Genomic DNA, 57,671 nt, shown 5'->3' with positions numbered 1-57,671 from the left:
ATCGCCCAGGTGGTGGCGGCCTGTCGTGGTGAAGCGCCCGAGGCCTTGCTGGCCCATACCCGGGCCACCTCCGCCGCGTTCTTCCAACTTCCTCTCCAGGAGTGATTCATGGCTACAACTCTTCCGGGCGCCTTTCCGGGCCGCCGCCTGCGCCGTCTGCGCAAACATGATTTCAGCCGTCGTCTGGTGCGCGAGAACGTACTGACCGTCAACGATCTCATCTATCCGGTGTTCGTGCTGGAGGGGGAGAACCGTCGGGAAGCCGTTCCCTCCATGCCGGGGGTGGAGCGTCTCTCCATCGATCTGCTGCTGATCGAGGCTGCCGAGCTGGTGGAGCTGGGTGTGCCCGCTATCGCCCTGTTCCCGGTGACCCCGCTGGAGAGCAAGAGCCTGATGGCGGAAGAGGCCTACAACCCGAACGGACTGGCCCAGCGCACCGTGCGTGCCCTCAAGGCCCGCTTCCCGGAGCTGGGGGTCATCACCGATGTGGCGCTCGATCCGTTCACCACCCACGGGCAGGACGGCATTATCGATGACGAAGGCTATGTGCTGAACGACATCACCACCGAGATCCTGATCAAGCAGGCGCTCTCCCATGCCGAGGCCGGGGTCGATATAGTCGCGCCGTCCGACATGATGGATGGCCGCATCGGCGCCATCCGCGCCGCGCTGGAAGAAAACGGCTTCATCAACACCCAGATCATGGCCTACTCCGCCAAGTACGCCTCCTGCTACTACGGCCCGTTCCGCGATGCGGTCGGCTCTGCCGGCAACCTCGGCAAGAGCAACAAGGCCACCTATCAGATGGATCCGGCCAACAGTAACGAAGCCCTGCATGAAGTGGCGCTGGATATTCAGGAAGGGGCCGACAGCGTGATGGTCAAGCCGGGCATGCCCTATCTGGACGTGGTTCGTCAGGTGAAGGATCAGTTCGGCGTGCCGACCTTTGCCTATCAGGTCAGCGGCGAGTACGCCATGCACATGGCGGCGATCCAGAACGGCTGGCTGAAAGAGAAGGAGACCATCATGGAGTCCCTGCTCTGCTTCAAGCGGGCCGGGGCCGATGGCATCCTCACCTATTTCGCCAAGCGCGTGGCGCAGTGGCTGAAAGAAGATGCCCGTTAAGCCGGGTTGAAGAGATAAACGAGAGGGGGAGCCGATGGCTCCCCCTCTGTCGTTATGGCTCTCTTTTGGTCACGAGCGGATGATTACAGCTTGGTCCAGGCATCGCTCCAGTGGCTGCCGGTACCCGGTGCATAGTGGCTGGTCGAGCCGCCACACCAGCCGCTGTAGGGCCAGGGTTTGCACTCGTAGTTGCCACCGGCATTGCTGACCCGATCACCGGCCTGATAGCCGGTGTTGGGGGCATAGGCCGGGTAGTCACCTTCGCCACCCCCGCTGCTCTCTTCGGTCAGCGCAACCGGGAAGCGCTGCACCACCGGCTGCTGGCCGTCAGCCAGACCGGTGATCACAACGTCGTAGCTGCCATCGGTGACATTGCTGCCCTGCAGTACCAGGGTGCTGGTGCCATTCACCTGGCTGCTGGTGGTACCGTGGCTGTGGCCGCTCTGCTCTAGAGTCGCGGTGATTTGGACCGGGTTGGCGGTCGTCACGTTGAAACGGATGCTGACCTGACCGTTGACTATGGTGTACTCGCTCGCCATGGCGCTGACGGTGAAGTCGCTGCTGCCTTCGGCGGGTGGCGTTGTGCCGCCGCAGTCGCTGTCGCCCTGTACGCGCCAGACGCCCCAGTCACCCGTGGTGCCCGGCTCTTCGTTCTGGGTCCACCAGGCTGCCAGCCAGTTCTTGCCGTTGTGGCTGACGATGTCGCCGCCCACGTAGACCTTCTTGGCATCCCAGCTGTTTTCACAGACGGCGCCCTGCTCCCTGACGGTCACGTTGCGCTGCTGGGTTACCTGCTGACCGGCGCTGTCGCTTACCTGATAGGTGAGGGTGTAGCGGCCGACCTTGCTGCTGTCGACGCTGCCGCTGACCTTGATTTGGGCGGTCAGGTCGCCATCTTCTTCATCATGGGCGCTGACGCCAGCCATCGGATCGAAAGCGGTACCCAGCTCCAGCGTGGTGTCGGTGACGCCGCTGAATACCGGCTTCATGCTGTAGACCTCGATGGTCCGTACCTGCTCGGTGACGTTGTTGTCGCGATCGCTCACCTTGTAGGTGAGGGGGTAGAGGCCGATGCGCTGGCTGTCTACCGAGCCTTCCACCTGGATCTGGCCAGTCAGGTCGCCATCTTCCTTGTCGTTGGCGCTGACGCCGGCCAGCGGATCAAAGGCGGTGCCCTGCTTGATGCGGGTATCGCTCAGGCCGCTGAACACCGGCTTGCCGTTCTCGTCCGGCGGGGTGATGTTCTGATCGTGGATGAAGGGGCCGTAGCTCTTGATGAAGGCTTCGTTGTAGGCCTGACCGGCCGCGTTGCGACCCATGTCCCAGTTGATGGACCAGGTCATCACGCCGCGCAGGGGCTGACCCTGGCTCTTCAGCTTGTTGAAAGCATCGAACAGATCCTGCGGATTCTTGACGTAACCGGTGGCGGCCGCATCGATATTGGTCGGAATGCCGAATACCAGCTTGTCGTGGGGGATCTTGTAGTAGCCGCGACTGCCGTTGATGAGGGAGTCCGCCATGTAGTAGATGAACTCTTCTTTCAGGGCATCGTTGTTCTGGGCGATCCAGCCTACCCCGTCGATCCAGATGCCGTCGCCACCCTGGTTGTAGAACTGGGGATTGATCCAGTCGTAGTAACCTTCCAGCGCCCGCAGATAGGGGGTATAGAGACCGCTGGCAGTCAGGTAGGGGAACTCGGGCGCCATGGTGATGAGGAAGTTTTTCCCCTGGGCGCGGTAGTGATCCTTGACCAGCCTCAGGGCCGCCGGGATCACGGTCTGGTTGTTGGCGGCAGTGATGGCGGACTGCTCCAGATCGATGTCCAGACCGTCGAAGCCATAGGTCTCCACCAGACGGATGATCTCGTCGGCGAAGGCCTGCTCCTGACCGGTACGCAGCTCGATGTGTGCATCGGCGCCGCCCAGCGCCAGCAGCACGGAGCGGCCCTGGCTGTTCAGCAGGGCAATTTGCTCGATAAACTGGCTCTCGCTCATGCCGGTGGCTGGGTCGAGTTTGAAGGTGGGGATGGGATCGCTGCCGTACACCTTCATGAAGGAGACATCGACCACGTTGTATTGCGGATTGACCTGGTCGAGCTTGACGCAGGGGGCAGTACCGCCCTGATAGCCGGCGCCACCGCACCAGTTGTGCCAGTAACCCACCACGACACCGGACTGGGGATTGACCATGGCCTGGCCGGCTGAGGCAGCCTGCGCCATGGGGGCGCCCATGCCGAGCAGACAGCCCAGCAGGGATAACTTCAGTTTGTTCATCTTGATATCTCCATACAGTACAAAATGGAGCGGTCAGCTTTGGCCGAACGCTCCCGGGGGCAGCCCCGCTGTCATAGGAAATCTCCCTTAGACCGGTAGCTTTGCGTCGCGCCCTTTCGGGTCACTTTGCCTTTTTCACCCGATTTCTGTGCATCACAGAGAATCAAGTGACCTGCATGGCAGGTTGCCTATGATAGATGCTTGAAAATAAATTAATCAATAGTTGGTTTTGATTCTAATTGACTGAAAAATATTGATAATTTGTTACGGCTACCACATTTTGTCAGTTTCCATGATTGAGCATGACGGTACTTGGCTGGCAGCTGTGGCGCCGGTAAATGGCGACTTTTTGCCCCTTGAAAGTAGCGGTAAGAGCCAAAAAAGGCCCACAGATTCATTCTGTTACTGGCTGTTGATAGCAAAACTGCGGCAACTGCAGAGATCCGGGTCGCAATGGCTGGAAAAGTACAGGGTTGTGGCGGATTCCCGCTTGATTATTGCGTGGCTTGGCCACATGTTAGAAAGCCATACAGAGCTGCTAAAGCGGTCTGTTCAAGACCAAACAAGAGGTAACCGGGATGAATAACCCTTTGCTGACAATGGATTCGCTGCCCCCTTTCAGCCAGATCAAGCCGGAGCAGGTTCAGCCTGCCGTCATTCAGGCGATTGCTGACTGCAAGCAGAAGATCAGCGATGTGCTGGCCCAGCGTGATCCCCATACCTGGGATAGCCTGATTGCCCCGCTGGAAGAGGTAAATGACCGTCTGTCACGGATCTGGTCACCGGTCAGCCACCTCAACTCCGTACTCAATAGCGAAGCGCTGCGCGAGGCCCATGACGCCTGCCTGCCGCTGCTCTCCGAATTCCAGACCTATGTTGGTCAGCATGAAGGGCTCTATCAGGCCTATCTGGCCCTCTCCCAGAGCGATGATTTCCCGCTGCTGAGCGGCGCCCAGCGCAAGGAGATCCAGAATACCCTGCGTGACTTCCGCCTCTCTGGCATCGGTCTGCCTGCCGAGGCGCAGCAGCGTTACGGCGAAATTCAGGCCCGCCTCTCCGAGTTGGCCTCCCGTTTCAGCAACAACGTGCTGGATGCGACCCAGGGCTGGCACAAGCTGGTGGGCGATGAAGCCGAATTGGCCGGTCTGCCCGACAGCGTGCGTGCCGCTGCCCGTCAGATGGCTGAACTTAAAGGCAAAGAGGGGTGGCTGTTCACGCTGGATATCCCTTCCTACCTGCCGGTGATGATGTATGCCGACAACCGCGAGCTGCGCGCCGAGATGTACGAAGCCTTCACCACTCGCGCTTCCGATCAGGGCCCCAATGCGGGCAAGTGGGACAACTCCGCCATCATGAGCGAGCTGCTCACCCTGCGCCGCGAACTGGCCCATCTGCTGGGGTTCGCCAACTATGCCGAGCTCTCCCTGGCCACCAAGATGGCGGACAAGACCGAACAGGTGGTGAGCTTCCTCACCGATCTGGCGGCCAAATCCCTGCCACAAGGCAAGGCTGAGCTGGAGGAGATCCGCACCTTCGCCGCCGAGCAGCATGGTCAGAGCGAGCTGGCAGCCTGGGATCTCGCCTACTACGCCGAGAAGCTCAAGCAGCACAAATTCTCCATCTCCGACGAGCAGCTGCGCCCCTACTTCCCCGCCAGCAAGGTGGTGAAGGGGCTGTTCGAAGTGGTGAAGCGGGTGTTCGGCATGAAGGTGCGCGAGCGCCTCGGCATCGACACCTGGCACCCGGACGTGCGCTTCTACGACATCTTCGATGCCGACGACGAGCTGCGCGGCAGCTTCTATCTCGACCTCTACGCCCGCGAGCACAAGCAGGGCGGGGCCTGGATGGATGTCTGTCTGGGTCGTCGCTACCGTCAGGATGGCTCGCTGCAAAAACCGGTGGCCTACCTGACCTGCAACTTCAACGGCCCGGTGGATGGCAAGCCTGCGCTGTTCACCCACAACGAAGTGGTCACCCTGTTCCATGAGTTTGGCCACGGCATTCACCACATGCTGACCCGCATCGACGTGGCCGGCGTGGCCGGTATCAACGGCGTGGCCTGGGATGCGGTGGAGCTGCCGAGCCAGTTCCTCGAGAACTGGTGCTGGGAGTCCGAGGCGCTGGCCTTTATCTCCGGCCACTACGAGACCGGCGAGCCGTTGCCTGCCGATCTGCTGGAGAAGATGCTGACCGCCCGCAACTTCCAGGCGGCGATGCAGATGTTGCGCCAGCTGGAGTTCGCCCTGTTCGACTTCCGTCTCCATCAGGAGTTTGACCCGGCCAATCCGGCACAGCTCCCGGCGCTGCTGGACGAGGTACGCAGTCAGGTGGCCGTGATGACGCCACCGGCGTTCAACCGCTTCCAGCACAGCTTCTCCCACATCTTCGCGGGCGGCTATGCGGCGGGCTACTACAGCTACAAGTGGGCCGAGGTGCTCTCTGCCGATGCCTTCTCCCGCTTCGAGGAGGAGGGGATCTTCAACCCGGCCACCGGCCAATCCTTCCTGAAGAATATTCTGGAGAAGGGGGGCTCGAAGGAGCCGATGGAGCTGTTCCGAGCCTTCCGTGGCCGTGAGCCCAAGGTGGATGCACTGCTGCGACACAGCGGGATCGCTGCCTGAGATTCCTGACCCGCCGCCTGTGTGAGCTTCAAGCAGGTACACTGTTTTGCGGCATAGTGGGATCGAGTCGTGATTTCTGCGACAAAAAGGGACCTTTTGGTCCCTTTTTTCAAGGCTTTTTAATATCTTGCTGATTGCATATTTGCACTGCCCACGGCTCTTCAGTAGAGTCGTGTTCTAACCTTCAAGGAGAGAAAGCCACTTGCCATGAGGCGAGCACTCGATTCCGTCTATCAAATCATCTCCAGTCTGGCTCATTCGAGCGGTCAGGGATATTTCGATACCTTTGTGAGTGAAATCGCCGCTGCTGTGATGGCTGATGTCGTCCTGATCGCCAGCAGGGAATCAAATGCTACCCACCTGACGGTTCAGACCGTCTATCCCTCCTCCCTTGACACCGATGCCCTGACGCTGCCACTGACTGACTCTCCCGATGCCATTACCTGGCAGGAGGGGGAAGCCTGGTTCAGCGATCGTCTGCTTCAGCTCTTTGCCAACGTTCCCCTTGCACAGGAGTGGCAACCTCAGGCCTATGCCGGGATTGTCCTCAGGAATGCAGATGGCGAGACCATAGGTATCTGCGCCCTGCTTTATCGTCAGCCGCAGGCCAATATGAGCAAGGTGATGGGGTTGCTCCGGTTGCTTGCTCCGTTGGCGGGTCGCGAGCTGGCGCTGATGCTGCAACGACAGCTGCCCCCCCCTCTGCCTGAACCGTCCCATGCATTGCAGAGCATGCTGTTCCAGGCTCCGGTGGGGATCGGTAAGCTGGATCTGGCTGGCCGTATCCTCTGGGCCAACCCGGCCATCGAGCAGATGCTTGGCTATCCCCTCGACGAGTTGCTGCAGCGATCCATCTCCGACATCAACCATCCCGAGGATTGGCAGGGCAGCCTCGTTTGCTACGAAGAGATCCGCCGTGGCGAGCGCAGCAGTTTCACCCGGGAGAAGCGCTACTTCTGCAAGGGGGGGCAGATCCTGTGGGGGCGGGTAACCGTCACCCTGATCCGTGACAAGCAGCAGCAGCCGGACTACCTGATGGTGCTGCTGGAGAATATCGATCCTCTCAAGCGCCATGCGGAGCAGCTCAAGCTCTCCCACCGGGTCTATGACAATCTCTCCGAGGCGATCCTGGTCTGTGATGCCGATAGCCGCATCATCTCGGTCAATCCGGCCTTCGAGCAGATCACCGGCTACAGCAGTGACGAGGTGCGAGGCCAGCGCCCCAGCCTGCTCAAGTCGGGGCTGCACGATCAGACCTTCTATGCCGACATGTACCACGCGCTGGAGCGGGTGGGGGTATGGCGTGGTGAGGTGTGGAACAAGCGCAAGAATGGCAAGCTCTATCCACAGCAGTTGATGATTAGCACCCTGCGGGAAGGGGGCAGGATCAGCCAGTACATCGCCATCTTCAGCGACCTCTCCCAAACCAAACTGGCCGAGCAGAAGATCGCCGCACAGGCCAACTATGACAACCTCACCAGCCTGCCCAACCGCTGGCTGTTCAGTCGCTGTCTCAGCCGCTTCTGCGAGCGGGGCGAGCGCTTCGCCCTGATGGTGCTCGACCTCAACAACTTCAAGGCGGTCAACAACAGCATGGATCACCATGCCGGTGACGCCCTGTTGCGGGAGGTGTCGGACCGGCTGGTGAGCCGGGTGCGCACCGAGGACCTGGTGGCCCGCATCGGTGGTGACGAGTTCGCCTTTCTGGTGCCAGGCATCGTCACCCGTCGTCAGGCCGAGGTGTTTGCCAAGCAGGTTATCGGTAGCTTTACCCGTCCCTTCATGCTGGCCAACCAGCATCTCTATGTTACGGCAACCGTGGGGATGACCCTCTGCCCCGTCGATGGTAGCGAGAGTGACGAGCTGCTGCGCAACGCCGAACAAGCGCTGTTTGCCGCCAAGCGGCAGGGGCGGTTGATCGGTACCTACTGCTCCTCAATGCGGGAAGAGGTGCGTCAGCGCCACCAGATGCAGCAGGATCTGGCGGAGGCGATCAAGCTGGAGCAGTTAACCATGGCCTACCAGCCCATCTGGGACAACCGCAGCGGTCGGGTCGCCAAGCTTGAGGCGCTGGTGCGCTGGTATCACCCCCAGTGGGGACAGGTGTCGCCAGCCGAGTTTATCCCGCTGGCGGAAGAGGCGGGGTTGATTCAGGGGCTGGGTGCGCTGGTGTTGTGGCAATCATGCCGGGATCTGGCTCGGTTGCAGCAGTCCGGCTTCCCTGATCTGCAGATGTCGATCAACCGCTCCACCATGGAGTTCCAGACTATCGACCCCGAGGCGAGCGAGTGGCTCAAGGTGATCCAGCACTTCGGGCTCGATCCTGCCGACATCGTCATCGAAATCACAGAATCTCTGCTGATGGAGAGCAGTGATCAGCACAGGGTGCGGATCGATGCCCTGCGCGAGGCGGGTTGCAAGCTGGCTATCGATGACTTCGGTACCGGCTACTCTGCCCTCAACTATCTGCGCTCTTTCCCAGTGGATCTGGTCAAGATCGACCGCTCTTTTGTGCGCCATATCCCCTTCAACGAGCAGGATCGGATGCTGCTGGACGGCATCATCAACATAGTGCACAACCTCGGTATGCAGGTGGTGATTGAGGGGGTAGAGACCCGCGAGCAGCTCAATTTCCTCTGCCAGAAGGGATGTGCCTTCACCCAGGGTTATCTGCTCAGCCGCCCGCTGGCCTATGACGATCTCACCGAATATCTGCAGCTCAATGACAAGGGGATGTTTCTGCAGATCAGTTAGGTGTGCTTACTCCTTCGATGTCATCTGTTCCTGCTTTGCTTGCAGTGTCCGGTAATCCTCGCCGAGATAGCGCAGGTAGATGCGATCCAGTACCCCTTCATCCAGCATCTGTTGCAGCGCCTTGTTGTAGGCAGGCAACAGGTCTGCTTTCTGCTTGCCAAAACAGAGGTAGAGCGGTGTCGAATCGATAAAGGGGGTGAGGGCGCGGATCCTGACGTCCTGCTCCCTCGACAGAATGGGGGCAGAGAAGTAGTCCAGGATGATCATATCGACCCGGCTCTTTTCCAGCATCAGTAGCAGCTGTTTGTCGGAGTGAACCTTGATGGGCTCCCAGCCGGTGAAGTTCCTGATCTTGTCGGTATAGTCATAGCCCCTGACCATCCCCACTTTCAGCCCTTTGGCCATCTCCCACGAGAAGTTCTGTAACGGACTGTCGGTACGCACATAGGCGGCCAGAGGATAGAAGGCGGTGGCAACGTCAGAGTGATAGCAACCGGGGAGAGGGGCATTGTCGAGAATGCCATCCGCCAGCTGGGTGCTGACATATTGCTCGCAGCGCCCCCAAGGCAGTTCAAGCAGGGTGAGGTTCATGCCAAGGCGGCGCGCCACCTCTTGATGGATCTCCACCGAAATGCCCTCTTTCAGGTTGCCCTGTTCGGCATAGGAAAAGGGAGGCCAGTCTACACCGCAGACCTTCAGGTTTGTGCCGCTCTGGGCGGCGAGGAGCAGGGCAATGAACAGGTTCATGGGATTTCCTCCCTACAGCGACTTGAAGGGGCTGTGGTACACTCGGTTCACTGAACTTAGAACGCATCCAAAGACCATGCAAATCCTCCTCGAAGACCCCGCCAAGGCCGCGCAGGCAGACGCGCTGGCCAGCCAGCTTGCCCAGCTCGACCTTCCCCAGTTTGCCCTGGTGTTTACCCCGGAACGGTTGGAACTGCGCAAGCTGGACGAGCCCAAGCTGGGAGCCGTCTATGTAGACTTCGTGGAAGGGGCGGTGGCACATCGCCGCAAGTTTGGCGGCGGTCGCGGTCAGTCCATCGCCAAGGCGGTGGGGCTCAAGGCCGGAGCCACTCCGACCGTGGTGGATGCCACTGCCGGGCTGGGGCGCGATGCCTTCGTGCTCGCTTCCCTCGGTTGCAAGGTGACCCTGATCGAACGCAGCCCTGTGGTGGCCGCCCTGTTGCAGGACGGGCTGGCGCGGGCGGCACAGGATCCCGAGATTGGCCCCTGGGTCAGCGAGCGAATGCACCTGCTGCAAGGCCCGGCGGTGGACAACCTGCTGGCGCTGCCGGAGCGGCCCGAGGTGATCTACCTCGACCCCATGTTCCCCCACAAGCAGAAGTCGGCGCTGGTAAAAAAAGAGATGCGGGTATTCCAGTCGCTGGTGGGGCCGGATCTCGATGCGGATGCCTTGTTGCCTGCCGCGCTCAAGATGGCTGATAAGCGGGTGGTGGTGAAGCGGCCGGATTACGCCGGCTGGCTCAACGAACAGAAGCCCAGCATGGCCATCGAAACCAAGAGCAACCGCTTCGATGTCTACGTGATGGCGGCGCTGGCGGCGGGTTAACAGCCGGTGTGAGCCGCAGATGCAAAAAGGAGGGCCAACGTCATGTTGGCCCTCCTTTTTCGTATTGGATTCAGTTGGTTGGCGCGAAGTGGATCAGCTTCTCTTCCCCTTGCCAGTTCAGGCGCAGGGTCGCCAGTTCTGCCAGACTGAGCCGCTCGCCACTGTGCAGCAGCAGATACTCGACCCCTTCGCTGGCTTCGATAGTGCGGATCTTGTCATCCCATTGGCGATCATCGCGGCTGGTGAGGGTCACCGGCAGTTGCCAGCTGGCAGCAATTTCGAGCCAGTCGTAGAGATCGCAGCTGATGGGTTGATAATCCGGCATGATCGGCTCCAAAACAGGCAGGTTGCTGAGTCAGGCTTCCTGTACGCGGGTCGGCCAGCCCATCTTCTGCTGGCGTTCCACTTCAAAGCGCAGCTCGCTGGCGCGCAGGTAGTGTTCATCCATCCAGCCCTTGGGCAGGGTCAGGGTCAGTGACTCCTCTTCTGCCTGCAGGGTGAAGCTGGGCACTGTGCCCTGGGTGCGGCGCATGCAGAGGATCAGCGCGATGCGCAGGATACGGGCCAGTCGGATCGCCTGACGACCGGTGACGGCACCCTGTTTCTCCAGCGGTTCCAGCTTGAATTCGTCCCGCTGGTTGAACAGCAGGGCCGACAACAGCTTCTTTTGCGCAGGGGTAAAGCCCGGCATGTCGATGTTGTCGATGATGTAGGCGGCGTGTTGCGGCGCCTTCTTGTATTCGATACAGAGGCCGATCTCATGCAGCAGGGCGGCATAACGCAAAATCGGGCGACCGTAGCGTTTGGAGAGTCGCCAGGCCGGTTGCAGCTGGTTGAACGCCTCGACGGCGGTATCGCGCACCCGTTCGGCGTGCTCTTTATCCAGCTGATAGCGGCTGATCAGGCTGTCGGCGGTGCGATCCCGGGCATCACAGTCGTGATTGTTGCCAAGCAGACCGTAGATCAGTCCTTCGCGCAGGGCGCCACCCGCCAGCGTCATGCTCTCGATATCGAGGGTTTCGAAGATGGCGATCAGGATGGCAAGGCCGGAGGGGAACACGGTCAGCCGTTCGGCCGCCAGCCCTTCCAGTTGCAGCCGGTCGAGCTTGCCGCAGGCGATGGCCTGACCCATCAGCTCCTGCAACTTCGGCAGGGTGACCCGCTCGCTCTTCCCTTGCGCTAGCATGATCTCTTGCAGCGCCTGTACCGTGCCGGAGGCGCCGACGCAGGTGCGCCAGCCGAGGGCGCGGTAATCTTCCGCCACCTTCTCCAGCACCGTCTTGGCGGCGGCAATCGCCTGCTCGAAACGGGCTTCGGAGAGCTCGCCATCACCAAAGTGATTGTTGAGCCAGGTGACGCAGCCCATGTGCAGGCTGTTGAGCAGTTTTGCTTCGCTATGTTCGCCGATCACCAGTTCGGTACTGGCGCCGCCGATGTCGATCACCAGCCGGTTGCCTTCCCCGGCAGAGGTCCAGGAGACCCCTTCATAGATGGTCTTGGCCTCTTCCTCGCCCGAGATGATCTCGATGCTGTGGTTGAGCACCCGTTCCGCTTCGCTGAGGAACTCATCGACGTTGGTGGCCAGCCGCAGGGTGGCGGTGCCCACCACCCGGATATTGTCGGCCGGAATGTCCTGCAATTGTTCGGAGAAGAGACGCAAACAGTCCCAGCCCCGCTCCATGGCGGCACGGCTGAGACGAAACTCCGGATCAAGCCCTGCTGCGAGGCGAACCTTGCGCTTTACCTTGGCGACGGTGCGCAGGGCACCGGCGACCTCGCGCACCACCAGCATATGAAAGCTGTTGGAGCCGAGGTCGATGGCGGCATAGAGAGGCGAGTTGTGCAACGGGCCTGTCCTTAGCTCTTGCGCGGCGGACGACGACGGTTGTTGCTGTTGCCACCGCCCTGACGATCCCGCATGTTGCGGTTCACCGGCTGACGGTTGCGGAACACCCGTTTCGGCGGGGTCACGTCATCCAGCAGCGCTTCGCGATCATATTTGCTGACCGGAATGGCGTGGTGGATGTACTCCTCGATGGCCGGCAGGTTGAAGGCATAGTCTTCACAGGCCAGGCTGATGGAGTGACCGCTCTTGCCGGCACGACCGGTACGACCGATGCGGTGTACATAGTCTTCAGCGTCGTCGGGCAGGTCATAGTTGAAGACGTGGGTCACGTCAGGGATGTGCAGACCACGGGCGGCCACGTCGGTGGCGACCAGAATATCGAGCGCACCCTTGGTGAAATCCTCGAGGATCTTCATCCGTTTCTTCTGCGGCACATCACCGGTCAGCAGACCGACGCGGTGGCCGTCATTCTCCAGCCAGGCGTGAACGTCTTCACAGACATGCTTGGTGTTGGCGAAGACGATCGCTTTTTCCGGCCACTCCTCTTCCATCAGGGAGAGCAGCAGCAACATCTTGTCTTCATTGGAGGGGTAGAACAGCTCCTCCTTGATCCGCACGCCGGTCATCTGCTCAGGCTCTACCTGCACATGTTCCGGATGGTTCATGTGTTCGTAGGCAAGCTCCTGCACGCGCAGGGAGAGGGTTGCGGAAAACAGCATGCTCAGACGCTCGGTCGCGGGCGGCATGCGGCGGAACAGGAAGCGGATGTCCTTGATGAAGCCCAGATCGAACATGCGATCCGCTTCGTCCAGTACCACGACCTGAATGTTGCTCAGATCGATCACCTTGGACTTGAAGTAGTCGATGATGCGGCCGGTGGTGCCGATCAGGATGTCGACGCCCTGCTCCAGCACGGCCAGCTGCTTGTCGTAACCTTCGCCACCGTAGGCGAGGCCGAGTTTCAGGCCGGTAGAAGCGGCGATGCTGTCGGCATCGTTATAGATCTGTACTGCCAGCTCCCGGGTGGGTGCCATGATGATGGCTCTGGGTTGATTTACCAGACGGGGTTTGGTCAGCGGGTGGGTAAGAAGATAGTTGAAGGTGGCGGCCAGAAAGGCGATGGTTTTGCCGGTGCCTGTCTGAGCCTGACCGGCGAGGTCATGACCTTCTACCAGCAGTGGCAGAGACAGTGCCTGGATGGGCGTGCAATAGTGAAATCCCTTTGATTCCAGACCAGCCAGAACTTCGGGTTCGAGGCCCATTTGGGCGAATTTGTCGGTCGTTAAGTGTGTTTTGCTCATGGCGGTAGGTTATCAGGTTAGGCTTGCAATAATAAACAGGATCATTTCAAATAGGGCAACTATTGCCTTTGTTGATATGTCAATAAAGCCTTAATTACTGACTGGAGTTGGAGATGAGTGACAAGATTGTTCAGCTGAGCGATGCCAGCTTCGAGGCAGATGTAATCAAAGCCGATGGCGCCGTTCTGGTCGACTTCTGGGCCGAGTGGTGTGGTCCGTGCAAGATGATTGCCCCGATCCTGGAAGAAGTTGCCCAAGAGTACGAAGGTCGCGTGACCGTAGCCAAACTGAACATCGACCATAACTCTGATACTCCGCCCAAGTACGGCATTCGTGGTATCCCGACCCTCTTGCTGTTCAAGAATGGCGAAGTGGCAGCGACCAAGGTCGGTGCACTGTCCAAGACTCAGCTGAAAGAGTTCCTGGACGGCAACCTGTAATAATTAAAGAGGAGCGCATTGCAATAATGCGCTCCTTGTGTTTTATCACCTAGACGCTCATCCCGATTGGTGCTAGTTTATCGCTCGTTTGCTAACCTTTTTGCCTGACTCTTTGCTAACCACAGCCTGGCAATCAAATCCGATCAGCATCAATCCAGCAGACTGTCTCCTCATTTCAATCCTTGCTTACAGACTTTCACCACTATGAATCTGACTGAATTAAAGAACACTCCTGTGTCCGAGCTGGTCAAGCTTGGCGAATCCATGGGGTTGGAAAATCTGGCTCGGGCGCACAAGAAAGATATTATTTTTGCAATCCTCAAGGCGCACGCCAAGGGTGGCGAGGATATCTTTGGCGACGGTGTGCTGGAAATCCTGACCGATGGTTTCGGCTTCCTGCGCAGTGCAGACGGCTCCTATCTGGCAGGCCCTGACGATATCTACGTCTCCCCGAGCCAGATCCGCCGCTTCAACCTGCGTACCGGCGATACCATCTCCGGCAAGATCCGGCCACCGAAAGAGGGCGAACGCTACTTCGCACTGCTCAAGGTCAACGAGGTCAACTACGACCGCCCGGAAAACTCCCGCAACAAGATCCTGTTTGAAAACCTTACCCCTCTGCATGCCAACGAACGTCTGCGTATGGAACGGGGTAACGGCTCTACCGAAGATATCACCGCCCGTGTACTGGACCTGGCTTCCCCCATCGGTAAAGGCCAGCGTGGCCTGATCGTGGCGCCGCCCAAGGCCGGTAAGACCATGCTGCTGCAGAACATCGCCCAGAGCATCGCCTACAACCACCCGGACTGTGAACTGATCGTTCTGCTGATCGACGAGCGTCCGGAAGAAGTGACCGAGATGCAGCGCATGGTGAAGGGTGAAGTGATCGCTTCCACCTTCGACGAGCCTGCTTCCCGTCACGTTCAGGTTGCCGAGATGGTGATCGAGAAGGCCAAGCGTCTGGTCGAGCACAAGAAAGACGTGGTGATCCTGCTGGACTCCATCACCCGTCTGGCTCGCGCCTACAACACCGTTATCCCGTCATCCGGCAAGGTACTGACCGGTGGTGTGGACGCCAACGCCCTGCACCGTCCCAAGCGCTTCTTCGGCGCCGCGCGTAATGTTGAAGAGGGCGGCAGCCTGACCATCATCGCCACCGCGCTGATCGATACCGGCTCCAAGATGGACGAGGTTATCTACGAAGAGTTCAAGGGTACCGGCAACATGGAACTGCACCTCTCGCGCAAGATTGCCGAGAAACGTGTCTATCCGGCCATTGACATCACCCGCTCAGGTACTCGTAAAGAAGAGCTGCTCACCTCAGGTGACGAGCTGCAGAAGATGTGGATCCTGCGCAAGATTGTCCACCCGATGGGCGAGATCGACGGTATCGAGTTCCTCATCGACAAGCTGGCGATGACCAAGACCAACGACGAGTTCTTCGACGCCATGCGGCGCCAGCAGAAGTAAGTCCGGTCAGAAAATGACGAAACCGCGGCCCTGGTCGCGGTTTTTGTTTATCTGTTTTCCGGTCGCCCTAGTAGTATGAGATCCCGATGTCACATGGATGGAGACGTCATGAAGCCTGTTTTCTGGTTATTGCTGGGGTTGCTGAGTGCAATGCCAGCCTGCGTGCAGAGTGCTCCGGTCGCGGTGACAGCCGAGACGTTGCAGACTCACCAACGCTATCTGGCGGGCCGTCTGCAGGAGGGGCAATTTGCAGCCATCGACTCTCTGCTGGCGACCCTGAGCCGCGAGCGGCGGGAGTTCCTGCTGTTGCAGCTGCTGCGGGATATTCCGGTTATCGCTCCTGCGTCCCCCGCGTTGCAACGCTGGGTCGAGGCACAGGCCGACAAGGCTCCCGAGTGGCTGCTGGAGCAGCAGGTAGACGGTTTTCTGGTGCAGCAACCTGTCTACGATTTTGCCGCGCAGGCCCGTCAGTTGCTGGGCGAGTGGCAACTGCAATCACTGGTGCAGCGCTATCGGCAGCAGCTTGCCCAGGGCAACTTCCAGCTAAAGTCCATCTACTACAGCAGTAACCCCGATATTGCCATGCAGCAGCAAGCTCTGTTGCTGGCCCTCGACGCCTTGCCGCAATCGATCTGGATGCGGGAGGCGCAAGCGCTGGCCAGCCGGAATATCTATCTGCCCGACAATCAGCTGTTGCTCCATCTGCTGCTGCGCACAGGTGAACCGGCGCTCTATGGCATGTTGTGGCGGCGGCCGGCAGATCAGGATGCGCTGCGCGCACTCTCCACCATCAACCGCTTCCATCATGGCAATACGGCCAGCTCCCTGCTGATTGCCGCCAGCGGCAATCCCGGTTTGAGAGAGCCGGCCCTGCGCCAGCTGAGCGCCCTCTCTCCTTTGCCGCCACAAGCCCAGAAATACCTGCTGGCCGAGCTCTCCAACCGCCAATACGGGGCGCTGGTGGCCGGTCTGTTGATGGAGGTGGATGAACCCCAGTTGCTCTCCGGCCTTGCCAGACGCCTCGGCCAGCGTGATCTCCCCCCCGCAGCACCGAGTCTGCTGCCTGATTCGGGTACACCCGATGGGCAGCCAGGGTTATAATGCGTGACCTCCTGAACCCGGTTGGGAACTTGCATGAAATACAAGGATTTGCGTGATTTCATCGCGCAGCTTGAACAAAACGGACAACTCAAGCGCATCACCCGCGAGATAGATCCCTATCTGGAGATGACCGAGATCAGCGATCGCACCCTGCGTGCGGGTGGCCCGGCTCTGCTGTTCGAAAATCCCAAAGGCTACACCATGCCGGTGCTGACCAATTTGTTCGGCACCCCGGATCGGGTTGCCATGGGCATGGGGCAGCCCGATGTGGGCGCCCTGCGTCAGGTCGGGGTCTGGCTCTCCTATCTCAAGGAGCCCGAGCCGCCCAAGGGATTCAAGGAGCTGATGGAGAAGCTGCCGATCTTCAAGCAGGTGCTCAACATGCCGACCAAGCGCCTCTCTTCCGCCCCCTGCCAGCAGGTGGTGCAGGAGGGAGATGCGGTCGATCTCGACCAGATCCCGATCCAGCACTGCTGGCCCGGCGATGTGGCGCCGCTGGTCACCTGGGGCCTCACCATCACCCGCGGCCCCTACAAGAAGCGGCAGAACCTCGGCATCTATCGCCAGCAGAAGATCGCCAAGAACAAGCTGATCATGCGCTGGCTGGATCATCGTGGCGGTGCCATCGATTTTCGCGAGTGGCAGGAGGCCCATCCCGGTGAGCGATTCCCGGTGGTGGTGGCACTCGGTGCCGATCCGGCGACCATCCTCGGCGCGGTGACGCCGGTGCCGGATACTCTCTCCGAATATGCCTTTGCCGGTCTGCTGCGCGGCAGCCGTACCGAAGTGATCAAGGCCATCAGCTGCGATTTGGAGGTGCCCGCCAGCGCCGAGATCGTGCTGGAAGGCTATCTGGAGCCGGGTGAGATGGCGCCGGAAGGCCCTTATGGCGACCACACCGGCTACTACAACGAGGTGGACGAGTTCCCGGTCTTCACCATCACCCACATCACCAAGCGGCGCGATGCCATCTATCACAGCACCTACACCGGCCGTCCGCCCGATGAACCGGCGGTACTGGGTCTGGCGCTGAACGAGGTATTCGTGCCGCTGCTGCAGAAGCAGTTCCCCGAGATTGTGGACTTCTATCTGCCGCCGGAGGGGTGCTCCTACCGGATGGCGGTGGTGACCATCAAGAAGCGTTACCCGGGCCACGCCAAGAGGGTGATGCTGGGAGTCTGGTCATTCCTGCGCCAGTTCATGTACACCAAGTTCGTGGTGGTGTGTGACGATGACGTCAACGCTCGCGACTGGAAGGATGTGATCTGGGCCATCACCACCCGGATGGACCCGGCACGGGACACTACCTTGATCGAGCACACCCCGATCGACTATCTGGACTTCGCCTCGCCGGTCTCCGGCCTCGGCTCCAAGATGGGGCTGGATGCCACCAACAAGTGGCCGGGCGAGACCAATCGGGAGTGGGGTCAGCCCATAGTTCAGGATGAGGCGGTGAAGCAGAAGGTTGATGCCATCTGGGATGAGCTCAATATCCTCGTATGAGGCAAACATGACAGCTTTGCTGCAAAAAGTGATGCGATCCGCACTGATTTGAGTATTCTCGACTGACGGGGCCAGGGCTGCTGGTCGTCACTCCATAGTGAAACAATGAGCGAAGCGGGCCGAGCGAGCCCGCCACAAGGACAAGAATGCAACGTATCAAATGCCGCGTAGAGGAACTGCGCGAATATGTCGACACCATCTGGCATGTGGCCCTGACGCCGCAGCAAGCGATCAGCTTCAAGCCGGGCCAGTATCTGCTGGTGGTGATGAGCGATTCGGACAAGCGCCCCTTCTCCATCGCCAACTCACCGACCCGCCCGGGCGTGCTGGAGCTGCAAATTGGTGCCACTCCCGAAAACGCCTACGCCGGTCAGGTGCTGGCCCGCATGCGCGAGCAGGGGGAGATCGAGGTTGAATTGCCGGCTGGCAAGGCGTTCCTGCGCGATGAATCCCCTCGCCCACTAATCCTGATGGCGGGCGGCACCGGCTTCTCTTACGCCCGCTCCATTCTGGAGTACCTGATCGACACGGGCAGCAAGCGCCCGGTGTTCTTCTACTGGGGGGTGCGTCAGGCTCACTGGCTCTATGAGCTGGAGCAGATGCAGCAGTGGGAGCGTGACTACGCGCCGCTGACCTTTATCCCGGTGGTGCAGGAGCCTGAGGCTGACTGGATCGGCAAGAGCGGGCTGGTACACAAGGCGATCATGGATGACTTCGTCAGCCTCCACGACTACGACATCTATGTCGCCGGCCGTTTCGAGATGGCGGGTGCCGCGCGTGAGGAGTTCAAGATCCTTGGCGCCGAGCCGGAGCGCATCTTTGGTGATGCCTACGAATTTATCTGACGGGATTCCCGCTTGGATGACGCAGCCCCCGGTTTTGCCGGGGGCTTTTGTTTTTGTGGCTGCCGCAGTACCTGATCGTACCGAATGGTTGGATTATCGCGGCGTTATCCCATTATTTTTCAATATATTGGCTATGAATGGCTACTAATCTGGCTTGGCTGGTGGCATCTTTGTTTGGATTGACAAGAGTATCCATAGAGCAAGCACAAGGAGGCGCAGTGTTAAGCAAAGAGGCAAGGGGGCAACCCGGGTATGATCGGGAGGCACCCTGCGCGACTGAGCTGGCCGCCATGCCGGAACCCTCCTCCGGTGGTGATGCGTTTGCCCGTTTGCAGGCAGAGATCGCCGCTTTGCAGCATGAAAACGGCCTGTTGCAGGAGAAGCTCAATGCCGCCCTCGATGGCACCGGCATCTGTCTCTGGCAGGGCACCATTCCCACCGGCGAACTGCGGGTCTTCAATCTGCAGAACTTTCAGGCTGGCGATATGGCCCCTCATTTCGATCAGTGGAGCGCCAAGCTCCATCCCGACGATCGCGCCCATGCCATGGGCAGCTACTTTGCCCACCTTGAGAGGAAAACGCCCTTCTACGAAGCTGAATACCGCACCATCAGCCCGGCCGGGGAGATCACCTGGCTGTGGGATCGTGGTCGCGTAGTGGAGTGGGATGATGAGGGCAGGCCATTGCGGATCATGGGCTCCCATATCGATATCACCCAGCGCAAGGCTTATGAGCAGCGGCTGGCAGAGCGTGCCAACTGCGATGCGCTCACCGGCCTGCTCAACCGGCAGGGATTTGGCAAGGCGTTCGCTCTACAGCCGCCACAAGGGACGGGGGCACTGCTCTTTATCGATCTGGATGACTTCAAGGGGATCAATGACCAGTTGGGCCACGCTTGTGGTGATCAGGTACTGCAGCAGATGGCGGAGTGGTTGCGTCTCATTATGCCGGGCTCTGCCCTGTGCGGCCGTTACGGCGGTGACGAGTTTGTGGTTTATCTGCATCGTGATGTATCAAACCATGCTCTGGCTCATCTGGCCGATGCCCTGATCTGCCGGATGCATGGTTACGTGCCCAAACCCGGTTGCCCGCAGCGGGTGGGGCTGAGTATCGGCATCGCCCTGTGGGAGGAGCAACCATTGAGCTTCCGACAGGCATTGGAGGTGGCCGACCGGGCCATGTACGAGGCCAAGGCGCGCGGCAAGCGGGCCTGGTATCTGCTTCAGGTGTGATGCTTTTTACAGGTTCAATACAAAGCAAAAACCCCAGCTGAGCTGGGGTTTTCGTTATTCGCCTTTGGCGCCGAGCTGCTGCTCGAGCTGAGCCAGCTTGCTTTCGAGGGCGGCCAGTTTTTCCCGGGTACGCAGCAGCACCTTGGTCTGCACGTCGAACTCTTCACGGCTGACCAGATCCAGCTTGCCCAGCTGCGCTTGCAGTACCTGACGCATCTTCTTCTCGGCCTCTTCACCCATGCTGCGAATGCCGGGTGGCAGGGAGTTGTGCACCTGCTTGGCGATCTCTTCCAGTTTCTTCGGGTCGATCATGATGTCCTCCTTAAGCGTTGGCGGACATTCTACCGACAATTCCCTCACTTTGCCGAGATCGCGGCGGCTTTTTAGTCGTGATGGTGCCCGCTGGCTGGTCGGGTCTGGTTAATCACTCACTGTTGTTACCCTTGCGCCCCTTTGTTGACGTAAAACCTTGATTCTCTCCACAAACCTGAGCAGAAGATGACCAACATGAGTCTCGTTGGTTGTTGGTTTTATGTTAACGTCTTGCAGTCGCGGTCGTGATGGCCTCGTTGGCTGGTGATGGATAACAACCCTATAAAAAGAGAATAAAAAATGAAGAAGAAGCTAATTTATGCAGCTGTTGTCAGCGCTCTGCTGAGCGGATGTGGTGGAGATGACAACAAGGGAGATACTACCAGCTCCCTGGACTATGCCCTGAGTGGAGCCAATGGACTTCGCCCGAGCGTGCTGGCCCCACGTGCCAGCGACGGTACCCTGAAGTTTTCGACAGAAACTGCTGATCTGTCGAACCCGGTATCTGCCCTCTCCACCCTGGATGGCTGGTCAACCACCCAACCCGTCCAGCTGGTACCGGCGACCGTGACCGGGGTATCTGTGCCGGCACCGGCGGCCAGCGAGTATGCTTCTGCCGTTGCGCCCCTCTACCTGCTCGAGCTCACGCTGGATCCGGTCACTCTGCAACCCAACGGAGTCAAGGGCGGCAAGCCATTGGTTTATGGGGCCGACTTTGTGGTCACTGGCGGGGACGGCAAGCTTAATCTGGTTCCGCTCAAGCCGCTTAATCCCTCTTCCTACTACATGATCGTGGCGACCGACGCCCTCAAGGACAGCCGTGGTGTGCCACTCAAGGCCGGTGGTGATTACAGCAACTTCAAATCGACGGCTGGTGCAACCGTGCAGGAGCAGACCATCAGCAGCCTGATTGCGCTGCAGGAAGGGCTGTTCAAGGCAGCTACCGGGATCACCAGCGATCGGGTGATCTTCTCCGACTGGTTTGCCACCCAGTCCGGTGCCGATGTGCTGCTGGCAGTGAAGGGCGCTGCGGCCACCGTGTTGCAGAGCCCGACCCTGGATGCTGCATCGCTGTGGAAGCAGGACGCCAAAGGCAACACCAGTCTGCCGGGAACATATACGATTGATGCGCTCAATGGCGGGGTGCCCTTCCTGACACAGCTGGCGAACGAGCCATTCTTGCCTCAAGATGATCGGGATGCGATTGCTGCAGCTGTGGCTGCTAATGCCACATTGAACGGCGTCGCGGCGGCGACCAAGGTGTATACCGGTACCGTCAAGCTCCCTTATTTCCTCTCTACTCCAGCGATAGCCGGTTCCTGGGACAAGGCCAAGACCCAATCCTGGCACGGCGCCATTCCCAGCCTCTATGCCATCGCCAACGCGCTGAAAGCGGGTGATAGCGAGGTGATCGGTGGGCTGGTAGGCGCCGGAGTGAATCCGGAGCTGCTGGGTGAGCTGATTGCCGATCCGAGCCGTCAGGCCGATCTGCTGAGGGAGGCGAGCAAGCTGATCGGGGTGACTCTCACCTCAGGTGGCAAGCCGCTGGATGCCGAGCGCAATATTGGCCGTTTCAACCCGCTGCCGACCCTGACCGAAGTACAATCTGTACCGCTGCGGATCTTTGCCCCCACCACTGACCTCAGCACTGTCACTGATGTGATCATCTATCAGCACGGGGTTACCTCCATCAAGGAGAACGCCTATGCGCTGGCGCTGAGCCAGATAGGTGCCGGGTTAGACCCCTCAGTGAACAAGGTGGTTGCTGTCGTGGTGATCGATCACCCGCTGCACGGCGAGCGTGGCTATGCCCTGAGCGGCAGCATGGATACTGTCACCACCTCCGAGAATCCGACTCCCTACCTGAATCTGGGTTATCTGACGGTGGCGCGGGATAACCTGAAGCAGAGCGTGGCCGATCTGCTGGGTCTGCGCCTGGCTGTCGGTCTGGCTAATGCCAAGGGGCTGGGCGGTCAGTTGGGCGGTGCCGGTCTGAAAGTTCACTTCCTTGGGCACTCGCTCGGCGCCATTACCGGGGCCAATCTGCTGGCGGTGGCCAACCAGAAAATGGGTAACGCCGCTGATAGCATGTTCGAGTTTTCAACCGGTGGTCTGTCGATGCCGGGTGGCGGCATCGCCCCGTTGCTGCTCAACTCGCCGAGCTTCGGGCCGACCATCAAGATGAGCGTGCTTACCTCGGGCAGTCCCGAGTTGAAGGCCGGGTTTGAGGCTTATGCTCCCGGTTGCCAGACGGCGGTGCCGACCTGTTTCGTGAACGAGTTCCTGCCCAGTCTGGATGCGGCTACTCAGGCGGGGGCTGCGAGCACCTTGCAGAGCTATACCTTTGCCGCCCAGTCAGTGCTGGACTCTGCCGACCCGATCAATCTGGGCAGTGGCGTCGCCAAGAGCTTCCCGCTATTCGCCACCGAAATTGTTGGTGATGGTGCGCTCAGCTTGCCGGATCAGGTGATCCCCAACAGCATTGCCTCTGCGCCGCTGGGTGGTACCGAGCCGCTGTTCCGGGTGATGGGATTAAAACCGTTGACCGATAGTTACCTTGGCCCCGTCCATCATGCTGCGCGCTTCCTGAAAGGGGGCCATAGCTCGCTGCTGGCCCCTGATGCGAACTTCGATCAGGTTGGTGCGGTCACTTCAGAGATCCAGACCCAGTTTGCCAGCTTCTTTATGAGTGGCGGTGCGGCGGTCAAGGTAACCGATGACACCCTGATCAAGCAGTAACTGCCTATCGCGTAAAAAAACGCCGCCCTTCGGGGCGGCGTTCTCGTTTCTGCAACTGCTGAAAAATCAGGTCGGCTGGTGGTTGCGATCCAGCCAGCCTTGCAGCAGGCCGACCAGCAGACCGGTCAGGTGGGCGATGTTGGCGGTGCTGGTGCCGAGCATGTCGAAGAAGCCGAGCACCATCCAGAACAGCATAAAGCCCATCAGCGCCGGTGGCAGTGTGAGGCCGCAGGCCGGTTGCAGCTTGCTGCGCAGCCAGCAGTAGCCGAGCAGGGCATAGACCACGCCGGAGAGGCCGCCAAACAGCGGGCCGCTGGCAAAGAACTCGGCGATATTGGGCAGGGCAGCGCCCACCAGCAGCAGGATCAGCAGCTTGCCGCTGCCGAGGCGCTGCTCGATCTGGCCCCCCAGATACCACCACCAGAGCAAGTTGAACACCAGATGGAGCACCGAGAAGTGGATCAGAGCGGGGGTGAAATAGCGCCACGCCTGCCAGTCGGTGAACTGGGCCAGCGTCGGGTGGAATGCCAGTTCATCGTAGATGGGCAGGCCGATGGCCTCGATCCCGTAGATGGCGAGACAGGCGATGATCACCACCAGCGTCAGCGGCCCTGCCTGATGGAGGAAGTCGGTGATGGGATCCGTCATCCCCTTGCTGTAGTCGATGCGGGCATCGGCGCGGCCGGATTGCCAGGAGGCCTCCATGTAGCGCGGGTGGGCCGGCTCGGCCAGAAAGCGCTTCACCTCCAGCTGGGCCTGAGCAAGGCGCTGCTCGTCCGCCAACCAGATGGTGACCCCCAGCTCGGACTGGGTCAGCTCGCAGGAGATGCCCAGGGTCGCCAGATAGTCCACCAGCGCCTGCGCCATGCGGGCGTTGTCGAGCACCAGCAGCTGGATCATGCCTCGCCTGCCTCGATGGGAAACTCCCGGCGCCACGCCTCGAAGCCGCCATCCAGACTGTAGACCTCGTCATAACCCTGTTGCAGCAGGTATTGGGCCGCCCCCTGACTGCTGTTGCCGTGATAGCACATCACGATGACCGGGGTATCGAAATCCACTTCGTTCATAAAGCGCACCAGGGTGCCGTTGGTGAGGTGGAAAGCGCCGACCGCGTGGGCCGCTTCAAAGGATTGTGGGTCGCGAATATCCACCAGACGGGCTTCACCCGCGCTCAGTTTCTGGTAGGCATCATGGGCATTGATATGGGCAAACTGGTCCATCGGGATGTCCTGCGAATAGGTTGATTACGGGCCAGTGTACCGCAAGCTTGGGCGCAAACTAACCCCACAAAAGATAAGGGAGCCAGCGGCTCCCTTGTTGATATGGCATGCGGGTGAGTGGGTTAACCGCCCAGATAAGCCTGCCGTACCGCCGGGTTGGCGAGCAGGGCGGCCCCTGTGTCTTGCAGCACCACGTGGCCGTTCTCCAGCACATAGCCGCGGTCGGCCAGCTTGAGCGCCTGGTTGGCGTTCTGTTCCACCAGAAAGATGGTCATCCCCTTCTGGCGCAACTGCTCTATGGTGTCAAAGATCTGCTGAATGACGATGGGGGCCAGCCCCAGCGAGGGTTCATCCAGCAGCAGCAGGCGCGGTTTGCTCATCAGGGCGCGGCCGATGGCCAGCATCTGCTGCTCGCCGCCGGACATGGTGCCCGCCCGTTGTTGCAAGCGTTCGTGCAGGCGCGGGAACAGGGTGAACACCTGATCCAGCAGGCCATGCTGCTCTGCCTTGTCGACGAAGAAGGCGCCCATCAGCAGGTTCTCCTCCACCGTCAGGCGGGCGAAGATGCGGCGTCCCTCCGGCACTACGGCGATATCTTTGCGCATGATGCGGGCGGTGGTGAGGGAGCTGATCTGTTCCCCCTCAAACCAGATGGAGCCGCTGCTGGGCTTGGGTTCGCCGCAGAGGGTCATCAGCAGGGTGGTCTTGCCTGCGCCGTTGGCGCCGATCAGGGTGACGATTTCACCCTCTTTCACCTCGACGCTGACATCGTGCAGTGCCTGAATTTTGCCGTAGTGGGTCGATACGTTGCGAAGTTCTAACATCTTTTTGTCCTTACGACTCGCCCAGATAGGCCTTGATCACTGCCGGGTTGTTGCGGATCTCATCCGGCTTGCCGTGGGCCAGCGGGGTGCCCTGGCTGACCACGAAGATGCGGTTGGAGATGCCCATTACCAGCTTCATATCGTGTTCGATCAGCAGTACCGAGACCCCGAATTCGTCCCGCAGGCTCATGATCAGCTCGTCCAGTTCGTCGGTCTCCTTCGGGTTGAGACCGGCGGCCGGTTCATCCAGCATCAGCAGCTCGGGACGAGTCGCCATGCAGCGGGCGATCTCGAGGCGGCGCTGCTGACCGTAGGCCAGGTTGCCGGCGGCGCGGTTGGCGAGATCCTTGAGCCCCACTTTATCCAGCCAGAAGGCGGCCCGCTCCAGCCCCTCCTGCTCGGCACGGCGGAAGGCCGGGGTCTTGAACAGGCCGGCGATAAAGCTGGTGTTGAGGTGCTGGTGCTGGGCAACAAGCAGGTTCTCCACCGCTGTCATCTCCTTGAACAGCCGCACATGCTGGAAGGTACGCACAATCCCCTTGCGGGCAATGAGGTGGCCGGGCAGCCCCTGGATCTCCTCACCCTTGTAGCGGATGGTGCCGCCGCTCGGGCAGTAGAAACCGGTCAGGCAGTTGAAGATGGTGGTCTTGCCCGCACCGTTGGGGCCGATGATGGAGATCACCTCGCCCTTGTCGATATCCAGCTTGACCCCGTTGACGGCCAGCAGGCCACCGAAGCGCATCGACAAATCAGAGACTTCCATTAACTTCTGATGAGTACTCATTTCTTCAACTCCAGATGAGGACGGGTCATCGGCAGCAATCCTTGTGGCCGCCAGATCATCATGAACACCATCAAGAGGCCGAACATCAGCATGCGGTACTCGTTGAATTCGCGGGCCAGCTCCGGCAGCACCGTCATCACGATGGCTGCCAGCACCACCCCGATCTGCGAGCCCATGCCGCCCAGCACCACAATCGCCAGCACAATGGCCGATTCGATAAAGACGAAGGATTCCGGGCTGATAAAGCCCTGCCGCGAGGCAAAGAAGCTGCCGGCAAAGCCCGCGAAGGTGGCGCCTATGGTGAAGGCGGTCAGCTTGATGATGGTGGGGTTGAGCCCCAGCGATTTGCAGGCGATCTCATCTTCCCGCAGCGCTTCCCAGGCGCGGCCAAGGGGCATGCGCAGCAGGCGGTTGATGACGAACAGGGTCACCACCACCAGCACCAGCGCCATCAGGTAGAGGAAGATCACCTTGTGGTTGGCGTTGTAGGTAATGCCGAAGAAGTTGTGGAAGGTATCAAAGCCCCCATCCTTGACGGTGCGGTTGAATTCCAGCCCCCCCAGCGTTGGCTTGGGGATGCCGGAGATCCCGTTCGGACCGCCGGTCAGGGTGGTCATGTTGTTGAGCAGGATGCGGATGATCTCGCCAAAACCCAGAGTGACGATGGCCAGATAGTCCCCCCGCAGCCGCAGCACCGGGAAGCCGAGCAGGAAGCCGAAGGTGGCGGCCATCAGCCCGGCGATGGGCAGGCACTCCCAGAAGCTCAGTCCGAAGTAGGTGTTGAGCAGGGCATAGCTGTAGGCACCGACCGCGTAGAAGCCGACATAGCCGAGATCGAGCAGACCGGCGAGGCCGACCACCACGTTCAGCCCCAGCCCCAGCATGATGTAAATCAGGGTGAGGGTGGCGAGATCGATGGCGCCACGAGAGGCCATAAAGGGCCAGCTCACCGCGAACAGCAGCACCAGCACTGCGGTGAGGTTATAGAGCTTGGGCGCCTCTTCCGGGCTCGGCAGCACCAGCTTGGTGAAGCCGACCGAGAAGCCGCTGATGGAGGCCTGAAACAGCTTGGCAATCTGGCCGCGCAGCATCTGGAACCAGAAAACAATGGTGGCGCCCCCCAGCAGCCAGGCCAGCGACACATCGAGGCGGCTCACCACCTGCAGGCTGGCGCCATCGGTCTCCAGCTTGAAGCCGAGCAGCCAGAAGGAGAGCACCAGCAGCACCAGGCTGGCGATACAGGCGTGGATAAATTGATGTTTCATCACACTTTCTCCACTTCCGGGCGACCCAGGATGCCGGTCGGCATAAAGAGCAGCACAAAAATGAGCAAGGCGAACGCCATCACATCCTTGTACTCGGTGCTGAGATAACCGGCGGTGAGCGCTTCAACCACGCCGAGCAGCAGGCCGCCCAGTACGGCGCCCGGAATGCTGCCGATACCGCCCAGTACGGCAGCAGTGAAGGCCTTCAGACCGGCCATAAAGCCGAGGTAGGGGTTGATGACGCCGTAATACATGCCGAGCAGCACCCCCGCCACGGCGGCCAGTGCAGCTCCCAGCACGAAGGTGATGGAGATGACCACGTGGGTGTCGATGCCCAGCAGGTTGGCCATCTTGATATCTTCCGAGCAGGCGCGGCAGGCGCGGCCCATGCGGGAGCGGCCGATGAACTGGGTCAGCGCCAGCATGGTGATGAAAGTCACCACGAAGATGATCAGTTGCATATAGGAGAGGCTGGCCTGAAAACCATCCTCACCCCCTAGGGTCCAGCCACCGGAGATCAGGCTGGGCATGGCGATATCCCGCGAGCCCTGTGCCATCCGCATCATGTTCTGCAAGAAGATCGACATACCGATGGCGGAGATAAGGGGGATCAGCCGGTTGCCACCGCGCAGTGGCCGGTAGGCGACCCGCTCGATGCTCCAGCCATAGGTGCCGGTGATGATGATACTGACCAGGAAGGCGCCCCCCAGCAGTAGAAAGGTGCTGTCGATGCCCATCATCATGAGCCCCGCCATCACCATAAAAGCGACATAGGAGCCGATCATGTAAACCTCGCCGTGGGCGAAGTTGATCATGCCGATGATGCCATAGACCATGGTGTAGCCAATGGCGATCAACGCATAGGTGCTGCCTATGGTTAATCCGTTCAGCAGTTGCTGAACGAGATAAAGGAGGTGTTCGGACATACTGCGTTCCCTGTACTTGCCCGCAAAGAGAGGAGGGGGTGAGCGTACTCACCCCCGATCGGCAGATTATTTGACTTGGCTGGAAGTACCGTCAGCGTGCCACTGGAACACACCGAATTCGAAGCCTTTCAGGTCACCGTTAGGTGCCCAGGTCAGGGGGCCCATCACGGTATCGATCGGTGCGGCCTTGATGGCGGCGGCAACAGCGGCCGGGTCATCTTCACCCGCCTTGGCGATACCGGCAGCCAGGCTCTGCACCGCGGCATAGGTGGTCCAGACGAACGGGCCGGAGGAGTCCTGACCCTTGGCCTTGAACGCCGCCACCAGCGGGGCGTTGGCAGGCACCAGATCGTATTTGTTCGGCAGGGTCACCAGCAGGCCTTCGGAAGCCGGGCCGCCGATGGCGGAGATATCCTTGTTACCGACCCCTTCCGGGCCCATGAACTTGGCTTTCAGCCCCTTCTCGCCAGCCTGACGCAGGATCAGGCCCAGCTCAGGGTGATAGCCGCCGTAGTAGACGAAATCGACGTTCTCTTTCTGCAGCTTGGCGATCAGGGCGGAGAAGTCCTTGTCACCGGCGGTGATCCCTTCATAGGCCACCACCTTCACGCCAGCCTTGTCCAGTGCTGCTTTGACGCTGGAGGCGATCCCTTCACCGTACTGCTTCTTGTCGTGGATAACGGCGACGCGCTGGGGTTTGACCTGCTCGATGATGTACTTGGCGGCAGTCGGGCCCTGATCGCTATCCAGACCTATGGTGCGCAGAGTCAGCTGGTAACCGCGCTCGGTTATCTTGGGGTTGGTGGAGGCGGGGGTGACCATCAGGATCCCCTCGTCTTCATAGATGTCGGAGGCGGGCAGGGTATTGTCGGAGCAGAGGTGGCCGACCACGAACTTGACGCCATCATTCACCACCTTGTTGGCAATGGCTACCGCCTGCTTGGGATCACAGGCATCGTCATAGATGACGGCTTCGATCTGCTTGCCATTGATACCGCCAGCCTTGTTGATTTGCTCGACCGCCATCTTGCCGCCGGTGAACTGCATGTCCCCGTACTGGGCAACCGGGCCGGTGAGTGGGCCTGCGATACCTATCTTGATGGTGTCTGCCGCGTGTGCGATGGAGATCGATCCAAACAGAGCCAAAGAAACCGCTGCGCTTACTGTAATTTTGCTCAACTTATGCATTGATTCGTCCCTTAATCAGTGGATTGTTTCATTTACGAGTGCCATTCCGGATCGACATCCCGTGCATCCGGCTATAGGTATGGTTCTATCATTCCTCACGGGGCAATAACAAGCTGTTAAAGATACTAACCAGAGGGGGTTGGGTGGGCTTATTTTGAAATAAATGACCTGTTATTTGTGTTTAATTGGAATTTAGTATCGATTCTTCGCCTTAACATCTTGGTAACCAGAGGTGATTATGATGAAGCACAGAGGATTAGTCTGGTGATATTTTACTCTGATGGTGCTCCCATTTTGACCATTAATCGTTTGCGCAAACAGAAATGAGCGCCTAAATTAGCCGGCATTGACAATTCCGTGGCAGAGCCCGTTAAAACCAAGCCTTTATTCGGGAAATCTGCTAATGTTCCGCCTTTGACAGTCAGGAGACAGAGATGGCCACTATCAAGGATGTCGCCTCGCGCGCAGGCGTATCCATCTCCACCGTCTCACATGTGCTCAACCACACTCGGCGGGTCAGCGAAGACGCGACCCAGAAAGTGATTGAGGCGGTGGCAGAACTCAACTACGCGCCCAACTCGGTAGCGCGCAGTCTTAAGATAAATTCGACCAAGACCATTGGCATGCTGGTGACCACCAGCGTAAACCCCTTCTTCGCGGAAGTGGTGCAAGGGGTTGAAGCGTACTGCTTCGAACAGGGCTACAGCCTGATCCTCTGCAACACCGAAAACCAGCCGCCTCGCCAACAGCATTACCTGAGAATGCTGATGGAAAAACGGGTGGATGGTCTGCTGGTATTGGGGACCGATATCGACACTCCGTTGCGCGACATGCTGCGCATCCACAAGAACGTGCCGCAGGTGGTACTGGATTGGGGGACGGAGTGCGATTTCGCCAACGTCATCAACGACAACGCCCGCATCGGCGCCCGCATGGCCGTACGCCATCTGCTGGAGCTGGGGCACCGCGACATCGTCTGCATCACTGGCCAGCTCTCCAAGCCGACCACCCAGCAGCGGCTGGACGGGGTACGTGATGCGCTGGGCGAGCACGGTCTGACCCTCAAAGATGAACAGGTCTTTGAAGGGGATTACGAGAGCCAGAGCGGCTTCGATGCCATGCAGCGCATCCTGGCCCTGCAGCCTCGCCCGACCGCGGTCTTTGCCTTCGACGATCCCATGGCGATCGGCGCGATTTGCGCAGCCTGGGAAGCCGGAGTCAAGGTGCCGGACGATATCTCCATCATCGGTTACGACGATGTGGAGATGGCGCGCTTCTCCAGCCCGCCGCTGACCACCATCCGTCACCCGAAGGCCGAACTGGGCCAGCTGGCGGTGAAGCATCTGGTCAGCCGGATCCGCAACAAGGAGCTGGAAGTGGAGTCGATGACGGTACAGCCCGAGCTGATTGTCCGTCGCTCGGTCAAACCGCTGCGTTAATCCGCACCCGTTGCCAACACGAAAAACCCCCTCTGTCACGAGGGGGTTTTTGTTTATGGGCGGTTTATTTCAGTTCCGGCCAGTAGGCTTTGTTGGCCTCTATCAAGTCATCGAGAATGGACTTGGCCACCGATGCACTGGGCACTGTCTTGGATAGGGTGATCGCTTGCCACAGCTTCTGGTAAGAGTGCTCGACCCAGGCTTCGACCACCAGTTTCTCGACCGCGACCTGCTGGCCCATCATGCCCTGCTGGAACAGCGGGATGCTGCCCACCTGCAACGGCTCTGGCCCGCTACTGCCGACCAGGCAGGGGATCTCGACCATGGCTTCCGGGTCAAAGTTGGGGATGGCGCCGCGATTGGGAACGATCAGCAGCATCCGCTCCTGGGTATTGAAGGCGATGGCGGTTGCCAGGTCAACGATATAGGAGGCGTGCTCATCGATCTCCAGCTCGCCCGCTGCTGAATTACCTGCCTTGACGATGTCGGTACAGGCGGTGAAGACCTGCTTCTCGCGGTGCTCCATCACCTCGTTGGCGCGTGTGTGTTCCGGGTTGGAGTGGGCCACCACATAGTCCGGGTAGAGGTAGTACTTCAGATAGGTGTTGGGCAGGGTATCCGGGTCGAGCGCCCATACATCCTTTGCCTTGGCGAAGGTATCGTTCCAGCTTGCTTCGGCATGGCTGGCGCTATTGGGCACATAGCCGTGGCGGGCGACGTGCTCCTTGATCTTCGGCATCAGGTCGTTGCCTTCCAGATCCTCGATGCGGGTCCACCAGCCAAAGTGGTTAAGGCCGTAGTAGCGTACCCGCATCTCTTTGCGGGATTTGAGACCGGCAATCTGGGCCATGCGCCCCTCGATCCCGATCGGCATGTCGCAGATGTTGAGAATTTTGGCGTTGGGACGCAGGCGACGGGTCGCTTCGGCGACGATGGCGGCCGGGTTGGAGTAGTTGAGCATCCAGGCATTGGGTGAGTACTGCTCCATATAGTCGACCAGCTCCAGCACCCCGCCGATGGAGCGCATGCCGTAGGCGATACCGCCCGGGCCGCAGGTCTCCTGACCGACCACCCCATGACGCAGCGGGATCTTCTCGTCCAGCTCGCGCATCGGATATTTGCCAACCCGGATATGGGCCATGACGAAATCTACATCGCTAAACGCTGCTTTGGGGTCGGTGCCATAGCTGAAGGCGATCTCGGGAGCCTTCTCTTTCAGCAAGATTTTGCAGGCTTCGGCAATGATCTCCTGACGGGCACCATCGTTGTCGTAGAATTTGATCTCCTTGAGCGGGAAGCGATGCTGATTTTCCAGCAACATCAGAACGATACCTGGAGTAAAAGTGCTACCACCACCGGCAATGACTACAGAGAATTTTTTCATGATCATGACTCCATTACTAAAGACGATTGTTGATGACTGTTGTTCATAATCGATTCCATATTTTCACGTACCTGAGGTACATGCAGACCGATAATTACCTGGATACTATCGCCATGGCGGACGACACCATGGGCCCCTAATTTAATAAACTCCTCATCTGCAGCGGCTAGCTTGCTGTTAACCAGAGATATTCTTAAGCGGGTGGCACAATTATTCAGACTGCGTATATTTTTGACTCCACCAAGCGCTTCGATAATTTGTGTTGCACTATCACTGCCCCGCTGGTTTTTGGCTGCCTGATAATCTGACTTGGAATAAAGCTTTATTTCACTGTCTTCCCGGCCCGGTGTTTTAAGATTGAGTCTGATAATCAGCGCGCGGAATATCAGGAACCAGATGCCGGTAAAGACCAACCCGATAGCGATCTGGGTGAACATCATTCCCGCATGGTTGTGGAACATGGGTATCCAGTTTTGCGGCAGGAACTGGTCGAGCAGACCTCCACCCATGTTGCCGACCACACCAAACAGGTACATCACAGTCGACATGGTGGCTGCCAGCAGGGCGTGGATGGCAAACAGCAGCGGCGAGATGAAGAGGAAGGTGAACTCCAGCGGCTCGGTGATACCGACAAGAATGGCGGTCAGGGTGGCCGGGATCAGCAGGCCTGCCACCTGGGCCTTGTTCTCTTTGGCTGCCGTGGCATAGATGGCCAGAGCAATCCCCATGGCACCGAAAATCTTCGAGTTGCCGTGCAGGGCGAAGCCACCCTGAGGGAACTGTTCAATCAGCGGGCGAGTACTCTGGCTGAACTCCAGCATGTGCTGCGCCCAGTAGAGCTGAATGCCTCCCTCTACTGCCGCTGGGCCGAAGATGAAGGGGCCGTAGATAAAGTGATGCAGGCCGGTCGGGATCAAAATCCGCTCTAGGAAGGTGTATACCCATACCCCGACCGGACCCGAGATCAGCATGAAATTCTGCAGGGAGGCGATGCCCATCTGTACTTTTGGCCAGCCAAGCAGGGTCAGCCAGGCGCAGGGGATCATCACGAAGAAGGCGACAATGGTGACAAAGGAGCTGCCCTGAAAGATGCCGAGAAAGACCGGCAGTTGGCGATCAAACAGGCGGTTGTGCAGTGCCGTCACGATGCCGGAGATGACGATGGCCCCTATGATGCTGGTATCCAGGGTCTTGATCCCCGCGACCATGGCGAGGCCACTTTCACCCCCTACATCCTGACTGAAGTCGACCCCGAAATAACTGCCCCAGGTCATGCCCATGGCGTTGATAAAATAGTTCCAGGTCATGAAACTGACCAATACAGCCAGACAGGCTCTGGCTTGTGCCTTATTTGCCAGACCGATTGGCAGGCCAATCGCAAATATTAGCGGCATATTTCTGAATACTGTCCAGCCACCCTCTTCAATAATATGGATGATCTGAAAAAATAATCCTTGTGGGTTTGCCAGTGATTCACCGACAAACATCGGGTTTTTCAGCATAATTGCAATGCCTACTACCATACCTGCAAAAGGAAAAAGCAGTACAGGAGTGAACATTGCTCCGCCAAAACGTTGAATTTGACTGAGCATATATTGTCCCTTGGTTGAAATAGCTAATCGAATCCTTGCCGGTGTTGCCAGATGCAAATTAGCAACGATAAAAAGAGACCTCATGAAATATCTTGGAATAATGTGATCTGACGCATGCAGTTATTTAGACAAAAATGTCTAACTTTTGCGATATTGTTGTACCTCTTGGTTTTGTGATGTTCTTGCAGCTTTAGTTTAAATTTAAGTTATTGTTTTTATGCAATTTATCCACTTACTTAAGAATAAGATGGTTGGCGTTGTGACCACAGGAGATGTCTAGCAGTGATCTATAAATCGGTGGCTGACCGACTCAGGATCAGGGTAAACGGTGCCGAGTGCCGGGTGGGAGATGTGTTGCCGGGCGAAAAAGCGCTGGCAGAACAGTATGGCGTCTCCCGCATGACCATTCGCAGAGCGGTAGATATGTTGATCGAGTGGGGATTGGTCGAGCGGCGCCACGGCAGCGGCACCTATGTGACAAAAAAGGATGTCCAGCATGAGACCAAAGGTCTGAGCGGGTTTACCGAACTGATGCGCGAGCAGGGGCGCACATTGACCAGCCAGGTACTGGAGTTTCGTACCATGCCCGCGCCACCGGCCATCGCCAGTCAGCTGAGGGTTAAGGTGAATGAACCCGTCTATTACTCAAGCCGGATCCGCTCGGTGGATGGTCGGGCACTGCTGCTGGAAGAGAGCTATATGCCGGTCAGACTGTTTCGCAATCTGTCGGTAGCCCATCTGGAAGGGTCCAAATTCGACTACATCGAACGGGAGTGCGGCATCGCGATTGCGGGCAACTATGAGTGCTTCAGTGCCGTGCTGGCGGATCGGGTTACTGCCGAGCAGCTCCATATCGAGCAGGGAGCCCCTATCCTGCGGCTCACCTCACTCTCATACAGCGAGAGCGGAGAGTTCCTCAACTACTCCATCATGTTCCGTAATGCCAACGACTATCACGTTGACTACCACCTCCACCGTGCCCGCAGCTAGTTCCTGGCTGGTGAGGCGGCGTGTCGTTGAAGAGGGGAGAGCCTGCGAGGGAGGCATTGGCCATAACTCCTCCCTCGGCCCATGCAGATCAAAATAATCAACTCAAATGTTAGTTATCCTTGCTGCCGGATCCGGATGTAGGTAGTGGGGGATGCATGAGCGTGATTGAAGCGATAACCATGGTGGCCGGTATGGTTTATCTGGTGCGGTTGGCGTGGCAGGTGCGCACCGGCTGGCCGGGGCGTCTTGCGCTCGGCCTGCTGGGGCTGGTCTGGTTGCTGGTGGCGGACAGTCTGCTCTGGCTCGCACTGGGGACGGTCACCGCCGTGCTTGCCCTCCGGCATCAGAGGCGGCCGCTGCCCGCCCTGGAAGCGCTCGACAGCCAGTGGCTGCGGGCGCGCACTCGCCATCTGCTGCTGCTCTGCTGGGGGCTGGTCACAGTGCAATACAGCCTGCATATCTGGCAGTTGGGACAGGGGATGAGCCCCTGGCTGGTGCGCCCGGACGTGGTGGATGCCTTCCTGCCCATCGCCGGTGGCCTCGGGCTGCGGGCCTGGTTCGCGCAGGGGCTGGTGGATCCCCACCATCCGGCGGCCACCGTCACCGTACTGGTGCTCTCCCTGTCGGCCCTGCTGCTGGGGCGGGCGTTCTGTGCCTGGTTCTGTCCGCTCGGGCTGGTGGGGGAATGGCTACATGGCCTGCGCCACCGGTTGCTGCCGGGGGAGTGGAGCCCGCCGCGCTGGCTGGATCTTGCCCTGCGCACCCAGAAATTTCTGGTGCTCGGCTTTCTGCTCTTCATCATCCTGCTGGCGGTGCCGGCTGCTGCTCTGCCCGGCTACTTCACCAGCCCCTACCATCAGGCGGCGGATATGAAGATGGGAGCCTTCTTCTTCAACATGACCCTGATCTCGGGTCTGTGCCTCGGCTGGGTGTTGCTGCTTACCGCGACCTTTCGTCAGGGATTCTGCCGCTACCTCTGCCCTTATGGCGCCTGGCTCGCCCTACTGGGGCTACTGACGCCGCTGCGCATTCGCCGTGACCCGGCCCGCTGCCTGCGAAGCCAGGGTCATGACTGCGACAAGTGCAGCCGGGCCTGTCCATCGCGCATTGCGGTGCACCAGCTTATCGCGGTACGCAACCTGGAGTGCACCGGCTGCCTGAGCTGCGTGGCCGCCTGCCCCAAGCGGGCCGAGGCCCTGCACCTTGGCAGCAAGGTGAAGCGGCTTGCACCGAGCCGTTTGCTGGGGTTGCTCTGCCTGTTGCTGCTGGTGCTGCCGTTGCTTGCGTGTGGCCTGCTGGATATCTGGGCCAGCCAGACGCCGCTGGCGATACGGGCTCACCTGTTGCAACTGTTGCCACAGCTGACCCATTAACCGGGGAAGGTGACAGTGTGACCATGGTGCAAGATCACAGGGTACGCACACGGACACCCTCGGGTGTCCGTTTTCTTATTCAGGCGGGAGTGGGTTGAGGGGGCAAGGCCGATATGGCTTACCAGTTGGCGAAATCCACCTCGGGCAGGGTTTCAAAGCCGGGGCGGGCAAACAGATAGCCCTGCATCAGGCTGACGCCCATCTCCCGCAGACAGGCCATCTCTTCGCGGGTCTCGATCCCCTCCGCCAGCGGGGTGATCTTCAGCTCCGCAAACAGTGCCAGACAGTGGCGCACTATGGCTTGTCGGGTCGGGTCATGGTCAATGCCGCGCAGCAGGTGCATATCGAGTTTGACGATGTTGGGATGAAAATCGGCCAGCAGGTTGAGGCCCGAGTAACCGGCGCCAAAGTCATCGATCGCCGTTTTGAAGCCGAGCGCCTGATAGTGATCGACGATACTGCGGAGATGCTGGCTGTCCTGCACCTGCTCCACCTCGGTCAGCTCGAACATGATCTGCTCGATGGGAAAGAGATGCTCGCGGGCCGCCTGCAGGGTGGTGCGAATGCAGCGCTCCGGGCGATAGACCGCATTGGGCAGAAAGTTGATGCTCAGCATCCCCTTCATCCCGAGCCGTGCGGCCAGCGCGATGGCCTTGATCCGGCAAAGCTGATCGAAGCGGTAGCGGTTGTCGTCGTTGACCTGGGCAATCACGCTCTGCGCCGGTTCGTTGTGGATCCCCCGCACCAGCGCCTCATAACCGAAGACGGTGCGTTTGCGGCACTCGACGATGGGCTGAAAGGCCATGGTGAAGTCGAAGTCTAGATCCACCTGCTCCTGACACTGCTGGCAGATTGACGGGGCGGGGGCGGCAGGTATGTTCATGACGTTCCTCTGATTGGCCGTGGCGGCGCTGGGCACTGTCTCAAATGATAACAGCTCATTGCCCCCTGTAGGTTCGATTAGCGCAGCGTAATCGGACGAACGAGAGGCTTTGATTACGGTTGTTGCCGCGAAACAGGAGCGGCCAGCTGGAGGGGGAAGTGCGGCTGGCCGTTATGGCGAGAGAATCGATTTACGCGAATGTCCGATTACGCCTGATGTCTAATCGAACCTACGGGCTAATGATTATATTTATTCTTTGCCGCTGCTTCTTGTTGTCTATTAATGCGCATTTCGAGTTCGTCAGCTAATCCTTTTGGTATCGTATCTGATTTCCTTGGAAAACGTTCTTCTGGTGGGGTTCCTCTTCCAATACATCCGTTTTCAGAGTTTATTTCTGTAATTGCTGAACAGCGGTCAGCATTTTCGCGTAGTAGATAAAATAACTGACCGGCATCAAGAGATATAGCCTGAACGGAAAATCTCCCATCTGACTGGAATAAATGGAAACGAATTTCAGTCCGAGGTGCTGGTTGGTTTTTATTGACGTATGTGAGCATTTCCAAAGAGCTCCGATAAGAGTCATCTTCATCTAAAAGTGGAATTATATCGAAGGTTAATAACTGACTTCCGGGATGTAGTATGGCATCAGAATCATTCCTAAGTCTCACTTTTGTCGCTGCAGCTAAGTATTCACTATCAACCCATGCTTTTATTAGCGATGCAGGGGCATCACCATGATTCATTGCAACTACTCTTAGTGTTGTTCCATCGAATGATGGCATTGTTAATGTTGCCTCAGATGTAGGCTTATGAATTATTTTATAGACAGCAGGAGCTGCAATGCCAATAACAGAAATAAGAGCGGTGAGAAGGGCAAGAGCGGTATTGGAGAATGGGATTAAGCTCCTCCAATCTTGATAAGAATTACATGTTGAGCATATTCGAGCACCAGATGGAATATCGGATTTACATTGTTTGCAATGTGATTCCATTTTAGTAGCATTTTTTGTCACGAGACCCCCAATAGTATATTTAATAAAAAGGCGCCTCGCGGCGCCGTTTTTAATATCATTTACTCAACCAAGATCACTGCAGCAGGGAGATATCCGCGACTTGCAGGAACAGGTTGCGCAGGTTGTTCAGCAGTGCCAGACGGTTGGCCTTGAGGGCTTCGTCGTCGGCCATCACCATCACTTCGTTGAAGAAGGTATCAACCGGCTCGCGCAGGGCGGCCAGACGGGTGAGGGCAGCCTGATAGTCACCGGCGGCGAACAGCGGGGCCAGTTCGGCTTGCAGTTCGGCAACCTGGGTGGCCAGCGCCTTCTCGGCGGCATCGACCAGCAGTTCCGGTTTGACGGCAGTCGGCAATTCGCCTTCGACCTTGGCCAGAATGTTGCTCACGCGCTTGTTGGCGGCAGCCAGTGCCAGTGCGGCATCCAGCGTGCGGAAGTGACTGACGGCCTTGACGCGACGATCGAAGTCGAGCGGACGGGTCGGGCGGCGGGCCAGTACGGCCAGCACCACGTCGGCACCGATGCCTTCGTCCTGATAGGCGGCGCGGAAGCGGCCCAGCATAAAGTCGACCACGTCGGTGACGACGGTTTTGTTGGTCAGCTTGTCGCCGTAGACGCGTACCGCTTCTTCAACCAGTTCAACCAGATCCAGATCCAGCTGCTTCTCGGTCATGATGCGCAGGGCACCGATGGCGGCGCGACGCAGGGCGAACGGGTCCTTGTCACCCTTCGGCAGCATGCCGATGCCGAAGATACCGGCCAGGGTGTCGAACTTGTCGGCCAGCGCGACGGCGCAGGCAACCAGACCGGACGGCAGGGCATCACCGGCAAAGCGCGGCATGTACTGCTCGTTGAGAGCCACGGCCACTGCTTCGTCTTCGCCATCGTGACGGGCGTAGTGCATCCCCATGACACCCTGGGTGTCGGTGAACTCGCCGACCATGTTGGTCATCAGGTCACACTTGGAGAGCAGACCGGCACGCTTGGCTTGAGCTACGTCGGCGCCGATGCGCTCGGCGATAAAGCCGGCAACGGTCTCGATGCGCTCGACCTTGGCCTTGACGGTGCCCAGCTGTTGCTGGAACAGCACGGTTTCAAGGCGCGGCAGGCGGGAGGCCAGGGTCTGCTTGAGGTCGGTCTTGAAGAAGAACTCGGCGTCTGAGAGACGGGGGCGAACCACCTTCTCGTTGCCGCTGATGATCTGGCTCGGGTCTTTGGACTCGATGTTGGTGACGAAGATGAACTTCGGCAGCAGCTTGCCGTTCTTGTCGTAGACCGGGAAGTACTTCTGGTCACCCTTCATGGTGTGAACCAGTGCTTCAGCCGGAACGGCCAGGAACTTCTCTTCGAAGTTGGCGGTCAGCACCACAGGCCACTCGACCAGTGCGGTCACTTCTTCCAGCAGGTCGTCGTCCAGATCGGCCACGCCACCGAAGGCGGCAGCGGCCGCTTCGGCGTCAGCCTTGATCTTGGCCTTGCGCGCCATGAAGTCGGCAATCACCATGCCGCGCTCCTGCAGGATCTGCGGGTACTGGCTGGCGTTGTCGATGGTGAACTCGCTCTCGCCCATAAAGCGGTGGCCGCGAATGGTGCGGGCAGAGTCGATACCCAGAATGTGAGCAGGAACCAGCTCGCCATCCAGCAGCAGGGTCACGGTAAAGACCGGACGCACGAACTGGATGGTCTTGTCGCCCCAGCGCATCATCTTCGGGATAGGCAGCTTGGCCAGTGCGGAGGCAACCAGTTCGCCCAGCAATTCTTTGGCCGGACGGCCTTCGACCTTGGCGGTGTGGACCAGCCACTCGCCCTTGTCGGTGACCAGACGCTCGGCCTGTTCAACGGTGATGCCGTTGCCACGGGCCCAGCCTTCGGCAGCCTTGGTCGGCTTGCCTTCGGCATCGAACGCCTGCGCCACGGCCGGGCCGCGCTTCTCGACGCTCTTGCTCGGCTGTTCGCCGGCCAGCTCGCTTACCTTCAGCGCCAGACGGCGCGGTGAGGCAAACCACTCGACGTCGCCAAAGGCCAGATCGGCCTTGGTCAGTTCGGCTTTGAAGTTGTCGGCAAAGGCTTCGGCCAGGGAGCGCAGGGCTTTGGGCGGCAGCTCAGCAGTACCGATCTCTACCAGAAATGTATGTTGTGCCATGTCCGTTCCTTAACCTTGCTTGTTCTCACTGCGCTGACACATCGGGAAGCCCAGCGCTTCGCGGGAGGCGTAGTATGCCTCTGCCACGGCCTTGGTCAGGGTGCGAATGCGCAGGATGTAGCGCTGACGCTCGGTGACCGAGATGGCCTTGCGGGCATCCAGCAGGTTGAAGGAGTGAGCGGCTTTGAGGATGCGCTCGTAGGCAGGCAGCGGCAGCGGTTTTTCCAGTGCCAGCAGATTCTGGGCTTCCTTCTCGTACTGCTCGAAGCAGTGGAACAGGAACTCCACATCGGCGTGTTCGAAGTTGTAGGTGGATTGCTCCACTTCGTTCTGGTGGAACACGTCGCCGTAGGTGGTCTTGCCCAGCGGGCCGTCAGACCAGACCAAATCGTAGACGCTGTCCACGCCCTGAATGTACATGGCTAGACGCTCGAGACCGTAGGTGATCTCGCCGGTGACCGGCTTGCACTCGAGGCCGCCAACCTGCTGGAAGTAGGTGAACTGGGTCACTTCCATGCCGTTCAGCCACACTTCCCAACCCAGACCCCAGGCACCCAGAGTCGGGTTTTCCCAGTTGTCTTCCACGAAGCGGATGTCGTGGATTTCAGGATCCATGCCCAGCTCTTTCAGGGAGCCCAGATAGAGTTCCTGAATGTTGTCGGGGGAAGGCTTGATGATCACCTGGAACTGGTAGTAGTGCTGCAGGCGGTTCGGGTTTTCACCGTAGCGGCCGTCAGTCGGACGGCGGGACGGTTGCACGTAAGCGCAGGCGATGGGCTCCGGGCCCAGGGCACGCAGACAGGTCATGGGGTGGGAAGTACCGGCACCCACTTCCATATCCAGCGGCTGAATGATGGTACAGCCCTGGCGGGACCAATAGTCCTGCAGCTGCAGGATCAGGCCCTGAAAGGTTTTGACATCGAATTTTTGCATAATTTTTTTCGCGCGAAGTGAAAATCAGAGCAAGATTTGCTGAATGTGAACCGAGGGAGTATACCGTCTGGCATGGTCGGATAATAGGCGAAATTGCAGCGGATTCGCGGGATGGTGCTGCGCCCTGGCTGGTCGGGCGGGATGTCCGGTATATGATGTGAGCAGTGCCGCCTGCAGAGTGGGCAGGGTCGGGCAAACCGCTGAAATAACGAGGGAGAGGAAATGGAACTGCGCTGCGCCTGGGTGACCAAGGACCCGGAATACATTGAATACCATGACAAACAGTGGGGCAGGCCGGTCTATGACTCGCGTGAGCTGTTTGCCAAGCTCTGCCTCGACGGCCAGCAGGCGGGGCTGTCGTGGATCACCATCCTCAAGCGCACCGATAGCTATTACCGCGCCTATGCCGACTTTGATCCGGTGCAGATTGCCCGCTTCGACGAGCAGGATGTGGAGCGGCTGATGCAGGACAGCGGCATCATCCGCAACCGGCTCAAGGTGCAGTCGATCATCAGAAATGCCCGCGCTTATCTGGCGTTGCAGGAGCAGGGGATCGACTTCGCCGACTACCTGTGGGGCTTTGTTGGCGGCGCCCCCATCGTCAACCAGCGGCAGGGCAACGGCGATATTCCGGCGACCTCGCCGGAGTCGGATGCCATGTCGAAAGCGCTCAAGAAGCTCGGCTTCAACTTCGTCGGCAGCACCATCTGTTACGCCTTTATGCAGGCGGTGGGGATGGTGAACGATCATCTGGTCAGCTGTCCTTGCCACGCCGAGTGTCAGTTACCGCGCTGACGGCCCGCCGATCGGCCAAAAAAACATCACTCTCGCCGTCGATTCAGGTTTGCGTCAGACAATGGCGTGCCAGCGCGTTACAATCCGGCCCCCGGCATGGTGCCGGATTGTTTTCACAGAGGTTTTTTCATGCGAGCCAAGATCCTGGTGCCTGCTCTGGCACTGACCGTTGCCCTGAGCGGCTGTACCACCAACCCCTACACAGGTGAATCCCAGACCTCCAAAGGTGCCTGGGGCGCGCTGGCTGGCGCCGCTGCCGGTGCGGCCGTAGGTGCGCTCTCCTCCAGCAAGGGTGACCGCAAGAAGGGCATCCTGACCGGCGTTGCTGCTGGCGCGGCCCTGGGCGGCGGTATCGGCTACTACATGGACGTGCAGGAAGCCAAGCTGCGCGAGAAGCTGCAGGGCACCGGCGTCAGCGTGACCCGCAATGGCAATGAGCTGATCCTCAACATGCCGAACAACGTGACCTTCGACAGCTCCAGCTCCCAGCTGAAAGCGGCCGGTGCCAACACCCTCTCCGGCGTGGCCATGGTCGTTGCCGAGTTCGACAAGACCCGCCTGAACGTGGTCGGTCACACCGACAGTACAGGTTCCCGCGACCTTAACATGAAGCTCTCCCGCGATCGTGCCGATGCCGTTGCCGCTCAGCTGATTGGTCAGGGCGTAGCAGGTAGCCGCATCTCCACCACCGGCGTAGGCCCGGATCAGCCGGTTGCTACCAACAGCACCGCCGCTGGCAAAGCCCAGAACCGTCGCGTGACCATTACCCTGACCCCGACCGCCTAAGTCGCTCAGGTCTTGGTAACGAAAAGGCCCCGCCAGTGATGGCGGGGCCTTTCTATTGGCGCCGTTGCGAGCAATGGCGCCTTGTTGTTTGCTCCCTTCTCCCCTCGTGGGCGAAGGGGCGGGGATAAGCGCCTCTTAGACAGCTGCAGTCAGCTGCACTTCCACCTTGTAGCCTTCGTGGGCCAGGCGAGCTTGTACGCAGGCGCGCACGGGGGCGGTGCCAGCCGGGATCCAGGCATCCCACTGCTCGTTGAAGGCAGCGATATCCTGAATGTCTTTGAGATAGATGTTGGCCATCAGAATTTTGTCTACGCCGGAGCCGTTGGCTTCCAGCAGGCGCTGCAGGCTTGCCAGCACTTCGCGGGTCTGCTGGTGGATGTCGGCCTCTTCGCTGACGGGCACTTCCACCACATAGAGGGTGCCATTGTGGATGACCACATCTGACCAACGCTGGGTGGTGCCGATTCGGGTAATGGTTGTCATGGAGTGCTCCGGTACGGGGGCTTATTGACCCTTGCGGATCAGGTAGCGGTAGGGGGCCTGCTCTGTCTCGCTGGCGACCAGGGTGTGATCCATAAAGCGGCAGAAACTGGGGATGTCGCGGGTGGTTGAAGGATCGTCGGCGCTGACCAGCAGGGTCTCGCCATCCGCCATCAGCCGCACTTTCTTGCGAACCATCATAACGGGTTCTGGGCAACGAAGCCCGATTGCGTCCAACTCGTGGGTTGCGCCGCAGAATAAATCACTCATCTATTATCAACCTTCAACCTATTCGGCTGCCAATGATACTCAGGGCTAAAAAATAATCAAACAAACGCCCCATCAACCAGCATATGTAACCGAAATGTTATTCGGCCCTATCCAGCTTGCGCCGGACGAGTAATATAAAAATTGAACCATATTCAACAAGGAGGTGAATATGCAGGTCTCCTACGGCAGATTACAAGCCTATGCAGGCATGGGGTTCTTGTCCTTCGCCATGATAGTGATGGGCAGCCCGATCGGGAATACCGGTACCTGGTTCGGCTCCATGGTGATGGTCGGGTTGGGGCTCTGGATCGAGCTCAGCGATTACTATGACGAGGATGAGGACGAGAACGATCAATCCTGAATCGGATGACGATTCAACAACAAAGGCGGAGCAATTCCGCCTTTGTCATTTCTGCCGTTTGGCAATGTGCCCGGATCAGCGGGTCGAGCGCATCGCCCGCTCCAGATGCAGCGCCGTCTGCTCCGGGTTGGCCTTGGGATCGTTGAAGAAGTTGCTCAGCACATCGAGGATCGCCTGCCGCATATTGGTCGGCGTCGCCATCCCTTCTGCCATGCTGGGCAGCAGGTTGTCCTGCTTTTCCGCCAGCAGGAAGTCCTGATAGGAACGGACGGCGCAGCGGTCGAACTTGCTCATGTCGGGATTGGTCAGCGCCGGGATCGACCCCTTCACCCGATTGAACTCCTCCTGAAATTTCGGCGTCATCAGCAGTTGGGCCAGATCGCCCTGCGCCTGCAGCTGGGCCGGATCCCGCTGTTTGAACATGGCGATGGAGTCTAGGTTGTAGCTGAACAGTCCGGCGCTGCCCGGGCTCGGCAGGCAGGCGATATCCTCACCCGGCCGGTAGTTACCGGCACTCAGTTCACCCTTCACCCAGTCCCCCATCACCTGCATGGCGGCGCCACCGCTCTCCAGCAGATTGGTGGCCTGATGCCACTTCATACCGGCGTATTTTTGCGGCACATAGGCGCGCAGCTGCTGGAAACGGGTCAACACCCGCACCATGTCAGGGCCGGTCAGGGTGGCGCTGTCCTGCTCGAGGAACGCCTTGCGATAGAATTCTTTTCCGCCCTCACCGAGTGCCACCGTTTCAAACAGTACCGCCAGCTGCCAGGGCTCGTTGCCAATGGCGAGCGGGGTGATGCCCCGTTTTTTAAGCTGGTCGGAGACGGTGACAAACTGGGCCCAGTCGGTGGGCGGAGCCAGCTTGTTGCGCTCGAAGATTTTGCGGTTGAGCCACAGCCAGTTGACCCGGTGGATGCCGGTGGGCACCGCCATCAGGGCGCCATTCTGACTGAGGGTGGCGCGCACCATGGGCGGCATCTGACTGTACCAGCCGAGGTGCTCGGCCATAGGGGTGAGATCGCGCAAAAAGCCGAGTCCGGCCCACTCCTTGAGCTCGTAACCCTTGAGGTGGGCCGCTTCGGGCGGGTTGGCCGCCAGCGCCCGGCTCTTCAATACCGTCATGGCGCTCTTGCCGCCGCCGCCCTGTACCGCGAAGTCGTTCCATTGGTTGCCCTGTCGAGTCCACTCGGATTTGAGCACTTCGACCGCTTTCGCTTCGCCGCCGGACGTCCACCAGTGCAGCACTTCCACCTGGGAGGCGGCAACGGGAGCAGAGAGCAGGGCGATGACAGAAAAAGACAACCACTTCATAAGGTTACTGCCTTGGTAGGGAGAGCGTGGCCTGCAGGCCACCTTGCGGACGGTTTTCCAGCACCAGATCGCCGCCGTGGGCGTGGGCTATGTTGCGGGCGATGCCAAGGCCGAGGCCGGTGCCAGCCTGATCCGTGCTGAGCCGGTAATAGGGCTCGAAGATGCGCTCGAACTGGTCATCCGGCAGGCCGGGGCCCTCATCCATGATGAAGAGAATCAGCATCTCCTCATCATCCATGATGATGATGCGCACCTTCTGGCCGTACTTGATGCCGTTGTCCACCAGATTGCCGATGCAGCGTTTGAGCGCCAGCAGCTTGCCGCGGTAGGGCCACTTGCAGTGCCCTTCGATGGTCAGCCGCTCGTCGTGCAGGTTCATCGACTCCGCCATCTGCTCAAGCAGGGCGTTGATGTCGATCTCCTCGATATTCTCGTGAATGTCGGTCTCTTTGACCGTCTGCAGCGCCCCTTTCACCATCAGCTCCAGTTCGTCGAGATCCTTGTTGAACTTGGCGATCTGTACCTCGTCATCGAGCAGTTCGACCCGCAGCCGCAGTCGGGTGATGGGGGTCTTGAGGTCGTGGGAGATGGAGCTGAACAGCCGTTCTCTATCATCGATATAACGGCGGATGCGGTGCTGCATGATGTTGAAGGCGCGGGTCGCCGCCACGATTTCCGACGCCCCTTCCTCTTTGAGCGAAGGTTGATCGATATCCTTGCCGAGATTGACCGCCGCCTTGGCGAGACGGCGCAGTGGCCGGGTCTGCCATCGCACCAGCATAAAGGTGAAGAAGCAGAGGAACACCGTCATCAGGGCGATGAAACGCACCTGGTTGCTCGGCATCACGGTATCGTCGAGGGTCATGTAGGGGGCGGGCAGCAGGGCCGCCAGATAGAGCCACTCCCCCTTTTCAATCTCGATCTGGGTCACCAGTACCGGTGGATTGAGCGGCTCCAGCGACAGGGTGTAGCGGGCCCAGGAGGAGGGGAGATCCGCCAGCAGGGTGTCGTTGTTGAAGACGTGGAGGTCATCGGGTCGGGAGAAGTCCACCTTGATCGCCATGGCGTCGGAGAGCTTGCGGGTCAGTACCCCCTGCACTTCCTGCAACACCAGCATCTTGCGCTCGCTGTCGGGGATGGCGTTGATGTGGATCTCCTCTTCGTTGAGCGAGACGAAGAAGCGGCTGCCCCCCATGTTGCGCAGCTGGTCGAGGGCGATATGACGATACTGCAGCGGTAGGGATTTGAAGAAGTTGACGGTAGAGGCGGCTGAGAGTGCCAGGTTGCGAGTGGTGCTGATCATCCCTTCCAGCTCCCGCTTCTGGATCTGCTGCATCCAGATGCCGGTCAGAATGGTCTGGGAGAGCAGAATGGCCAGCAACAGCAGCAGGATCATTCGTGACAGCAGGGAGCGGGGCACCAGTGCCCCCCAGGACCACTTGTTGCTCATGGCAGCTCGTGCACCTCGGCAATCAGCATGTAGCCACTGCCGCGAATGGTCTTGATGATGCGCGGGCTCTTGCCGTTGTCGCCCAGCTTCTGGCGCAGACGGCTGATCTGTACGTCGATGCCGCGCTCCATCGGCAGGCTTTCGCGGCCGCGGGTGGCATCCGAGATGGTGTCGCGATCCAGCACCACGCCGGGCTGTTGCAGGAACATGCCGAGCAGCATGGCATCGCTGCCGGAGAGATCCAGCAGGCTGCCATCGTCATGGGTCAGCTGGTGGCTCAGGGTGTCGAGGGTCCACTCGGCAAAACGCAGTCGGCGGCTCGGCTCTTTCTCTTTTTCCGGCTGGCGGAATTCGGCGCGGCGCAGCAGTGCCTTGATGCGGGCCTGCAGTTCACGGGGGCTGAACGGCTTGGCGATATAGTCGTCGGCACCCAGTTCCAGACCGATCACCCGATCCGCTTCGTCGGAGGCGGCTGTCAGCATGATGATGGGCACCTGGGAGTCACGACGGATCTGCTGGCAGAGGGTAAAACCGTCCTCGCCGGGCATCATGATGTCCAGAATAATCAGGTCCGGGCTGTGCTGGGCGAGTTGCTGGCGCATCTCGTTGCCCTCCGCCGCCGTCAATACCTGAAAGCCCGCCCGGGTCAGGTACTCATTGAGCAGCTCGCGGATCTCTTGGTCGTCATCGACGATCAGCAGTTGTTTGCTCATTGACATATGTATGTGCATCCACCCATTTTTTTGTGCAGATTGAACCTGTCGGGGGAGTAAAAAGCAAGCAAGCCCCCTATCTAATGTGAGGTTTAAGGCAATAACAGCCTATTGATAAGATTAAAACGAAAAAAGGCCGACCCAAACGGGACGGCCAACAGACAGCTTCTGACCACTGACGAGCACCCCGTGTGGCGATCGTCACAGACTTGAAAAGAGGCCAGTCAGACTGGCCCCGAAAAGGGACAACTCTCAGTAGTGCATCCCGTCGATCCGGCTGGTTATCACACCCGTTCAAACACGGTGGCGATGCCCTGGCCCAGACCGATACACATGGTGGCAACCCCCAGGGTGGCATCCTTCTCCTCCATCAGATTGATGAGGGTGGTGGAGATGCGGGCGCCGGAGCAGCCGAGCGGGTGACCCAGCGCAATGGCGCCGCCGTTCAGGTTTACCTTGTCGTCCACCAGATCCTGCAGACCCAGATCCTTCACGCAGGGCAGGGACTGGGCGGCAAACGCCTCGTTCAGCTCGAACAGGTCGATATCACCGACAGTCAGACCGGCACGCTTGAGCGCCTTCTGGGTGGCCGGCACCGGGCCGTAACCCATGATGGCGGCGTCACAGCCGGCGATGGCCATGGCACGTACCTTGGCGCGCGGCGTGAGGCCGAGGGCCTTGGCGCGATCCGCGCTCATCACCAGCATGGCGGCGGCGCCATCGGACAGCGCCGAGGAGCTACCGGCGGTGACGGTGCCGTTGACCGGATCAAACACCGGGCGCAGCTGGCTCAGGGTTTCGACCGTGGTCTCCGGGCGGATCACCTCGTCATAGTCGTAGAAGAAGCGGGCGCCGCTGGCGTCGTGGCCTTCCAGCCCGACGATCTCCTTGGCAAAACGCCCTTCCACGGTTGCTGCGTGGGCGCGGCGGTGGGAGCGGGCGGCAAACTCGTCCTGCTGCTGACGGCTGATGCCGTGCAGCTTGCCGAGCATCTCGGCGGTCAGTCCCATCATGCCGGAGGCTTTCGCCACCGACTTGGCCATGCCCGGGTGGAAGTCGACGCCGTGGCTCATCGGCACGTGACCCATGTGCTCAACGCCGCCGATGATGAAGATATCCCCATCACCTACCTGAATGGCGCGGGAGGCGTCATGCAGCGCCTGCATACTGGAGCCGCACAGACGGTTGACGGTGACCGCCCCCACCTGCTTCGGAATGCCGGCCAGCAAGGCGGCGTTGCGGGCGATGTTGAAGCCCTGCTCCAGGGTCTGCTGCACGCAGCCCCAGTAGATATCCTCGATCTCGTTCGGGTCGAGGTTGGGGTTGCGCAGCAGGATGGATTTCATCAGGTGCGCGGACAGATCTTCTGCACGCACGTTGCGGAAGGCGCCGCCCTTGGACCGGCCCATCGGGGTCCGGATACAGTCGACAATGACTACGTCTTTCATGAATGGATCTCCTTTCCGCAATCAGTAGAAGGTTTTGCCTTGGGCGGCCATCTCGCGTAAGCGGTCGCTGACGCGGTAGAGCGGGCCCAAGTCGGCATACTGGTCGGCCATGGCCACGTAGCGATCCAGACCAATGGTGTCCAGATAGCGGAACACGCCGCCGCGGAAGGGAGGGAAGCCCAGACCGTAGACCAGTGCGATGTCGGCTTCGGCTGGCGTGGCGACAATGCCCTCTTCCAGACAGAGCACCACCTCGTTGATCATCGGGATCATCATGCGAGCGATGATGGCGTCCTTGTCGAAATCCTGTTTCGGCTTGGCGATGGGGGCCAGCAGCTCGTAGCTGGCGGCGTCGGCCACCTTCTTCGGCTTGCCCTTCTTGTCCTGTTCGTAGGCGTAGAAGCCCTTGCCGTTCTTCTGACCGAAGCGGTTCACTTCGTACATCACGTCGATGGCGGTGCGACCTTCCTTGCTCATGCGTGCCGGGAAGCCCTGCGCCATCACGTCACCGGCGTGGTGGCCGGTGTCGATGCCGACCACGTCCAGCAGGTAGGCGGGGCCCATCGGCCAGCCGAACTCTTTCTCCATCACCTTGTCGACGGCCGCGAAGTCGGCACCATCGGCGACCAGCTTGTTGAAGCCGAAGAAGTAGGGGAACAGCACGCGGTTGACGAAGAAGCCAGGGCAGTCGTTGACCACAACCGGGGACTTGCCCATGGCGGCGGCGTAGGCCACCACGCGGTTGATGGTTTCATCGGAGGTCTGCTCGCCGCGGATGATCTCCACCAGTGGCATGCGGTGCACCGGGTTGAAGAAGTGCATGCCGCAGAAGTTCTGCGGGCGCTTCAGCCCCTTGGCCAGCAGGGAGATGGGGATGGTGGAGGTGTTGCTGGCGAGCACGGCGTCTTCGCCAATGATCCCTTCCACTTCGCCCAGTACGGCGGCTTTCACCTTGGGATTCTCGACCACGGCTTCGACCACCACATCCACATGCTTGACGTTGTCATAGCTGAGGGTCGGGGTAATGGCGGAGAGTACCTGGCCCATCTTGATGCCATCGATGCGGCCCTTCTCGAGCTGGCCATTGAGCAGCTTGGTGGCTTCGCCCATGCCAAGTGCCAGCGCCTTCTCGTTGATATCCTTCATCACCGCCGGAATGCCCTTGCTGGCAGACTGGTAGGCGATGCCGCCGCCCATGATGCCGGCACCCAGTACGGCGGCGTGGCTGGTGGCCTTGCTCGCCTGCTTGGCAGCCTTCTTGGCCAGTGCCTTGATGTGCTGATCGTTGAGGAAGATACCGACCAGTGCCTTGGCCACGTCGGTTTTGGCCAGCTTGATAAAGCCCTGTGCTTCAACGACCAGCGCCTCGTCACGGCCCATGCCAGCAGCGGCTTCGACGGTTTTCACCGCGGTCATCGGCGCCGGATAGTGTTTGCCCGCCACGGCGGCAACCATGCCGGCGGCGGTGGTGAAGCTCATCATGGCTTCCAGTTTGGAGAGGCGCAGCGGGGCTTTTTTGGCGGCGCGGCGGCTCTGCCAGTCCAGCTTGCCCGCGATGGCGTCTTTGATCATCTGCAGCGCAGCGCTCTGCAGCGCATCCGGGGCGACCACGGCGTCGATAGCGCCTACCTTGAGGGCGTCATCGGCACGGTAATCCTTGCCGGTGGTGATCCACTCGAGCGCGTTGTCAGCGCCGATCACCCGCGGCAGACGGACTGTGCCGCCAAAGCCCGGCATGATGCCGAGTTTGGTCTCGGGCAGGCCGATTTTGGCTGTGGTGTCAGCCAGACGGAAGTCGGTGGAGAGAATGGTCTCGCAACCGCCGCCCAGAGCGTGGCCCTTGATGGCGGAGAGGGTCGGAACCGGCAGATCTTCGATGGCATTGAAGATGTCGTTGGCCTTTTTCAGCCAGCCGAGCAGATCTTCTTGCGGCAGATCGAACAGTTCCAGGAATTCGGTAATGTCGGCACCGACGATAAAAGCGTCTTTGCCGGAGGTGAGGATCAGACCTTTTAGTTCACGTTCTTGTTGTAATGCGGCGATCGCTTCGCTCAGGGAGAGCAGGGTAGCGCGATCCAGCTTGTTGACTGAACCCGGGGCATCAAACCTCAGTTCGGCAATGCCGTTTTCGAGGTAGCTGACCGACAGGGTTTCGCCTTGGTAGATCATGAGAGTGTCTCCTTGTTCCCACTCAGTGGGGAGTGGTGCTCCTTAATCCCCAGCAGGGGGCGAGGCTCACTATTGATCCAAAAGGAGACATTTTCAACACCTATTTAAAACATTTGTTTAACAGATCTCGAGTAAAAGCTCTTCATCACAAAACGGGCAAAAGAGAGGCGCCTTGCGGCGCCTCGGATGGATGTGAGTTTGTTATCAACTGGCCAGTTCTGGCCGGTTGCGATACTGGTTCAGCACCTCGGGATCGGCGAGGGCATGAGTATTGTTGACGGGTCTGTTGTGTACCACTTCCCGCACCGCCAGTTCGACGATCTTGCCGGACTTGGTACGGGGGATGGCATCCACCTGCAGGATGCGGGCGGGCACGTGGCGGGCGGTGCAGTGTTGCTTTATTTGCTGGCGGATCCGCTCGCGCAGCGGCTCATCCAGCTTGCAGCCCGTCTTGAGCTTGACGAACAGCACCACCCGCTCGTCCTGCTGCCACTGCTGGCCGATGACGATGCTCTCTTCTACTTCGTCGAGTTGTTCGACGTAGCGGTAGATCTCGCTGGTGCCGATGCGCACGCCGCCTGGGTTGAGGGTGGCGTCGGAGCGGCCGTAGAACAGAATGCCGCCGGTCGGGGTTAGCTCGATCCAGTCGCCGTGGCACCAGATGTTGTCGAACCGCTCGAAATAGGCGGCGTGGTACTTGTCGCCGCTTTCATCTCCCCAGAAGCCCACCGGCTGGGCCGGGAACGGCTTGGTACAGACCAGTTCGCCCTTCTCCCCCTGCACCGGCTGGCCCGCTTCGTTGAATACCTGCACCGCGAGGCCAAGGCCGCGCCCCTGACTCTCGCCGCGATAGACAGGGCTGAGCGGGTTGCCGATGACGAAGCAGGAGCAGATATCGGTGCCGCCTGAGATGGAGCTGAGCTGCACATCCTGCTTTATCTGCTGGTAGACGTAGTCGAACCCCTCCGGCGACAGCACGGAGCCGGTGCTGCAGATCAGCCGCAAGTGCGGCAAATCGTGGCTCTTGATGGGGGTGTAGCCCTGCTTGTGCAGCGCATCAAGATATTTGGCCGAGGTACCGAACAAGCTGACCTGCTCGTCACGGGCGAGATCCCACAGCACATTGCCATCCGGGTAAAACGGCGAGCCGTCATAGAGCACCAGGGTGGCGCCGGAGGCGAGGGCGCTCACCAGCCAGTTCCACATCATCCAGCCGCAGGTGGTGAAGTAGAAGATCCGCTCCCCCGGCTTGATGTCGCAGTGCAGCTGGTGCTCTTTCAGGTGTTGCAGCAGGGTGCCGCCGATGCCGTGCACGATGCACTTGGGTTTGCCGGTGGTGCCGGAGGAGTAGAGGATGTAGAGCGGGTCGTTGAAAGCCATGGACTCGAACTGGAGGCTGGCGTCCGGCTGGCTCGCTAGCACTTGTTGCCAGTCGTGGCCAAGCTGCAACGGGTTGCCGAGCAGCGGGATCATCACCGTCTGCTCTATGCAGCCTAACTGGCTCACCACGCTGGCGACTTTCTGTTGAATGTCGATAGCCTTGCCGTTGTAGCGATAGCCATCCACCGCAAACAGCACTCGCGGCTGGGTCTGGCCGAAGCGCTCTACCACGCTAGCCTCGCCAAAGTCGGGGCTGGTGGAGGTCCAGATCGCCCCGAGGCTGGTGGTTGCCAGCATGGCAACCACGGTTTCCGGAATATTGGGCAGATAGGCGGCAACCACATCGCCACGACCAATCCCCTGATTGCGCAGCCATTGAGCCAGCCGGGCAACCTGTTCCCCCAGCTCACGCCAGCTCAGGGTGCGGCTTGGGCTCCCTTCGATGCGGGAGATGATGGCCGGGCTCTCGTCCTGACGGCGCAGCAGGTTTTCGGCGAAGTTGAGGCGGCTATCGGGGAACCAGCGGGTGCGCTGCATATCCTGACGGTTCTCCGCCACTATGTTGCCGAGCTCGCCCTTGACGCCGCAGTGCTGCCATACCAGCGGCCAGAAACGGGTGGTCTTTTCCACCGACCATTGATAAAGCTGCGGGTAATTCTGCAACTGCAAGCCGTGGAAACGGTTCACCTCCGCCATAAAACGGTAGAGGTTGGATTGCTGCATCCCGAGCGGATCCGGTTGCCACAGGCAGAGGTTGTCCATGAGTAATCCCTGACTTCATGTATCTACCGGCAGTGTATTGAATTGTTTTTGATTTGTTAATAATTGGTTTTGTGTTGATAACAAACACGTTTGTAACGTATGCGTTACCTCACGAAGCGGCAGCTTGACGGGTCGAGCCGCCAAGCGCTTGATGTTATGCTGCAATCACATTCACCTCGGAGCAGGACGCCATGAGCAGCTACAGCCAACTTTTTGCCCAGCACCTCGATACCTTGCAGCAGCGCACCCGCGACATTCTGCAACAACAGGGGCTCAGCGGACTGGCCATCCACTCCGGCCAGACTCACCGCATCTTCCTCGATGATCAGGATTATCCGTTCAAGGTAAACCCCCACTTCAAAGCCTGGTTGCCAGTGCTGGACAATCCCCACTGCTGGCTGCTGGTGGACGGGGTGAACAAACCAATCCTGCTGTTCTACCGCCCGGTGGATTTCTGGCACAAGGTGGCGGAGCTGCCCAATGCTTTCTGGGTCGAGTTCTTCGATATCCGCTTCCTGACCCGGCCGGAACAGGTGGCTGATCATCTACCTGCCAACAAGCAGGAGTGGGCCTATCTGGGGGGGCATCTGGAAGTGGCCGATCTGCTGGGGCTGACCCAGCCCAATCCAGAGGCTGTGCTCAACTACCTGCACTATCACCGCGCCTACAAGACCCCCTACGAGCTGGAGTGTCTGCGCGAGGCGAACCGGATTGGGGTACGCGGCCATATCGCCGCCAAGGACTCCTTTATGGCGGGGGCGAGCGAGTTCGAGATCAATCTGGCCTACATGAAAGCGGTCGGGCAGGGGGCCAATGAGGCGCCCTACGGCAATATCGTCGCCATCAACCGCAATGCGGCCATTCTTCACTACACCCATCTCTCGGCCGTGCGGGTGCCTGATGCGGAGCGTTACTCCTTCCTGATCGATGCGGGTGTCGATTTTCACGGTTATGCCTCCGATATTACCCGTACCTGGGCGTGGAGGCGAGGCGAGTTTGCCGATCTGATTGCCGCCCTCGACGAGCAGCAGCAGGAGATCATCAAGGAGATCAAACCGGGTCGTCGCTACAGCGAGCTGCATCTGCAGATGCACCACAAGCTGGCGCGCCTGCTGCAAGCGACCGAGTTGGTGGATATGTCGGTGGACGAGATGATCAACACCGGGGTGACCAACGTCTTCTTCCCTCACGGCCTCGGCCACTTCCTCGGTTTGCAGGTGCACGATGCGGGCGGTTTCATGCAGGATGAGCGCGGCACCCATCTGGCGGCGCCCGAGCTGTTCCCCTATCTGCGCTGCACCCGGGTGATGGAGGTGGATCAGGTGTTCACCATCGAGCCGGGACTCTACTTCATCGACAGTTTGCTGGAGCCGCTGCGTCAGGGCGAACAGGGCAAGCGGGTCAACTGGAACAAGGTGGAAGCGCTGCGTCCGTTCGGCGGCATCCGCATCGAAGACAACGTGGTGCTGCACGCCAACGGGGTGGAGAACATGACCAGACAAGCAGGACTCTGATGGCGGCTGCGTACTCCATTCCGGCTGCCCCGCTGGAGTTGACCGAAGAGATAAAGAAGAGCCGCTTCATTACCCTGATCGCCCACACCCCGACCGTCGAGGCGGCCAAGGGGTGGGTCAACGAGATCAAGCGCCAACATCCGGCCGCTCGTCATCACTGCTGGGCTTTTGTGGCTGGCGCGCCGCAAGATAGCCAGGTCTATGGCTTCAGCGACGATGGCGAACCTTCCGGTACTGCGGGCAAGCCGATCCTGGCCCAGTTGATGGGCTCGGGGCTCGGTGAAATCTGCGCCGTGGTGGTGCGTTACTACGGCGGCATCCAGCTTGGTACCGGTGGACTGGTCAAAGCCTATGGAGGCGGCGTCGGTGCCGCCCTCAAGCAGCTGCCCACCCTGCTCAAGGTACCGCGCACTCCCTCCCTCATTCACTGCGATTACGGTGACATGGGGACAGTCGAGTCGCTGATCAGCAGTCACAACGGCGAATTGCTGGCGGCGGATTACGGTCAGCAGGTCACCTTGCAGGTGGCGTGGGAGTCCTCGGTTTGGGCTCAGGTGGACCGTGAATTGACCGACCGGACTCATGGGCGGGTATCCCTCAGCCCCTTAGATGGCTAGAATCCATCGCTCTTTAATTGGGGAAAGGGAGCTGTAATGCACATTCTGAGCATTATTCGCATTGTTGGCCTGCTGGTTGCGCTGTTCAGCTCGACCATGCTGTTGCCTGCACTGGTGGCCTTTGGCTATCGGGATGGTGGTGGTGCCGAGTTCGTCAGCTCTTTTCTGATCGCCCTGCTGCTCGGTGTGGTGCTCTGGTTTCCCAATCGCTATCACAAGAAGGAGATGCGCTCGAAAGAGGGTTTCCTCATCGTGGTGCTGTTCTGGACCGTGCTGGGCAGTGTGGGGGCTGTGCCCTTCATCATGAGCGACGTGCCGGACATGTCGGTCTCGGAGGCCTTCTTCGAATCTTTCTCCGGCCTGACCACCACTGGCGCAACGGTACTGACCGGGCTTGATAATCTGCCCAAGGCGTTCCTGTTCTATCGCCAGTTGCTGCAGTGGCTGGGGGGGATGGGGATCATTGTACTGGCGGTGGCCATTCTGCCACTGCTGGGGATCGGGGGTATGCAGCTCTATCGTGCCGAGATCCCGGGGCCGGTGAAGGATACCAAGGTGACGCCGCGCATCGCCGAAACGGCCAAGGCGCTCTGGTTCATCTATCTGCTGCTCACCGCACTCTGTGCGCTGGCCTACTGGCTCGCCGGAATGACGCTGTTCGATGCTGTGTGCCATTCGTTCTCGACTCTGTCAGTCGGTGGCTTCTCCACCCACGATGCCAGCATCGGTTTCTTCAACAGTCCGGTCATCAACCTGATTACCGTGGTGTTCCTGCTGCTGGCCAGCGTGAACTTTGCGCTCCACTTTACCGTCTTCTCCCACCGCCCGGTGCGGCTCTGGCGCTATCTCTATGACTCGGAACTCAAGGTGTTCCTGGTCATTCAGGCGACCCTGGTGATGATCTGCTTTGTCGCGTTACTGACCCACGGGCACTATGCCACCTGGCAAGAGGCGCTTAACCACGGTCTTTTCCAGGCGGTCTCTCTGGGTACCACCACCGGCTACAGTACAACTACTTATGCCGACTGGCCCTCGTTCCTGCCCATGCTGCTGATGTTCTCAGCATTTATCGGCTGTTGTGCGGGTAGTACTGGCGGCGGCATCAAGGTGATGCGTTTTATGATCCTGTTCATGCAGGGGATGCGCGAGTTGAAGCGGTTGGTTCACCCCAGAGCCATCTATACCTTGAAGCTGGGGAATAGGGCGGTGCCCGAGCGCATCGTCGAGGCGGTGTGGGGCTACTTCGCCACCTATATTATTCTCTTCTTTATGTTCATGTTGCTGTTGCTGATGACGGGGCTGAACGAAGTGACCGCATTCACCGCTGTGGCTGCGGCTTTCACCAACGTAGGCCCGGGTTTGGGAGAGGTATCAGCCAACTTCGGCAATATCTCGCCAGCGGCCCAGTGGGTACTGGTGTTGGCCATGTTGTTTGGTCGATTGGAAATTTTCACGCTTCTGGTACTGTTTACTCCTGCATTCTGGCGTAGTTGAGGTTGTTATGGACAAGATTCTGGTGCTTTATTCCTCTCGGGATGGCCAAACCCGCAAAATAGTCGATGTCATGCTGGAGCAGATGCCGGGATGCGAAGTGGTGATGCATGACCTGCATACCTTGCCGATGTGCAACCTCAGCAAGTATGCCAAGGTCTTGATCGGCGCCTCCATTCGTTATGGCAACTTCCACCCCAGCTTGTTCAGCTTTATTCACGCTCATCAGGAGCAGCTGGAGGTGGCCAATGCGGCCTTCTTCTGTGTCAACCTGACGGCCCGCAAGCCAGAGAAGCAGACGCCGCAAACCAATGCTTATATGAAGAAGTTCCTGCGCCTCTCCCCCTGGAAGCCGAAAACCCTGGGGGTGTTTGCCGGTGCGCTGCAATATTCCCGCTATAACTGGTGGCAGACGCGCATCATCCAGCTGATCATGAAGATTACCGGTGGCAGTACAGACACCAGTAAGGACATTGAATTTACCGATTGGGAAAAGGTGCGCAGCTTTGCACGCGAATTCTGGTCAAAAAGGTAGCTGTGTGATGTGAATTAAGGTTTTTTTGCCCGAAACAGCCCCGCCGATGCGGGGCTTTTGTTTAATAAAACAACGGTTAAACCTGAAAGTTGTAAAAAATGCCATTTTTTGCAGTTTTCTTCTTGTCATCCCGGCGCGGCTCCCTATAATGCGCCCCTACCAGCACGGCGGAACACGCCGAACTGATGAGCCAGCTTCCTACCGAAGTGGGCGCCGAAAGAAAAGCGAAAACAAGCGCTTGACTTTCGAAGTGAGAAGCGTAATATGCGCCTCCTCAACGCGATAAGCGTGACGCTCTTTAACAATTTGAATCAAGCAATCTGTGTGGGCACTCACAGCATCGAGCATCAAAACAATTTTTGATTTTCAATGTCTGGTGAAGTGACCAAGACGATTTCTTAGCAATAAGAAGTCGAGCAGTTTATTTCAGCAATTCATTGAGCCGCTTTTCGAAGCAACCAAACTTAAATTGAAGAGTTTGATCATGGCTCAGA

At 59.3% G+C, this 57,671-nt stretch carries 49 protein-coding genes and 1 riboswitch (1 of these 50 running past the window's edge); of the genes, 22 read left to right on the top strand and 27 right to left on the bottom strand.

From position 1 onward, the window contains the following. A protein-coding gene (locus G5195_RS16820; protein WP_421236326.1) for a TatD family hydrolase crosses the window boundary here: on the top strand, positions 1–105 show its end. 681 nt of this gene lie to the left of the window's left edge; only the last 105 of its 786 coding nucleotides appear in the window; the start codon falls outside the window, past its left edge; it ends in the stop codon at positions 103–105. Positions 106–108: 3 nt separating this feature from the next. After that, positions 109–1,125, top strand: coding sequence for a porphobilinogen synthase (hemB, locus tag G5195_RS16815; protein ID WP_005339394.1), 1,017 nt, complete (start codon positions 109–111; stop codon positions 1,123–1,125). An 83-nt stretch (positions 1,126–1,208) separates the two neighbouring features. Here hemB and G5195_RS16810 read toward each other — a convergent pair whose 3' ends face one another. After that, entirely contained in the window at positions 1,209–3,398 is a 2,190-nt protein-coding gene (locus tag G5195_RS16810; RefSeq protein WP_421223267.1) for an immunoglobulin-like domain-containing protein, read from the bottom strand. A gap of 55 nt (positions 3,399–3,453) precedes the next feature. Beyond that, a riboswitch (cyclic di-GMP riboswitch) is annotated at positions 3,454–3,539 on the bottom strand. Positions 3,540–3,976: 437 nt separating this feature from the next. Between G5195_RS16810 and prlC the strand changes: the two genes are divergently transcribed. Together prlC and G5195_RS16800 are read left to right on the top strand one after the other, a co-directional pair. Then, positions 3,977–6,019, top strand: coding sequence for an oligopeptidase A (gene prlC / locus G5195_RS16805; protein WP_421223269.1), 2,043 nt, complete (start codon positions 3,977–3,979; stop codon positions 6,017–6,019). Positions 6,020–6,226: 207 nt separating this feature from the next. Further along, on the top strand, positions 6,227–8,773 hold the full coding sequence (locus G5195_RS16800; RefSeq protein ID WP_421223271.1) for a putative bifunctional diguanylate cyclase/phosphodiesterase: 2,547 nt from the start codon (positions 6,227–6,229) through the stop codon (positions 8,771–8,773). Positions 8,774–8,779: 6 nt separating this feature from the next. Here the strand turns inward: G5195_RS16800 and G5195_RS16795 are convergent, their stop codons facing one another. Next, a complete protein-coding gene (locus G5195_RS16795; protein WP_421223273.1) occupies positions 8,780–9,520 on the bottom strand; it encodes a substrate-binding periplasmic protein in 741 nt (246 codons plus the stop codon). A gap of 76 nt (positions 9,521–9,596) precedes the next feature. Between G5195_RS16795 and G5195_RS16790 the strand changes: the two genes are divergently transcribed. After that, complete coding sequence (locus G5195_RS16790) at positions 9,597–10,346, top strand: class I SAM-dependent methyltransferase (RefSeq protein ID WP_236350993.1); 750 nt, start codon at positions 9,597–9,599, stop codon at positions 10,344–10,346. Between the two features lie 70 nt (positions 10,347–10,416). Here G5195_RS16790 and G5195_RS16785 read toward each other — a convergent pair whose 3' ends face one another. The 3 genes from G5195_RS16785 to rhlB are packed head-to-tail and all read right to left on the bottom strand — an operon-like array spanning position 10,417 to position 13,493. Further along, a complete protein-coding gene (locus G5195_RS16785) occupies positions 10,417–10,671 on the bottom strand; it encodes a Rho-binding antiterminator (protein ID WP_202005422.1) in 255 nt (84 codons plus the stop codon). Positions 10,672–10,701: 30 nt separating this feature from the next. Continuing rightward, positions 10,702–12,192, bottom strand: coding sequence for a guanosine-5'-triphosphate,3'-diphosphate diphosphatase (gene gppA, locus G5195_RS16780; protein WP_247823734.1), 1,491 nt, complete (start codon positions 12,190–12,192; stop codon positions 10,702–10,704). Positions 12,193–12,203: 11 nt separating this feature from the next. After that, positions 12,204–13,493, bottom strand: a complete 1,290-nt coding sequence (rhlB, locus tag G5195_RS16775; RefSeq protein WP_005339414.1) for an ATP-dependent RNA helicase RhlB — start codon at positions 13,491–13,493, stop codon at positions 12,204–12,206. Positions 13,494–13,606: 113 nt separating this feature from the next. On the opposite strand from rhlB, the gene trxA reads away from it, so the two are divergent. The 6 genes from trxA to G5195_RS16745 all read left to right on the top strand — a co-directional run bounded on the left by trxA (position 13,607) and on the right by G5195_RS16745 (position 20,084). Continuing rightward, complete coding sequence (trxA, locus tag G5195_RS16770) at positions 13,607–13,933, top strand: thioredoxin TrxA (RefSeq protein WP_005339416.1); 327 nt, start codon at positions 13,607–13,609, stop codon at positions 13,931–13,933. A 204-nt stretch (positions 13,934–14,137) separates the two neighbouring features. Continuing rightward, the gene (rho, locus tag G5195_RS16765) at positions 14,138–15,403 is read left to right on the top strand and encodes a transcription termination factor Rho (RefSeq protein ID WP_005339417.1); all 1,266 of its coding nucleotides are present in this window, start codon (positions 14,138–14,140) and stop codon (positions 15,401–15,403) included. Between the two features lie 108 nt (positions 15,404–15,511). Beyond that, positions 15,512–16,504 carry a hypothetical protein gene (locus G5195_RS16760; protein WP_421223281.1) on the top strand — a complete coding sequence of 331 codons (993 nt, stop codon included), beginning with the start codon at positions 15,512–15,514 and terminating at the stop codon, positions 16,502–16,504. Between the two features lie 33 nt (positions 16,505–16,537). Further along, on the top strand, positions 16,538–18,007 hold the full coding sequence (ubiD, locus tag G5195_RS16755) for a 4-hydroxy-3-polyprenylbenzoate decarboxylase (RefSeq protein ID WP_204382394.1): 1,470 nt from the start codon (positions 16,538–16,540) through the stop codon (positions 18,005–18,007). Positions 18,008–18,153: 146 nt separating this feature from the next. Then, positions 18,154–18,852: an NAD(P)H-flavin reductase gene (gene fre, locus G5195_RS16750; protein WP_362772136.1), complete on the top strand. Its 699-nt coding sequence runs from the start codon at positions 18,154–18,156 to the stop codon at positions 18,850–18,852. A 218-nt stretch (positions 18,853–19,070) separates the two neighbouring features. Next, positions 19,071–20,084: a sensor domain-containing diguanylate cyclase gene (locus tag G5195_RS16745; protein WP_227341660.1), complete on the top strand. Its 1,014-nt coding sequence runs from the start codon at positions 19,071–19,073 to the stop codon at positions 20,082–20,084. A 54-nt stretch (positions 20,085–20,138) separates the two neighbouring features. Here the strand turns inward: G5195_RS16745 and ubiK are convergent, their stop codons facing one another. Continuing rightward, positions 20,139–20,396, bottom strand: a complete 258-nt coding sequence (ubiK, locus tag G5195_RS16740; protein WP_005339429.1) for a ubiquinone biosynthesis accessory factor UbiK — start codon at positions 20,394–20,396, stop codon at positions 20,139–20,141. Positions 20,397–20,696: 300 nt separating this feature from the next. Here ubiK and G5195_RS16735 point away from each other — a divergent pair, with 300 nt between their 5' ends. Continuing rightward, complete coding sequence (locus tag G5195_RS16735; protein WP_421236325.1) at positions 20,697–23,135, top strand: VolA/Pla-1 family phospholipase; 2,439 nt, start codon at positions 20,697–20,699, stop codon at positions 23,133–23,135. A 66-nt stretch (positions 23,136–23,201) separates the two neighbouring features. On the opposite strand, the gene glpG is transcribed toward G5195_RS16735, so the two are convergent. The 7 genes from glpG to G5195_RS16700 form a co-directional block, all read right to left on the bottom strand. Next, positions 23,202–24,035 (bottom strand): rhomboid family intramembrane serine protease GlpG, encoded by an 834-nt coding sequence (glpG, locus tag G5195_RS16730; protein ID WP_421213372.1) that lies wholly within the window; start codon positions 24,033–24,035, stop codon positions 23,202–23,204. Further along, positions 24,032–24,355, bottom strand: coding sequence for a thiosulfate sulfurtransferase GlpE (glpE, locus tag G5195_RS16725; RefSeq protein ID WP_005342431.1), 324 nt, complete (start codon positions 24,353–24,355; stop codon positions 24,032–24,034). Before glpE ends, glpG begins: the two co-directional genes overlap by 4 nt. Before the next feature lie 122 nt (positions 24,356–24,477). Next, the gene (locus tag G5195_RS16720; protein WP_005342433.1) at positions 24,478–25,179 is read right to left on the bottom strand and encodes an ABC transporter ATP-binding protein; all 702 of its coding nucleotides are present in this window, start codon (positions 25,177–25,179) and stop codon (positions 24,478–24,480) included. Positions 25,180–25,189: 10 nt separating this feature from the next. Further along, positions 25,190–25,963, bottom strand: coding sequence for a high-affinity branched-chain amino acid ABC transporter ATP-binding protein LivG (livG, locus tag G5195_RS16715; RefSeq protein WP_005339435.1), 774 nt, complete (start codon positions 25,961–25,963; stop codon positions 25,190–25,192). Beyond that, positions 25,960–27,228, bottom strand: a complete 1,269-nt coding sequence (locus G5195_RS16710; protein WP_216979827.1) for a high-affinity branched-chain amino acid ABC transporter permease LivM — start codon at positions 27,226–27,228, stop codon at positions 25,960–25,962. Before G5195_RS16710 ends, livG begins: the two co-directional genes overlap by 4 nt. After that, complete coding sequence (livH, locus tag G5195_RS16705; RefSeq protein WP_005339439.1) at positions 27,228–28,154, bottom strand: high-affinity branched-chain amino acid ABC transporter permease LivH; 927 nt, start codon at positions 28,152–28,154, stop codon at positions 27,228–27,230. The genes G5195_RS16710 and livH overlap by 1 nt, the downstream gene beginning before the upstream one ends. 66 nt (positions 28,155–28,220) lie before the next feature. Continuing rightward, complete coding sequence (locus G5195_RS16700) at positions 28,221–29,342, bottom strand: branched-chain amino acid ABC transporter substrate-binding protein (RefSeq protein ID WP_005342436.1); 1,122 nt, start codon at positions 29,340–29,342, stop codon at positions 28,221–28,223. 434 nt (positions 29,343–29,776) lie between these two features. Here G5195_RS16700 and G5195_RS16695 point away from each other — a divergent pair, with 434 nt between their 5' ends. Further along, on the top strand, positions 29,777–30,781 hold the full coding sequence (locus tag G5195_RS16695; RefSeq protein ID WP_005355925.1) for a substrate-binding domain-containing protein: 1,005 nt from the start codon (positions 29,777–29,779) through the stop codon (positions 30,779–30,781). Between the two features lie 64 nt (positions 30,782–30,845). Here G5195_RS16695 and G5195_RS16690 read toward each other — a convergent pair whose 3' ends face one another. Beyond that, positions 30,846–32,171 carry a 6-phospho-alpha-glucosidase gene (locus G5195_RS16690; protein ID WP_206692012.1) on the bottom strand — a complete coding sequence of 442 codons (1,326 nt, stop codon included), beginning with the start codon at positions 32,169–32,171 and terminating at the stop codon, positions 30,846–30,848. Continuing rightward, on the bottom strand, positions 32,168–33,757 hold the full coding sequence (locus tag G5195_RS16685; protein ID WP_421213397.1) for an alpha-glucoside-specific PTS transporter subunit IIBC: 1,590 nt from the start codon (positions 33,755–33,757) through the stop codon (positions 32,168–32,170). The genes G5195_RS16690 and G5195_RS16685 overlap by 4 nt, the downstream gene beginning before the upstream one ends. 282 nt (positions 33,758–34,039) lie before the next feature. Between G5195_RS16685 and G5195_RS16680 the strand changes: the two genes are divergently transcribed. Both G5195_RS16680 and G5195_RS16675 read left to right on the top strand, forming a co-directional pair. After that, positions 34,040–34,747, top strand: coding sequence for a GntR family transcriptional regulator (locus G5195_RS16680; protein ID WP_421236324.1), 708 nt, complete (start codon positions 34,040–34,042; stop codon positions 34,745–34,747). Between the two features lie 155 nt (positions 34,748–34,902). Then, on the top strand, positions 34,903–36,120 hold the full coding sequence (locus tag G5195_RS16675) for a 4Fe-4S binding protein (RefSeq protein WP_421236323.1): 1,218 nt from the start codon (positions 34,903–34,905) through the stop codon (positions 36,118–36,120). A gap of 118 nt (positions 36,121–36,238) precedes the next feature. Here G5195_RS16675 and G5195_RS16670 read toward each other — a convergent pair whose 3' ends face one another. From G5195_RS16670 to glyQ, 4 genes are all read right to left on the bottom strand, one after another. Further along, positions 36,239–37,003, bottom strand: a complete 765-nt coding sequence (locus tag G5195_RS16670) for an EAL domain-containing protein (RefSeq protein ID WP_421223290.1) — start codon at positions 37,001–37,003, stop codon at positions 36,239–36,241. Between the two features lie 236 nt (positions 37,004–37,239). After that, positions 37,240–38,016: a hypothetical protein gene (locus G5195_RS16665; RefSeq protein ID WP_421223292.1), complete on the bottom strand. Its 777-nt coding sequence runs from the start codon at positions 38,014–38,016 to the stop codon at positions 37,240–37,242. Between the two features lie 73 nt (positions 38,017–38,089). Then, the gene (gene glyS / locus G5195_RS16660; protein WP_421223294.1) at positions 38,090–40,159 is read right to left on the bottom strand and encodes a glycine--tRNA ligase subunit beta; all 2,070 of its coding nucleotides are present in this window, start codon (positions 40,157–40,159) and stop codon (positions 38,090–38,092) included. Between the two features lie 9 nt (positions 40,160–40,168). Then, positions 40,169–41,092 (bottom strand): glycine--tRNA ligase subunit alpha, encoded by a 924-nt coding sequence (gene glyQ, locus G5195_RS16655; RefSeq protein WP_005339464.1) that lies wholly within the window; start codon positions 41,090–41,092, stop codon positions 40,169–40,171. 222 nt (positions 41,093–41,314) lie between these two features. On the opposite strand from glyQ, the gene G5195_RS16650 reads away from it, so the two are divergent. Next, a complete protein-coding gene (locus tag G5195_RS16650; RefSeq protein WP_236297797.1) occupies positions 41,315–41,887 on the top strand; it encodes a DNA-3-methyladenine glycosylase I in 573 nt (190 codons plus the stop codon). Positions 41,888–42,016: 129 nt separating this feature from the next. Continuing rightward, positions 42,017–42,673: an OmpA family lipoprotein gene (locus tag G5195_RS16645; RefSeq protein ID WP_005339468.1), complete on the top strand. Its 657-nt coding sequence runs from the start codon at positions 42,017–42,019 to the stop codon at positions 42,671–42,673. Positions 42,674–42,808: 135 nt separating this feature from the next. Here G5195_RS16645 and G5195_RS16640 read toward each other — a convergent pair whose 3' ends face one another. Both G5195_RS16640 and tusA read right to left on the bottom strand, forming a co-directional pair. Then, complete coding sequence (locus G5195_RS16640) at positions 42,809–43,156, bottom strand: RidA family protein (RefSeq protein WP_005355943.1); 348 nt, start codon at positions 43,154–43,156, stop codon at positions 42,809–42,811. Positions 43,157–43,177: 21 nt separating this feature from the next. Further along, positions 43,178–43,423: a sulfurtransferase TusA gene (gene tusA, locus G5195_RS16635; protein WP_005339470.1), complete on the bottom strand. Its 246-nt coding sequence runs from the start codon at positions 43,421–43,423 to the stop codon at positions 43,178–43,180. Positions 43,424–43,592: 169 nt separating this feature from the next. Here tusA and G5195_RS16630 point away from each other — a divergent pair, with 169 nt between their 5' ends. Further along, a complete protein-coding gene (locus tag G5195_RS16630; protein WP_005339471.1) occupies positions 43,593–43,784 on the top strand; it encodes a hypothetical protein in 192 nt (63 codons plus the stop codon). Positions 43,785–43,859: 75 nt separating this feature from the next. Here the strand turns inward: G5195_RS16630 and G5195_RS16625 are convergent, their stop codons facing one another. The 6 genes from G5195_RS16625 to G5195_RS16600 form a co-directional block, all read right to left on the bottom strand. Beyond that, positions 43,860–45,098 carry an ABC transporter substrate-binding protein gene (locus tag G5195_RS16625; RefSeq protein WP_421223296.1) on the bottom strand — a complete coding sequence of 413 codons (1,239 nt, stop codon included), beginning with the start codon at positions 45,096–45,098 and terminating at the stop codon, positions 43,860–43,862. A 4-nt stretch (positions 45,099–45,102) separates the two neighbouring features. After that, positions 45,103–46,548 carry an ATP-binding protein gene (locus G5195_RS16620; RefSeq protein WP_421236322.1) on the bottom strand — a complete coding sequence of 482 codons (1,446 nt, stop codon included), beginning with the start codon at positions 46,546–46,548 and terminating at the stop codon, positions 45,103–45,105. Next, positions 46,545–47,267: a response regulator gene (locus tag G5195_RS16615; protein WP_005339475.1), complete on the bottom strand. Its 723-nt coding sequence runs from the start codon at positions 47,265–47,267 to the stop codon at positions 46,545–46,547. Before G5195_RS16615 ends, G5195_RS16620 begins: the two co-directional genes overlap by 4 nt. Positions 47,268–47,545: 278 nt before the next feature. Then, entirely contained in the window at positions 47,546–48,709 is a 1,164-nt protein-coding gene (gene fadA / locus G5195_RS16610) for an acetyl-CoA C-acyltransferase FadA (protein ID WP_005339477.1), read from the bottom strand. Positions 48,710–48,730: 21 nt separating this feature from the next. Then, positions 48,731–50,878 carry a fatty acid oxidation complex subunit alpha FadB gene (fadB, locus tag G5195_RS16605; RefSeq protein ID WP_263085020.1) on the bottom strand — a complete coding sequence of 716 codons (2,148 nt, stop codon included), beginning with the start codon at positions 50,876–50,878 and terminating at the stop codon, positions 48,731–48,733. A gap of 204 nt (positions 50,879–51,082) precedes the next feature. Further along, entirely contained in the window at positions 51,083–53,020 is a 1,938-nt protein-coding gene (locus tag G5195_RS16600; protein WP_421223303.1) for an acetoacetate--CoA ligase, read from the bottom strand. A 191-nt stretch (positions 53,021–53,211) separates the two neighbouring features. Here G5195_RS16600 and pepQ point away from each other — a divergent pair, with 191 nt between their 5' ends. From pepQ to hemG, 4 genes are read left to right on the top strand one after another with little or no spacing between them, the layout of a single operon-like run. Beyond that, positions 53,212–54,534 carry a Xaa-Pro dipeptidase gene (gene pepQ / locus G5195_RS16595; protein WP_421223305.1) on the top strand — a complete coding sequence of 441 codons (1,323 nt, stop codon included), beginning with the start codon at positions 53,212–53,214 and terminating at the stop codon, positions 54,532–54,534. Further along, the gene (locus G5195_RS16590; RefSeq protein WP_040069890.1) at positions 54,534–55,151 is read left to right on the top strand and encodes a YigZ family protein; all 618 of its coding nucleotides are present in this window, start codon (positions 54,534–54,536) and stop codon (positions 55,149–55,151) included. Before pepQ ends, G5195_RS16590 begins: the two co-directional genes overlap by 1 nt. A 36-nt stretch (positions 55,152–55,187) precedes the next feature. After that, on the top strand, positions 55,188–56,645 hold the full coding sequence (locus tag G5195_RS16585; RefSeq protein ID WP_421223307.1) for a TrkH family potassium uptake protein: 1,458 nt from the start codon (positions 55,188–55,190) through the stop codon (positions 56,643–56,645). Positions 56,646–56,652: 7 nt separating this feature from the next. Continuing rightward, positions 56,653–57,177, top strand: a complete 525-nt coding sequence (hemG, locus tag G5195_RS16580) for a menaquinone-dependent protoporphyrinogen IX dehydrogenase (RefSeq protein ID WP_005339483.1) — start codon at positions 56,653–56,655, stop codon at positions 57,175–57,177. Positions 57,178–57,671 lie beyond the last annotated feature (494 nt).

It is taken from the genome of Aeromonas sp. 601039, assembly GCF_049174415.1.
GTDB lineage: Bacteria > Pseudomonadota > Gammaproteobacteria > Enterobacterales > Aeromonadaceae > Aeromonas > Aeromonas veronii_A.
Note: the sequence above shows the minus strand (reverse complement) of the source record. Positions and strands in the feature narration are given on the sequence as shown.

What these genes read in the sequence shown, in the direction of transcription:
- G5195_RS16625 (WP_421223296.1), bottom strand. Translation starts at nt 45,098, where the DNA reads ATGAAGTGGTTGTCTTTTTCTGTCATCGCCCTGCTCTCTGCTCCCGTT.
- trxA (WP_005339416.1), top strand. Translation starts at nt 13,607, where the DNA reads ATGAGTGACAAGATTGTTCAGCTGAGCGATGCCAGCTTCGAGGCAGAT.
- G5195_RS16640 (WP_005355943.1), bottom strand. Translation starts at nt 43,156, where the DNA reads ATGACAACCATTACCCGAATCGGCACCACCCAGCGTTGGTCAGATGTG.
- hemB (WP_005339394.1), top strand. Translation starts at nt 109, where the DNA reads ATGGCTACAACTCTTCCGGGCGCCTTTCCGGGCCGCCGCCTGCGCCGT.
- glyQ (WP_005339464.1), bottom strand. Translation starts at nt 41,092, where the DNA reads ATGCAAAAATTCGATGTCAAAACCTTTCAGGGCCTGATCCTGCAGCTG.
- pepQ (WP_421223305.1), top strand. Translation starts at nt 53,212, where the DNA reads ATGAGCAGCTACAGCCAACTTTTTGCCCAGCACCTCGATACCTTGCAG.
- G5195_RS16690 (WP_206692012.1), bottom strand. Translation starts at nt 32,171, where the DNA reads ATGATCATGAAAAAATTCTCTGTAGTCATTGCCGGTGGTGGTAGCACT.
- G5195_RS16760 (WP_421223281.1), top strand. Translation starts at nt 15,512, where the DNA reads ATGAAGCCTGTTTTCTGGTTATTGCTGGGGTTGCTGAGTGCAATGCCA.
- G5195_RS16800 (WP_421223271.1), top strand. Translation starts at nt 6,227, where the DNA reads ATGAGGCGAGCACTCGATTCCGTCTATCAAATCATCTCCAGTCTGGCT.
- G5195_RS16590 (WP_040069890.1), top strand. Translation starts at nt 54,534, where the DNA reads ATGGCGGCTGCGTACTCCATTCCGGCTGCCCCGCTGGAGTTGACCGAA.
- tusA (WP_005339470.1), bottom strand. Translation starts at nt 43,423, where the DNA reads ATGAGTGATTTATTCTGCGGCGCAACCCACGAGTTGGACGCAATCGGG.
- glyS (WP_421223294.1), bottom strand. Translation starts at nt 40,159, where the DNA reads ATGGCACAACATACATTTCTGGTAGAGATCGGTACTGCTGAGCTGCCG.
- G5195_RS16645 (WP_005339468.1), top strand. Translation starts at nt 42,017, where the DNA reads ATGCGAGCCAAGATCCTGGTGCCTGCTCTGGCACTGACCGTTGCCCTG.
- glpE (WP_005342431.1), bottom strand. Translation starts at nt 24,355, where the DNA reads ATGGACCAGTTTGCCCATATCAATGCCCATGATGCCTACCAGAAACTG.
- G5195_RS16810 (WP_421223267.1), bottom strand. Translation starts at nt 3,398, where the DNA reads ATGAACAAACTGAAGTTATCCCTGCTGGGCTGTCTGCTCGGCATGGGC.
- G5195_RS16630 (WP_005339471.1), top strand. Translation starts at nt 43,593, where the DNA reads ATGCAGGTCTCCTACGGCAGATTACAAGCCTATGCAGGCATGGGGTTC.
- G5195_RS16620 (WP_421236322.1), bottom strand. Translation starts at nt 46,548, where the DNA reads ATGAGCAACAAGTGGTCCTGGGGGGCACTGGTGCCCCGCTCCCTGCTG.
- G5195_RS16785 (WP_202005422.1), bottom strand. Translation starts at nt 10,671, where the DNA reads ATGCCGGATTATCAACCCATCAGCTGCGATCTCTACGACTGGCTCGAA.
- G5195_RS16675 (WP_421236323.1), top strand. Translation starts at nt 34,903, where the DNA reads ATGAGCGTGATTGAAGCGATAACCATGGTGGCCGGTATGGTTTATCTG.
- fre (WP_362772136.1), top strand. Translation starts at nt 18,154, where the DNA reads ATGCAACGTATCAAATGCCGCGTAGAGGAACTGCGCGAATATGTCGAC.
- ubiK (WP_005339429.1), bottom strand. Translation starts at nt 20,396, where the DNA reads ATGATCGACCCGAAGAAACTGGAAGAGATCGCCAAGCAGGTGCACAAC.
- G5195_RS16615 (WP_005339475.1), bottom strand. Translation starts at nt 47,267, where the DNA reads ATGTCAATGAGCAAACAACTGCTGATCGTCGATGACGACCAAGAGATC.
- G5195_RS16795 (WP_421223273.1), bottom strand. Translation starts at nt 9,520, where the DNA reads ATGAACCTGTTCATTGCCCTGCTCCTCGCCGCCCAGAGCGGCACAAAC.
- fadB (WP_263085020.1), bottom strand. Translation starts at nt 50,878, where the DNA reads ATGATCTACCAAGGCGAAACCCTGTCGGTCAGCTACCTCGAAAACGGC.
- livG (WP_005339435.1), bottom strand. Translation starts at nt 25,963, where the DNA reads ATGAGTACTCATCAGAAGTTAATGGAAGTCTCTGATTTGTCGATGCGC.
- G5195_RS16700 (WP_005342436.1), bottom strand. Translation starts at nt 29,342, where the DNA reads ATGCATAAGTTGAGCAAAATTACAGTAAGCGCAGCGGTTTCTTTGGCT.
- prlC (WP_421223269.1), top strand. Translation starts at nt 3,977, where the DNA reads ATGAATAACCCTTTGCTGACAATGGATTCGCTGCCCCCTTTCAGCCAG.
- G5195_RS16685 (WP_421213397.1), bottom strand. Translation starts at nt 33,757, where the DNA reads ATGCTCAGTCAAATTCAACGTTTTGGCGGAGCAATGTTCACTCCTGTA.
- rho (WP_005339417.1), top strand. Translation starts at nt 14,138, where the DNA reads ATGAATCTGACTGAATTAAAGAACACTCCTGTGTCCGAGCTGGTCAAG.
- G5195_RS16790 (WP_236350993.1), top strand. Translation starts at nt 9,597, where the DNA reads ATGCAAATCCTCCTCGAAGACCCCGCCAAGGCCGCGCAGGCAGACGCG.
- livH (WP_005339439.1), bottom strand. Translation starts at nt 28,154, where the DNA reads ATGTCCGAACACCTCCTTTATCTCGTTCAGCAACTGCTGAACGGATTA.
- G5195_RS16650 (WP_236297797.1), top strand. Translation starts at nt 41,315, where the DNA reads ATGGAACTGCGCTGCGCCTGGGTGACCAAGGACCCGGAATACATTGAA.
- hemG (WP_005339483.1), top strand. Translation starts at nt 56,653, where the DNA reads ATGGACAAGATTCTGGTGCTTTATTCCTCTCGGGATGGCCAAACCCGC.
- G5195_RS16670 (WP_421223290.1), bottom strand. Translation starts at nt 37,003, where the DNA reads ATGAACATACCTGCCGCCCCCGCCCCGTCAATCTGCCAGCAGTGTCAG.
- G5195_RS16710 (WP_216979827.1), bottom strand. Translation starts at nt 27,228, where the DNA reads ATGAAACATCAATTTATCCACGCCTGTATCGCCAGCCTGGTGCTGCTG.
- rhlB (WP_005339414.1), bottom strand. Translation starts at nt 13,493, where the DNA reads ATGAGCAAAACACACTTAACGACCGACAAATTCGCCCAAATGGGCCTC.
- G5195_RS16720 (WP_005342433.1), bottom strand. Translation starts at nt 25,179, where the DNA reads ATGTTAGAACTTCGCAACGTATCGACCCACTACGGCAAAATTCAGGCA.
- G5195_RS16735 (WP_421236325.1), top strand. Translation starts at nt 20,697, where the DNA reads ATGAAGAAGAAGCTAATTTATGCAGCTGTTGTCAGCGCTCTGCTGAGC.
- G5195_RS16695 (WP_005355925.1), top strand. Translation starts at nt 29,777, where the DNA reads ATGGCCACTATCAAGGATGTCGCCTCGCGCGCAGGCGTATCCATCTCC.
- G5195_RS16585 (WP_421223307.1), top strand. Translation starts at nt 55,188, where the DNA reads ATGCACATTCTGAGCATTATTCGCATTGTTGGCCTGCTGGTTGCGCTG.
- fadA (WP_005339477.1), bottom strand. Translation starts at nt 48,709, where the DNA reads ATGAAAGACGTAGTCATTGTCGACTGTATCCGGACCCCGATGGGCCGG.
- G5195_RS16600 (WP_421223303.1), bottom strand. Translation starts at nt 53,020, where the DNA reads ATGGACAACCTCTGCCTGTGGCAACCGGATCCGCTCGGGATGCAGCAA.
- glpG (WP_421213372.1), bottom strand. Translation starts at nt 24,035, where the DNA reads ATGATCCAGCTGCTGGTGCTCGACAACGCCCGCATGGCGCAGGCGCTG.
- ubiD (WP_204382394.1), top strand. Translation starts at nt 16,538, where the DNA reads ATGAAATACAAGGATTTGCGTGATTTCATCGCGCAGCTTGAACAAAAC.